We start from the raw sequence: 57,671 nt of genomic DNA, 5'->3' as shown, positions 1-57,671 counted from the left end.
AATTAAACAAATTGCGTCATTCGAAAAGATTTCAAATGATGGAAAGCTTGTAAAGGAAAATGTAAAGCCTGTAACAAACGCAGAAGCAATCAAAATGACAACAACTGATAAAGGTGAGGCAGTATTTACAGATTTACCGTTAGGACGTTATGAAGTAAAAGAAGTTGCTGGACCAGAGCATGTTAACTTAAATCCACATACGTATACAGTGGACATTCCAATGACAAGTAAAACGGGCGATGTGCTAAACTACGATGTTCACATGTATCCAAAGAATGAAATCAAACGTGGAGCAGTAGAATTAACAAAAATAGGCGCAAAAGGTAAAGTACTTTCAGGTGTAGAATTCTCTTTATATACAGAGGATGATAAAGTAGTTAAAGAAAAGTTAGTAACAGGTACAGATGGTAAAATTCGTGTAGAAGGTTTAGAGTATGGTAAGTATTATTTCCAAGAGAAAGAAGCACCAAAAGGTTATGTTAAAGATCTAACAAAACATGGATTCTCAATTATTGAATCAGGTACTCTTAGTAAAGATGGTTCAATTACATCTGGTAAAGTAGAGACTGTGGAAGTAAAGAACTATGAAGAGCCAACGATTGACAAAAAGATTAATAAAGATTTAGAGTTCTTACCAATTAATACACAAACAGATTATAACTATGATATTAAAACATTAATTCCAGAAGATATTAAAGACTATAAACAGTATGTTGTAACAGATACGTTAGATAATCGATTGGTAATTCAAGGAAAACCAGTTGTGTACATCGATGGTGTAGAAGTAGATTCAAGTGTGGTAGAAGTAGTTGTAGAAGGTCAAAAAGTAACAGCGACTGTGAAAGATTTTTCAAAATTAAATGAGAAAAAAGAGTTGCATTTACAAATTAAATCACAGATTAAAGAAGACGTAGCAGCTGGAACGGAAATTCCAAATAAAGCAACAATTAATTTTGAAAATAATAATAATGTAAAAGATCAAAAAGAATCTAAGCCGGTAATTGTTGTCCCAACAGCTGGTAGCATTGAGTTGACGAAAGTTGATGGTGCTGATAATAAGAAATTACAAGGTGCAGAATTCGAATTGCAAGATAAAAAAGGTAATGTGGTAGTAGTAGGAAAGCAAGAAGTAAAAGGTGTATCTGATGAAAATGGTATTATCACATGGAATAACCTCCCATACGGAGACTACCAAGTAGTTGAAACGAAAGCACCAACTTATGAAAAAGAAGATGGTACAAAAGCTTCTTATCAAAAATTAAGAGATCCAATTGATGTAACAATTAATGCAGAGCACAAAACTATTAAATTAGAAGTAAAGAATAATAAAAGTGGCTGGGTACTCCCTTCAACAGGTGGTATGGGAACAATGCTATTTACTGTAGTGGGTCTTGTGTTGATGGCTGTAGCAGCATTTGTTTTCTTCAGAAGAAATACAGCGAAAAATTAAGGTTTTAGAAAATGATAATGATATAGCATAAAAAGAGGAGAAGCGGATAGCTTTCCTCTTTTTAATATTTTTAAATACTTAAAGGGGGTACTATGAAACAAAATATCTTTTTTGGATGCATTTTTTTATTAGGACTAGGTATATTTTTGTATCCAACTGTAAGCGATTGGTTTGCAACAAGAACACATTATTCTCAAGTTAGTTCTTATGATAAAGCTGTAAAGTCCCTTCAAAAGAAAGAGCTCGAACGTCGAGAAAAAGAGGCAGATGAGCATAATAAGCAAGTTCAACACTCTGGACAAACATTTTCAGATCCATTTGCTGAACAACAAAAAGCTGATCAAAATTCTTATGCAGATGCTTTAAACCTAGGCGATACAATGGGTTATATTGAAATACCTCAGATTAATGTGAAACTTCCAATCTATCAAGGGACTTCAGAGGCAGTTTTGAGTCGCGGTGTAGGTCATTTAGATAAATCTTCATTACCAGTAGGAGGAACAAACACACACACTGTTTTAACGGGGCATAGGGGTTTACCTTCTGCATTATTATTTACTGATTTGGATAAAATGAAGGAATCGGATGTTTTTTATATTCATTCATTAGATAAGGTCCTTGCTTATAAAGTAGATCAAATTAAAGTTGTGTTGCCGCATGAAGTAGATGATCTATTAATTGTGGAAAATAAGGATTACGCTACTTTAATTACATGTACTCCTTATGGTGTGAATACACATCGTTTGTTAATTAGAGGGCATCGAATTCCTTATGAAGAAAAAGAAAAAGAAATGATTTCAAAACCATCTACGTCCAAAGATTGGATGGTAGCCATTCCAATCTTTATTTTAGTTGTACTTTTACTTTCTATTTATATGAGAAGAAGAAAGAGGAGAAAAGACGCAGCAGGGAAAATAAGCTGAAATAAATAGGTAATAAAAGGGATTGTTTGGAGAAGGAAGTTGAAATGTTCCCCCTTATAAGGGTATTAAAAAATAATGTAATCTTAAGAAGGTGATCTCTGTATGAAAATAGGGATTACCTTTTTTAAATTCCTTCATATTTGGAATCATTTCATATGGTAAGTAGGAATTTTACATTAACGGATATTGATACTACTACATCAAAATTTAGTGAAATAAAGAAGATAAGTGGAAGATGCACATTAATCATGGTCTTATTTTATATTAAAGAAAGTAAGCTAATCAGATCTGACAATAATAAAACTTCTGCAATAACAATGAAATAGGGGATGATTTTGTAAAGGAATGTAGATATTTAATAGTAGTGTAAAAAATTCTCGTTGCAAACTCTCCATATTTTGTTATGATAGTGTTACGAAAACGTTTGCATAAAAAATTCCGATGGGATGCAAAAGGAGAGAATGACTATGAATAAGACATGGTGGAAAGAAGCGGTTGCTTATCAAATTTATCCACGTAGCTTTATGGATTCAAATGGCGATGGTATTGGAGATTTACAAGGTATTATTGCGAAACTGGATTATTTAAAAGATTTAGGAATAGATGTAATTTGGATTTGTCCAATGTATAAGTCACCTAATGATGATAATGGTTATGACATTAGTGATTATCAAGATATTATGGATGAGTTTGGTACGATGGAAGACTTTGATGCTTTACTAGATGAGGTTCATAAACGTGATATGAAGCTTATTATTGATTTAGTTATTAATCATACAAGTGATGAACATCCATGGTTTATTGAGTCTCGTTCATCTAAAGACAATCCGAAGCGTGATTGGTATATTTGGCATGATGGTAAAGATGGTGCGGAACCAAACAACTGGGAAAGTATTTTTAATGGTTCGGCATGGGAATATGATGAAGTAACAGGACAATATTATTTACACTTATTCTCGCGTAAACAACCAGATTTAAACTGGGAGAATAAAGAAGTTCGAGAAGTGTTATACGACACAGTTAATTGGTGGCTTGATAAAGGAATTGATGGTTTCCGTGTGGATGCGATCAGCCATATAAAAAAAGAAGATGGCTTTAAAGATATGCCAAATCCAAAAGAACTAAAGTATGTACCATCTTTTGATAAACATATGAATGTGGATGGTATTCAACCTTTATTAGAAGAGTTAAAAGAAAATACATTTTCTAAGTACGATATTATGACTGTTGGTGAAGCGAATGGCGTTAAGATTGAAGATGCTGAGCTTTGGGTTGGAGAAGAGCAAGGTAAGTTCAATATGGTATTCCAATTCGAACATTTAAGCTTATGGGATGCTGAAAAGAAGAAAGACCTTGATGTTGTAGGACTGAAAAAGGTATTAACCAAATGGCAAAAAGGGTTAGAAAATAAAGGGTGGAATGCTTTATATATTGAGAATCACGATAAGCCGCGTATCGTTTCAACTTGGGGAGATGATAAACAATATTGGCGTGAAAGTGCGACAGCTTTAGGAGCAATGTATTTCTTTATGCACGGTACACCGTTTATTTATCAAGGGCAAGAAATTGGGATGACAAATGTCCAATTACCAAATGTTGAAGATTACGATGATGTTGCAACTAAAAATTTATATCGTGAGAAAATTGCAGAGGGCGTATCCCATCAAGATATGATGGAAATTATATGGGCTTCTTGCCGCGATAATTCACGTACACCTATGCAGTGGAACGATGAGATGAATGCTGGCTTCACAACAGGTGCACCTTGGTTTAGTATGAATCAAAACTACAAAGAGATTAATGTTGAAAAGCAGAAAAATGAAGAAAACTCTATTTTCAATTTCTATAAGAAAATGATTGCCTTGAAAAAAGAGCACGATGTACTGAATTATGGTACGTACGATTTACTTTTAGAAGATGATCCGCAAATTTATGCATATACTCGTACATTAAACGATGAAAAAATCATTGTAATTAGTAATATCTCAAAAGAGGAAGCTGTATATAATGAGGATTCATTTGCACTAGAACGCAAACGTTTGCTTTTAAATAACTATGAAGTTGCGGAACATGAACAAGTAACTACAATCACGTTAAAGCCTTATGAAACAAGGGTTTATCGCATTTCATAATAAAAAAGGATGCTCTAAGAGCATCTTTTTTTATGAAAAATAATAAATTTCTATTGCAAAGTGAAAACGCTTTTATTAAAATAGATTTATGAAAACGGTTGCGTAAAGGGATAAAAACGAAATGAGGAATCGTTTTCATAAAGGAAACAGAAATTATAATTTAAATCATTATGTTGTTATAAATAAAGGGGAGGAAGAACAGATGAAAATTACGTCTTTTGATTTTTGGCAAAAGTTCGGGAAAGCATTATTAGTTGTTGTAGCTGTAATGCCAGCAGCTGGTTTAATGATTTCTATCGGTAAGTTAATTGGAATGTCTGCTGGGGATATTAACGCAGTTCATACAATCGCTCGCGTAATGGAAGACATCGGTTGGGCAATTATTACTAATCTACACATCTTATTCGCAGTAGCAATCGGGGGATCTTGGGCGAAAGATCGTGCAGGTGGTGCATTTGCAGCGCTATTAGCATTCGTCTTAACGAACAGAATTACAGGAGCTATATTTGGTGTAAACGCTGAAATGTTAGCGGATTCAAAAGCGAAAGTTTCTTCAGTATTAGCAGGAGATTTAATTGTAAAAGATTACTTTACTTCTGTACTTGGTGCACCAGCATTAAACATGGGAGTTTTCGTAGGGATTATCACAGGTTTCTTAGGAGCTACTTTATATAACAAATATTATAACTATAACAAACTGCCACAAGCATTAGCATTCTTTAATGGAAAACGATTCGTACCATTCGTTGTAATTGTTTGGTCTACAGTAACTGCAATTGTATTATCACTTTTATGGCCATTCATCCAAAGTGGATTAAATGAATTTGGTCGCTGGATTGCAGCTTCAAAAGATAGTGCACCAATTGTTGCACCATTTGTATATGGAACGTTAGAGCGTTTACTATTACCATTCGGTTTACATCATATGTTAACAATTCCGATGAACTATACAGAGCTAGGTGGAACATATACGATGTTAACTGGCTCAAAAGTTGGACAAGTTGTAGCAGGACAAGATCCTTTATGGCTTGCATGGATTACAGATTTAAATAACTTATTAGCAAATGGAGATACAAAAGCATATAACGATTTATTAAATAACGTTGTACCAGCTCGTTTCAAAGCTGGACAAGTTATCGGTTCAACAGCAGCATTAATGGGGATTGCTTTCGCGATGTTCCGTAATGTTGATAAAGAAAAACGTTCAAAATATAAACCAATGTTCTTATCAGCAGCATTAGCAGTATTTTTAACAGGTGTAACAGAACCAATTGAATTCATGTTCATGTTTATTGCTCCAGTATTATATGTTGTATATGCAATTACAACAGGACTTGCATTCGCATTAGCAGATTTAATTAACTTACGTGTTCACGCATTCGGATTTATTGAGTTAATTACTCGTACACCGATGATGGTTAATGCAGGACTAACTAGAGATTTAATCAATTTCGTTATCGTTTCATTAGTATTCTTCGGTCTGAACTTTACGTTATTCAATTTCTTAATTAAAAAGTTCAACTTACCAACACCAGGACGTGCAGGTAACTATATTGATAACGAAGATGAGACATCAGAAGGAACAGGAAATGTACAAGATGGTTCATTAGCAACAAAAGTTATTGATCTATTAGGTGGAAAAGAAAATATTGCTGACGTAGATGCTTGTATGACACGTTTACGTGTAACAGTAAAAGATTTAGATGTTGTTGCACCAGAAGCGCAGTGGAAACAAAATGGTGCTTTAGGACTTATCGTAAAAGATAAAGGTGTACAAGCGGTATATGGCCCGAAAGCTGACGTATTAAAGTCAGACATTCAAGATATGTTAGGTGCGTAATAATATGAAATTGCTAACTTTAAACTGTCACTCTTGGCAAGAAGAAAATCAAATAGAAAAGATAAAATATCTTGCTAAAGTCATTCAAGAAGAAGAGTACGATGTTATCGCATTGCAAGAAGTAAGTCAGTCGATAGGGGCTAAAAATGTATGCGGTAACAAGAAAGAAGATAATTTTGGGCTTTTACTATTAGAAGAGTTAAATGCGTTACATGTAAAAGATTACAATATTACTTGGGATTTCTCTCATATTGGTTATGATGTGTATGAAGAAGGATTAGCGATTATAACGAAGCATAATGTTGTAAAAGAAGATACGTTCTTTATTTCAGAAAATAAGGATACAACGTATTGGAAAACACGCAAAATTGTAAGTGCAACAATTGCTTATAATGGGAAGAACATCACGTTTTACTCTTGCCACCTCGGTTGGTGGAATGATGAAGAAGAATCATTTAAAGGTCAAGTGAATCGTTTAATGGAGCATGTAGATAGCAATGAACTTTCCTTCTTAATGGGTGATTTTAATAATAATGCCCGTTTGCAAGGTGAGGGCTATGAATATATGATGCAAAAGGGTTTGTACGACACATATGAACTAGCAATAGAGAAGGATGAAGGAACAACTGTCCAAGGTGAAATTGCTGGTTGGGATGAAAATAAACATAATTTACGAATCGATCTAATATTGTGTAACCGAAGTGAGAAAGTTCGTTCTTCAAAGGTTATTTTTAATGGTACAAACCGAAATATAATTTCAGATCATTTCGGTGTAGAAGTACAAGTAGATATATAATAGAAGAAAACCTCACAGATGATAAAAAGCTGTGAGGTTTTTTTAGAAATACAAGTATTTCCAAGAGAAAATACTTGTATTTTTTATGACATTTCCTATATATTTGTTATTATTGAATGTAAAACCGATTTGGTCATTTTGTATTCATACTTTGACTTACTTCGTTATATAATGTAGTAAGTTAAAGTTAATGGTAAAAAATAGTTCGTTTTTGGTTAATCCACGATGTAGAAAGTGATATAATTGCAAAATGTATGTATCATTTTCTAAAGAAGGAAAAATATATAATTAGGTGATAACTTCTATGAAACAAATTTGGCGTATTTATAAGACGGATTTACGGAATGTAGCTAAACATTGGGCTGCAATTGTTATTGTTGTAGGGTTAATGATTTTACCATCGTTATATGCATGGTTTAACATTAAAGCTTCTTGGGATCCATATGGAAATACAAAAGAAGTTCCCATTGCAGTTTCTAACCAAGATGCAGGCTCTAATTTAAGAGGGAAAGATATCAATATCGGGGACGAGATTGTAGATTCTCTTAAGAAAAACAAAAAGCTTGGCTGGAAATTTGTAGATGAAAAACAGGCAATTTACGGAGTGGAACGCGGGGATTACTATGCAAGTATTACGATCCCAAAAGACTTCTCTGAAAAGATTGCAACTGTTCTGGATGAAAATCCACAGAAACCAGAACTTGATTACTATGTAAATGAAAAGGTAAATGCGATTGCACCGAAGATTACAGCAAAAGGTGCATCAGGTATTACAGAAGAAATTAGTAAAAACTTTGTTAAAACAGCGAACGGTGAGATTTTTAAAATCTTCAATGACCTTGGAATCGATTTAGAAACAAACTTACCAAGTATTGAGAAAGTAAAAGATCTTGTATTTAAGTTAGAAGCGCAGTTCCCAGAAATGAATACATTGATGGATAAGGCTTTAGATGATGCGACTCGAGCAGAGGATGTTGTGAAAGTAGCGCAGAAAGAGTTGCCGGTTGTAGAGAGTGTTATTAATGATGGTCAGGATACACTTAAGAGCTTAGATGCATTCTTTGCGAGAAACGATGAAACATTGAATCGTGCTCCAGGAACTATTAAGAATAATTTAATTGTAACGAAGCAGGGATTGGATGCTGCAGCGAAAATTACGGATTACTTAAAAAATCCTTCATTTGATTTTAATCTGACACTTCCAGATCCAGCTAAATTACCAGTGTTACCTAATATAACTATTCCGCAAATACCACAAATACCAGAAATACCAGAAATTCCAGCATTACCGCAAGTGAATGGTGAGGGGTATAAAAATATTGCTAAAAATATTAATCAAACTGTAAATAATGTTTTTAGTTCGATACGTGTCGGAACAACTTACGCACAAGGTGTTATAAACGGGTTGCAAAATGGTAATTTTGATCCAGAGAAAGCGAAACAAGATCTTAATAATGTTTCTGAGACGCTACAAGGTAGAGCAGATAGTGTTTCATATGTAATTGATATCTTTACTAAATTTAAAGAGTCGGCATCAACTGATTTTGGAAAAGAATTCTTCCAAAAGAGAATAGAGAAATTAACAAACCTTAAAACAGCAATTGTAAATGCAAATGGTGGCGTTAAAGATATTGCCAATATTATTGGTACAGGGCAAGAAGTGAAACAAGATGTAAGAGATGCTACTAATAAAAAGCTAGATGCAATAAATAACTTGGTAAATCAAGCAGAAGCAGATTATAATGCTACGTTTGTAGCAGATTTCGAAAAAGCAGTAAGCACAGCTGAGCAATTGAAAAACCAAGCTGAGCAATTGAAAGACAAAGCTGAAAATGTAAAAGAAGATGCTCAGCAACTTAGAGGTAATTTAAATCAAGATATAAAAAAAGCGAATGAGTTAGTAAATCAAACCAATGAGGCATTAGACAATGGTAGAGAAAAGTACGATAAGGCTGTAAGTGATTACAGCAGAGTAAAAACAGAACTTGGAAAAGCAAGAGAAGACTTAAGCAACGCAGGTGTTAATGGATTAGACTCTACAAAAGTAGCCTTAAATGATTTAAATGGACAGTTCAAAGCAGCATGGAATTTAGTTAATGATATGATTCCAGTTCTGGAAAATACAAATAAAGTTTTAGCAGATGTAAATAGTGATAAGAACACGAATAACACGATTTCTAAATTGAATAAAGTAAAAGATGGTCTTCAAAAAGGAATCGATTTAACTGATAAAGGAATTGACTCTATTAATAAAGGGCAAAAACCAGCGGCAGATGTTATTGAGAGCATTAATGAAGTATCTAAAAATGTTTCGGGCCAAATTGGTGACATTTTAGCTAAATATGACTCAGAAATCACTCCAAATTTCAATGCAGCTATTGCTCGTACGAAAGAGATGTCTAAAAACACATCTCAAATTTTAAAAGAAGCAGACAAAAAGCTTCCAGATGTTAAAAAATTACTAGAAGATTCATCAAAAGGCTTAGTAGACGGTAGAAAGAAATTAGCAGATATTAAAGCTGAAATGCCAGCTACTGAGAAAAAGATTAAAGAATTAGCAGATAAAATTCGTGATTTTGAATCTGAAGAGGATTTAAAAGACATCATCCGTTTGTTGAAAAACGATGTTGAGAAGCAAAGTGATTACTTTGCAAATCCAGTAAATTTAAAAGAGAATAAATTATTTGCAATGCCGAACTATGGTTCAGCAATGTCACCATTCTATACAGTGCTTGCATTATGGGTAGGCGCATTATTAATGGTTTCGTTATTAACAGTAGAAGTACATGAAGAGGGCGCGAATTATAAGAGCCATGAAATTTACTTCGGACGTTTATTAACATTCTTAACGATAGGTCTTTCACAGGCGTTTATCGTATCGATGGGAGATATATTCTTACTCGGTACGTACGTAGTCGATAAGTTCTGGTTTGTATTATTTAGTTTATTTATAGGTGGAGTATTTGTTTGTATCGTGTACTCACTCGTTTCTATTTTCGGAAACGTTGGGAAATCGATGGCGATTATTTTACTTGTACTACAAGTAGCAGGATCGGGCGGAACATTCCCAATTCAAATGACACCGGCATTCTTCCAAGCGATTTATCCGTTCTTACCGTTCACATACGCAATTAGTGCAATTCGTGAAACAGTAGGCGGAATGCTATGGGATATTGTAACGCGAGATTTACTTGTGTTAAGTGCTTTCGTAGTAGTTATGATTGTTGCTGCGTTATTACTGAAAACACCAATTAACAAATCAAGTGAAAAATTTGTTGAGAATGCAAAAGGAAGTAAAATCATTCACTAACATAAAAGGTTCCTACCGATAGAGGTAGGAACCTTTTTGTTTAATCGAATTTTAATTTCTTTAATGCTTCTGCAAATGGGTTATTTAATGGTTCTTCTTCTTTTTTCTGTTGTTTCATATATTTTTGAACGTCACGTTTATCAGCTTTGTTTCCAGATTCTTTTTTACGTCTTTCTTGGAATGTGGATAATTTTTCGCGATAGCCACATTTACATGCAAAGATTTGCCCTGCACCTTCACCACGTAATTCTAACTTCTTCTTACACTGAGGGCAACGAGCGTTTGTTGTACGAGATACATTTTTACGATGACCACATTCACGGTCTTGGCAAACGAGCATTTTTCCTTTTTTGCCATTTACCTCTAGCATTGGTTTCCCGCAATCTGGACAAGACTTCGTTGAAATGTTGTCATGTTTATATTTTTTATCACTCGATTTAATTTCAGAAACAATTTCTTTCGTATAGTTCTTCATTTCGGAAATGAATACTTCTTTTTTCAGTTTACCCTTTGCAATTGCCTCTAGCTTTTGTTCCCACTCACCAGTTAGTGTAGGTGATTTTAACTCTTCTGGTACTAAATCAAGTAACTGACGGCCTTTTGAAGTAATGTGAATATCTTTACCGCGTTTTTCAATTAAGAATGAATTGAATAGCTTGTCGATAATATCAGCACGCGTTGCTACAGTACCTAATCCACCAGTTGATTTTAACGTATCAGCAAGTTGTTTATTTTGCGTATCCATATATTTTGTAGGATTTTCCATTGCTGAAAGTAAAGTCGCTTCGTTGAAACGTGCAGGTGCTTTCGTTTGACCTGATGTTTGCATAATTAACTTTACAGTTAATGTATCGCCTTTTTCAATGCGAGGTAAAAGTTGCTCTTTTACGTCATCAGTTACATCATCATCTTCAAAGCGATTTTCATATACTTCTTTCCAACCGGCATGTAAAATTGTCTTTCCGCGTGCAATGAATGTTTCATTGCCGACCTTTGTGCGTAACGTTAGTTGTTCGTATTCGAATGCTGGGAATAAAACAGCTAAGAAACGTTTTACAACTAAATCATAAATTTTACGTTCTTTATCTGTGAAGGCTGAGAAGTTAACGTATCCTTCTGTCGGAATAATTGCGTGGTGATCGCTTACTTTACTATCATCAACAAATGATTTATTAGCCTTGATAGGCTTTTGTAATACTTTATGTGCTAAAGGACGATATTCCCCAACGCCGCACGCCTTTAGACGTTCTGGAAGTGTTCCAACTATATCAGATGAAATGTAACGCGAATCTGTACGAGGGTATGTTAGTACTTTATGCTGCTCATACAATTTCTGCATAATATTCAATGTTTCTTTCGCAGAGTAACCGAACTTTTTATTGGCATCACGTTGCAATTCAGTTAAATCGTAAAGACCAGGAGAGAATGACTTCTTCTGTTTTTTATCAATTTCTAAAACAGTAGCATTATGTTTATCTAAACCTTTTACAATACCATCAATTTTTTCTTTATTAAAACTGCGGCTATTGCCATTTGCATCTTGCCACGTTAGTTTTAATTGATTTGTTGTTTGAGCTTCAATGCCGTAGTAAGTTTGAGCTTTGAAGTTCTTTATTTCATCTTCACGATTAGCGATCATAGCAACAGTAGGTGTTTGCACACGGCCACAGTTAAGCTGGGCATTAAAGCGAGTCGTTAAAGCTCGAGTCGCGTTAAGACCGATATACCAGTCAGCTTCTGAACGTGCGACAGCTGAAGCGTATAAATTGTCATATGCTTTACCTGGTTTTAAATTTGCGAAACCATCTTTAATTGCTTTATCAGTAACAGATGAAATCCATAGACGTTTGATTGGTTTGTTAATTCGAACCTTATCAATAATCCAACGAGCAACCAATTCTCCTTCACGTCCAGCGTCTGTTGCTACAATGATTTCATTTACATCTTTTCTAAGAAGCTGACTTTTTACAGCATTAAATTGTTTTCCTGTTTGTTTAATAACAGTTAATTTCAAACGCTCAGGTAGCATCGGTAAATCTTCTAAATTCCACTTTTTATATTTCACATCATAGCTTTCTGGATCAGCTAATGTAACAAGATGACCTAAAGCCCAAGTTACAATATATTTACTACCTTCAAGATAGCCATTTCCTTTTTTATCACACTTCAGTACACGCGCAATATCTCGTGCAACGGAAGGTTTTTCAGCGATTACAACGCTTTTTGCCATATTAAAAACATCCTTTCAAATTTCCATACGTTAACTATAGCATACATCTTCTTGAGATTCAGTTTCGCTCCATATTTGAACGGTTTTTAGTGGAATGAACAAAGTCCCCACTGATTAAAGTTTCATTTTATTATGATTATTGTTATATAGGTTGCTTCCATATTAAATAGAAAAGTAAAGAACTTGTTATTTTAGTAGAATAAGAGTAGACTTTGAAGTAGATGAATAATAAGCACATGGGAGTTTGTGGATGCAAACTGAGAGTATGACTATTCCGTCATTGACCATTTGAACCTGTTGGATAATGCCAGCGTAGGGAGAGTGTAAAAGCACATGTTCAGGCACTTTGCGTACGCGCAAAGTGCCTTTTTGTGTATCTCCCATCACTATAGTTAGGAGATGAGAAGGATGAATACGAAAGAAATTAGCAAAGTAGTGGATTTGGTGAGAGAATCTAATCCGCTCGTTCATAATATTACAAATGTTGTTGTAACAAATTTTACAGCTAACGGTTTATTAGCATTAGGGGCATCCCCTGTAATGGCGTATGCAAAAGAAGAAGTAGCAGAAATGGCTAGCATTGCTGGAGCGTTAGTATTAAATATGGGGACACTTCGTCCTGACGAGGTAGAAGCGATGTTACTTGCTGGTAAGTCGGCTAATAGGAATGATGTACCGGTACTGTTTGATCCGGTTGGCGCAGGGGCAACTTCGTATCGAACAGAAGTTGCGAGACATATTCCGGCTGAAATCGAATTAGCAATTATTCGCGGAAATGCAGCTGAAATAGCGAACGTTATTAATGAAAAATGGGAAATTAAAGGGGTAGACGCTGGTGCTGGAAATGGTAATGTCGTAAGTATTGCAAAGCAGGCAGCAGATGAACTAAATACAGTTGCGGTGATTACTGGAAAAGAAGATGTTGTTACAGATGGAGAGCGAACTATTGTTATTCGAAATGGTCACTCTATTTTAACGAAAATTACGGGAACTGGTTGTTTACTAACTTCTGTAATAGGAGCATTTGTAGCGGTAGAAAAGGATTATGTAAAGGCTGCAGTAGCGTCATTAACGTTTTATGGTGTAGCCGCGGAACTAGCAGCTGCTAAGACAGTAGAAAAAGGACCTGGTAGTTTCCAAATTGAATTTTTAAATCAGTTAGCCAATACGACTTCGGGTGATATAGAAAAGTATGGGAAGATTGAGGTTATATAGTAAGGAGGGAAAATAAATGTCACGTATTTCAAAGGCAGAAATGTCTAAGTTATTATCAGTATATTTTATTATGGGAAGTAACAATTGTACGAAGGATCCACTGCAAGTATTGAGAGAGGCACTTGAAGGTGGTATAACAATTTTTCAATTTCGTGAAAAGGGAGAAGGGGCTTTAACGGGAGAAGAACGTATTTGTTTCGCAAAAGAATTACAAGCAATTTGTAAGGAATACGGTGTACCATTCATCGTAAATGATGATGTGGAACTAGCCCTCGAGTTAGATGCAGATGGCGTGCATGTTGGACAAGATGATGAAGGAATTACTTCTGTTCGTGAAAAAATGGGGGATAAAATTGTTGGTGTATCTACCCATACAATTGAAGAAGCACGCTGGGCAATTAAAAACGGAGCTGATTATTTAGGAGTTGGCCCAATTTTTCCGACGAGTACGAAAAAGGATACGAAAGCGGTGCAAGGAACGAAAGGTTTAGCTCATTTTAGAGAACAAGGAATTACAATACCGATTGTTGGGATTGGTGGCATTTCAATTGAAAATACAGCTTCGGTTATAGAAGCAGGTGCGGATGGTGTTTCCGTTATCTCTGCGATTAGTTTAGCGGAATCTGCCTATGAAAGTACGAAGAAATTAGTAGAGGAAGTAAGTAGGAGTTTGTAGGAAAAGGGAACTTCACAAAAATAGTAAAGAACAGAATGGACAGATAAAAATATTTAAACAAACGTTTGATTAAAAAAGCACAAACCCTTTAAATTTGTAGGTTTGTGCTTTTTCTTTAAAACATAATTGAAATTAAGAGCATTCCAATTCCGATAGAAGTGAATGTTGCGATTAGGCCTGGAATCATAAAGCTATGATTTAAAACATATTTACCAATGCCAGTTGTGCCAGTACGATCAAAGTTAATGGCAGCAACGATTGTTCCGTAGTTTGGAATGAAGAAATATCCATTTACTGCAGGGAACATCGCGATCAGTAGTGCTGGTGGAATACCGAGTGATAATCCAAGAGGCATTAAAGCACGTACTGTTGCGGCTTGGCTATATAGTAAAATAGATAGAATGAATAATGCGATGGCAAATAGCCATGGCGCACTTGTTACTAGATGCTGAATTGATCCCTGAATCATATTTAAGTTTCCGTTAAAGAAAGTATCTCCCATCCAAGCGATACCGAAAATAGCAACAACTGCTGTTGCCCCCGCTTTAAAGACGTTACCAGACACGATGCTTTCTACATTTGGTTTACAGAAAATAATAATAAGAGCTGCGATCGTTAACATAACCATTTCAATTGTGTTTGGCATGGAAAGACGGGCTAACTTTCCATCAACTATCCATCCTGGACGAAGTGCTTCAAATGAACCGAGAAGTACGACAAGGAAAGTTCCTACTAAGAAAAGGATAACTGATAATTTAGCGCCTTTTACACCAACAAATTCTTTTTTCTCTTCAATCTTAGGAATCATTCCTTCTTTTAATCGTTTTAAGTATTCAGGGTCTTCATTTAATTCTTTCCCCATTTTGCTAGCAACAAATGCAGCTATCATACAAGCGATGAAAGTAGAAGGGATACTTACTTTTAAAATATCTAATAAGGTGATTTTGTAGTCAGCTAACATTGCTAAAAGTGCAACTGTTGCAGCTGATATAGGACTAGCTGTAATTGCTTGTTGGGAAGCAATTACGGCAATTGACATTGGTCGTTCTGGTCTAATTCCAGATTCGCGAGAGACTTCTGCGATAACAGGAAGTACAGAATAAGCAACGTGACCAGTTCCTGCACAAAGTGTAAATAAATAAGTAACAATTGGAGCAAAGAATGTAATGCGTTTTGGATTTTTTCGTAATGCTTTCTCAGCCAAATGAACAAGGTAGTCCATTCCTCCAGCGGCTTGGAGTGCACCAGCAGCTGTAATTACTGCTAAAATCATAAGCATGACATCAATAGGAGGAGCTGTAGGTTGTAAGTGGAAGACGAAAACAAGTATTGCCATACCAACGCCACCCATTACCCCTAGACCAACTCCGCCTAGGCGTGCGCCAATAAAAATGCAGAGTAGTAACGTAAGAAATTGTAGCCAAAACATGATAAACTACCTCCGAAATTCATTAGTTAAGATATATTCGAATAATTTAATTTAAATGAAAATTAAAATAAATACTCAAAACAATCCTTGTGTTATATATATTTTTTATTATATAACACAAGAAATGTAACATTCACGTACTTTGTTAAATTATTTTGAAAAAATAATACATCCAAATTTTACATTTGTATCTCTAAATAGGTGGACATTTTAATTTTTATGTTGTAATCTTTGATAGAGAATAATGTAATTCTCATAGAACTCCCATATCGTTCAACTCGTTCAGCGAGAAAGGCAAACTGATGGAAACATTAGGACGCAAAACTACAGGAGCTAAGGCCGAAAGGCTACGCTAGCCAGTTACCGGACGGATAGGGTTGGTCTTGACCAATGCTTTTTCATTGGTCTTTTTTTATTTGCAAACAAATGAGAAACCTTATCAGTTGTTGATAAGGTTTCTATTTTAATAGTTTTCCTTTATATTAAGTTAATTAAGAAAGGTGATGTTGATGAAAAAATATTGGCACAAGCTATCATTTCTTCAAAAGAATGTATTGTTAACTGTGTTAGTTATTTTGACGCTTGTTGGTACTATGGGAGCGTTAAGTTTTAACATGTTTCAAAATAGCATGATGTCTATATTTGAAAGGCATTCTTTTGAAACAGGAGATACGGTATTACATAAATTAGACGAAGAAATAGTGAGAGATGTTACAAAAGACCCAGTGGCACAAAGAGAAAAGAGAGAGAAGTTAACAGAGAAATTAGATGAAGCAACGGAAGAATTGAATAGTGTTGGACAAACGTATATTGTTGGAGCAAAAAAAAATGAAAAAGGTGAGTTACTAATCGTCGACTTGTCTACAGACTTAGCAAATGTTGTTGAAGTAAGGCCGGGAGAATATTATAAACAACCAGATCTTTGGATGGAAGCATACGATAAGGTAATGAGCACGAAAAAAGCAAACATGACAGTAGTATATGAAGATCTATTAGGAACATGGGTAACGATATTAGAGCCAATTAAAGATGGAGAAGGAAATATTGTGGCAATTGTTGCAGCCGATGTAGATGCCTCTATCGTTCCTAGTACAAAGGAAAAGTTCATTATACAAGGTTTAATGTTTATTTGTATTTCTGTTTTAATTGCAACTGTTATTCAATTCTTAATTGTACGTAATGCACTTGCTCCATTGCGAGATTTACGTGAAGGCTTGCGCAGAGTTGGTGAAGGTGATTTAAATATTAAATTAGAGGAAAGATCAGATGATATTGGTATTATTAATTCTTATTTTAATAATACCATCGAGAAGTTTAAAGGAATTATAGATAAAGTGAAGCAGACAGCAGAACAGGTTTCCTCATCTTCACAAGAATTGTCAGTGAGTACGAAAGAGAATAGTATGGCAGTTCAAGAAATCGTAAGTTCTATGGTTGAGTTAAGAGCTGGCGCTCAGTTACAAGAAACTTCAGTACCACAGTATTTAGGTATTGTATATGAAGTGGAAGATAAGATGGAAGAGATAACGAATGCGGCAAAACAAATGGAGAAAGTGTCTGAAGGTATAGAGCATCATTCAGTTAAAGGAAACGGTGTTACTAAACAGGCAATTAATCAAATGAATATAATACAAAATGCAGTACAAGATTTATCTTCTATCATTTATTCTTTGGAAGTAAGATCAAAAGAAATTAGTGATATTGTAACTGTAATTACAAGTATTTCAAATCAAACGAATTCGCTAGCTTTACACGCTACCATTGAAGCTTCACGTGCTGAGGAAACTGGAGAGGGATTTGCCGTTGTTGCTGATGAAGTGCGTAAATTAGCAGAGCAGACGGAAGCATCAGCAAAAGATATAGCAAATTTAATAGGGGAAACACAAGCTGGTACGGAAGAAGCTGTTGTTTCAATACGAAAAGCTTCAAAAGAAGTAGAATCTGGGATGAAACTTGTTGAAATGAATGGTGCTTTCTTTGAGGAAATTTCAAAATCAGCACAATCTGTTACAAATCAAGTTAGAGTTGTTTCTAGCAATTCAAGTGATATATTGCAAAATAGCCAAAACATTGTTCGTGTTGTAAATGAACTATCACTTATCGCAAATATGTATACAAATAGTAGTAGTAATGTTGAAGAAAGTATGAAAGAACAGGAAATGTCTGTACAGGATATTGCTGAATTAGCCAGTTCTTTAAGCTGGCTCTCACAGGAGTTACAAGAGTTAATTGGGGAGTTCAAAAGTTAAATGAAATGATTATACATGCTTTTGTTTGTTCAATAAAATAAATCATGCTACAATGAAAACGAATTAAGGACCGGGGAGCCAATTGGCTGAGAGGATGTAAGCAAACATCGACCCTCAACCTGATCTGGATAATGCCAGCGTAGGGAGTTACTTAAAGTGATGTAGCATATGTTATTCTATAATAACTTGCATACAAGGCTTTCCTACGTAGTAGGAAAGCCTTTTCTTGTTTTAAAATTTAATTTCATAAGGGGGATTTTATTATGTCACAACAAGTTACAATGTCATTTTCAGTAGTACCACAAGCAAAAACAAAAGATGTATATTCTGTTGTTGATAAGGCAATTGAAGTTGTGCAACAATCGGGAGTTCGTTATGAAGTAGGGGCAATGGAAACAACGCTGGAAGGAGAATTAGATGTACTTCTTGATGTCGTTAAACGTGCGCAACAAGCTTGTGTGGATGCTGGAGCTGAAGAAGTGATTACTTCTATTAAAATCCACTATCGTCCAAGCACTGGTGTAACGATAGATGAAAAAGTTTGGAAGTACCGTGATGAATATGCAAAACCAGAAGCAATCTAAAATAATTACAACAATTTGGCTTATCCTTCTCATTGCGATATGGGAAGGATCTGTTTCATTATTTAAAATTGAACCGTGGATTTTACCGAAGCCTTCTGCCATTGTTCAAGAATTAATTGGAATGAAAGATTTACTATTACCGAATACGATGCAAACACTGCAAGAGGTTATAATTGGACTGTTCTTTGCGATTTTAATTGGGACAAGCATTGCAATTCTTATGGACGTTATCCCTTTATTTCGTATTTTAATAAACCCGTTGCTTGTTATTTCGCAAACGATTCCAATCGTTGTACTTGCACCGTTATTTATTATTTGGTTTGGATATGGAATGCTACCGAAAGTAATGGTAGTCATACTCGTTTGTTTCTTCCCGATTGCGCTTAGCATTTTAGAAGGTTTTCAAACGGTAGATAAAAATATGTTGAAGTTGTTGCAAACGATGAAGGCAACGAAATGGCAAGTTTACCAGAAAGTAAAGTTTCCAGCAGTGCTTCCATATTTTTTCTCAGGTTTAAAAATTGCAGTTACATATAGCGTAATGGGAGCGATTATTGGAGAATGGCTCGGTGCCAGTGAAGGATTAGGAGTTATGCTTACAAGGGCTACGAAATCCTTTTTAACAGCCCGAGTATTTGGTGTTGCAGCGATTATTGTAATGGTGACATTATGTCTGTATTTTATCGTAGAGTTTATGGCAAGAATAACAGCACCATGGATATATAGAAAGGACGGCAGAAAATGAAAAAAGGTTTAAAAGTTATGCTAGCTGCCTTATTAGCAGTAGGTGTGGCTGGATGTAATCCGGCGAAGAAAGAAGAAAGTGCAAGTAAAGATCAAAAAGTAAAAGTCGTATTAGATTGGTTTCCGAATACGAATCATACCGGCTTATATGTAGCACAAGCGAAAGATTATTATAAAAAGCAAGGCTTAGATGTAGAAATCATTCAGCCTGGTGATAATGTGACGGCGGAGCAAATGATAGCTTCAGGAAAAGCTGACTTCGCAATAAGCGCACAAGAAAATGTAACGTTGGCTCGTGTGGAAGGTATTCCTGTTGTATCTGTAGGGGCGATTATTCAGCATAACACTTCAGCTTTTGCATCGCTTAAGAAAGATAATATGACGTCACCGAAAGATTTTGAAGGGAAACGTTACGGTGGCTGGGGAGGACCAGCGGAAGAAGCGACATTAAAGACTATTATGGATAAGCACCAAGCTGATTTTAATAAAGTTGAAAAAATCATTTTAGGACAAACAGATTTCTTTAAATCAATTGGTCGTGATGCAGATTTTGAATGGATTTATTATGGATGGGATGGAATTGAAGCGAAGCGCCAAGGAAAAGAGTTAAATACGATTATGGTGAAAGACTTAGATCCAGCGCTTGATTTCTATAGTCCTGTTATGATTACTAGTGAAAAACATACGAAGCAAGATAAAGACTTTGTGAAAAAGTTTATGAGCGCAACGACAGAGGGTTATAATTTCGCAATTAAAGAGCCGAAAGAAGCTGCTGATATTTTAATTAAAGCTGTTCCAGATGTAAATAAAGATTTAGTACAAGAAAGTCAAAAATGGTTAAGTACGAAGTATCAAGATGATGCAAAAGCGTGGGGAGTACAGAAGGAAGAAGTTTGGACGAATTACATGAATTTCTTATATGATAACAAAGTTATTAAGAAGAAAATTGATGTGAAAGATGCCTTTACAAATGAGTTCCTTCCAAGTGAAAAATGAGTGGATTACAAATAAAAGATATTGTGAAATCTTTCGATGGAAAGAATGTATTAGCAAATATTAGTGCTTCTATACGAGAGGGAGAGTTCGTTTCCTTTGTAGGACCGAGTGGTTGCGGGAAAAGCACACTATTAAATATGATCGCAAATGTTGAAAATCCAACAAGTGGAAGTGTAACGTATAACGATAAGCACATACAAGAGCAAGATGTTGTAAGTTATATGCCGCAACAGGATTTATTACTACCGTGGCGATCAGCTTTACAAAATATCGTTCTTCCGTTAGAAATTGAAGGGAAGCCGAAAAAACAAAGGCTGACAGAAGGAATGGAAGCATTAAAGCAGTTTGAACTAGATGAATATGCAGACCATTACCCAGATGAATTGTCTGGAGGGATGCGTCAAAGAATTAGTTTTCTGCGCACATATTTATGTGAAAAGCCAATTATGTTACTTGATGAGCCTTTTGGTAAATTAGATGCTTTTACAAAAATGGAAGTACATAGCTGGCTTTTAAACTCTTGGCACCAAGAGAAGCAAACAATCGTTATGGTTACACACGACTTAGATGAGGCAATCTTGCTTTCGGATCGCGTATTTATTTTATCTCAAAGACCAGCATCAATAGTTGGTGAGGTACAAGTGAAATTACCTAGGCCGAGAACGATGGATATGTTAACATCAATTGAGTTAAAGAAGGATAAGGAAGAAATTTTGAGAGTATTAGCTCCTTATATGAAAAAATAGAAAAAGTCTTTTAACAGTTTTTGGTATAATTACTGTTAAGAGGCTTTTTTTTATATAGGGGGAGAAAGATGAAAACTATAGAGAAAATAGTGGATGAATTAACGGCAGATAATCTTGAAGAAAGAAAAGCTGTATTAAAAAATCATATTTTATTAATGAAGTATGGTATGGAACATCATGAATTAAAAGAAGAAGAAATGACAGAAATTTTAAAGTGGGTTCAAGGTCGAGATCAATTGAGAAAAGATGTTCCGGAGTTACGTGATTTACATTTAATTAAAAAGTTTCAAGCGGTATTAGATGAATTTATTCATTCCATAATTTCAAATGGTTATGTAGAAGACGCGGTAGAAATTCTAGAGAGTGTATTAAAAAGTATGGGGGCAGTCGCTCATATTGTAAAAATTATGTTTGTCGGCAAAATGAAAGTTGATAGAAATCCTTTGGAAATGGTAGAGGTGCTAAAACGAGAGTGCTACAATTTAATGGAACAGCGTGCTGTTGTTGGTTTACATGCTCAAATTTTTCACGTTTTAGGTTTTGTTCATTCAATTCAGTTTGATTTAGAAGAAAGATCACAGGAACACGGACGAGTTGTGATAGGTCTTTTAACAGATTTTAAAACGGGTGAATTGAAGTCTGTACAACAATTTCAAGCTGAAGACCATATTTCAGAAGTGAAAAGTATGGTGAGTAAAGGATACGGAATAGAATTACAGAGAAGAATTTATATGTGGAAATCGTTAACGCTCATCTTTACAAGTCCATATGCATTAGAAAAGATGTATAAAGAAATTTATGTAGAAAACGATAACATGGGGAAGGAACAAAAAGAAAAGTAGAGAATAGAATATAACAGAGTAGTTTATACTCTTAATATAACAAATGTTAAAGGAGTGAAAGGATAAAATGACTTTATCAACTGTTCTTCAAATGGTTTTAGCTTGATATGGGAGAAGTCTGCCCATTTTTATCGATTAAGCTAAATTGAAGACAGCAGGTAAAGAACCTTAATCCTTTCTTACGATAATATGTAATGGGTAAGGTGTATTCACCTTACCCATTTTTTATATGCACAATTAAATAAGGCTTTATACTGTTGCTCTCTCTATTTAGCTTATGAATCATAAGTAAAGGAGAGAAAATAATGAGTATATTAACGGTAGAAAATGTAAGTCATTCGTATGGTGAGAAAACCATTTTATATAATGCATGTTTTCGAATATTGAAGGGTGAGCATGTTGGGTTAGTAGGGGGAAATGGAATCGGAAAATCAACATTGTTAAAGATTTTAACAGGAGAACTTATACATGATGATGGGAACATTGAATGGTTTCCACATGTGAAGGTAGGTTTCTTGCAGCAGCATATGGATTTACAAGAAGGGATGACAATTGAGGGATACTTGCAAAGTGCATTTGCTGATTTGTATGCGATTGAATACGAAATGTTAAAAATTGCTGAAGAAATGAATGGAGCAGGAGAAGTAGAAAAACTGTTAGTAAAGTATGGAGAATTACAAACTATATTGGAAAGCTCTAATTTCTATCACATTCATACAGAAGTTGAAGAAGTAGCAATCGGTTTAGGTTTATTTGAAATAGGTTTGAAAAAGGATGTATCGAAGTTAAGTGGGGGACAGCGAACAAAGTTATTACTTGGGAAGCTTCTTTTAGAAAAAGCTGATGTTTTATTACTAGATGAGCCAACAAATTATTTAGATACAGCTCATATAGAATGGTTGCAATCATATTTGAGACTATATGAAAAAGCTTATGTAATCATTTCGCATGACGAATTATTTTTGAACAGTATTACAAATGTTATTTTTCATCTAGAAGGAGGAAAAGTGAAGCGATACGTAGGAAACTATGAAAAGTTTGTGCAAAGTTACCAAGTGCAAAAGAAACAATTACAATCGGCGTATGCGAAACAACAAAAAGAAATCTCTCAGTTAGAAATATTTATTCAAAAAAATAAAATTCGAAAAGCGAAACAGGCTAAAAGTCGAGAGAAAGTATTAGAGAAAATGCAAAGGATTGAAAAGATTCATTCTGTAACTCGATCCCGTTTTGATTTCAATGTTTATGAGGAGCCGGTGAGTCGTATATTGCAAGCTGAGAAACTAAGGATAGGTTATAGTGATCCTTTATGTCCAGAGTTGAATTTACAAGTGAAAAAAGGAGAAAAGATAGCGATTATTGGTCATAATGGAATTGGAAAAACGACGATGTTAAAAACATTATTAGGTCAAATTAAGCCGCTAAGCGGTTCAATTTCTGTTGGAGAACGAGTAAATCCTGCGTATTTTGCCCAGGAAGAGTTTGCTTCAGAAACAACACCCTTAGAGAAAGTTTGGGTAGAGCGACCAGACATGACAAAGAAAGAAGTGCGCCAAGCATTAGCAAAGTGTGGATTGCAAGAAGAACATGTATTAAAACCTATTCGTTTATTAAGCGGAGGAGAACAAACGAAAGTACGTTTATGTGAACTTATCGTAAAGAAAAGTAATGTTTTAATTTTAGATGAACCAACTAATCATTTGGATATAGAAACAAAGAAGGCGTTGCAGGAAGCGCTACAACGATATAAAGGAACCGTTTTACTTGTATCACATGAGCCTTCTTTTTATGAAGCATGGATAACAAAAGTGTGGAATATAGAAGAATGGAACGCTGAACAATATGAATAAAGAAAAGGCATTAGCTTGTATAAGCTAATGCCTTTTCTTTGTGATTAACATGATTTTCGAGAACTCTTACATGAGAATTGTATGAAGAAGCACTCTTATGGTGCGCTTATAAGCGTGCTTTTTCTTTTGTTATGTTTATATTTATAATAATACTAGATGCCTTTCCCTAATAGGCGACTATCTTTATATATATATGTAGATAGTTTGAAATGGAATGAAAATAATTCCTATATGTAAAGGATAATGTGATTAGTATAGGAAGACAATAGAGCTTAAAGGAAATTCATGTAAAATTCAGATGAACTTCACACGAACTTCATATTGAAAACTAAATATAATTATAATAGGTTATTATAATGTTTCTTTGTGATTTTTCATAAAATTAAAAGTTTGAATTTAGGAGAGAGGAATCAAACCTAAATTCAAACTTTAGTGAAATAATTATTGGAAGTTACGTTTAGTTTTCGCTAATGGATGGATTTACAAGTTCAGCAGGAGTGCCTGTTCCTGCTCCTCCGATTGTAATCGATCCACCAGGAGGAATTTCACCATTCCATCCTGCATTCGTAATTACGTAATGATTATTTATTTTACTACTAATTTTAGAATCCCAAACTTGTGTTAAATTGCCGTTATAATCAAATTCTAATTTCCAGTTTTTAATAGAGGTCGTTCCACTATTTTTAATTACAATCGAGAAGTTGTAACCACTTCCCCAATTTGAAGTGACTGAAAAGGTAGCATTGCTATTTCCACCAGGAGGTGTTGTGTTAGCATCATCTGTTTTTACAATAATAGAAGTAGGCTGTGATTTATTTCCAGCAGCATCTTTTGCTATTATTGAAAATGTGTATTCTGTATTAGGTTTTAAGTTTTTAATTGCAATGCTATTTGTTGTTGTACTCCACTTCTCTTCTCCAGCAGTAATTTCATATTCCGTAACTCCTACGTTATCAGTAGATGCCGTCCAGTTTAATTGAACTGAGTTTGAATTTTTATTTGTTACAGCAATATTTTTTACGTTTGTTGGTGGCTCAATATCTTTTTGAGTAATAGGTCCACCTAGTAATTCTTTTACTAACGTATCAAGTAATTTTGGTCCACTGCAACTATATTTTGGACTTGTGCGACAGTCACCACTAAGCTCCCAAAACATTGCGCCACTTAAACCTTTTGTCTTTATATAGTCTGTTTTATATTTCATAGATTCGTTGTCATCATAACTAATAAATGTACCTGTAGTTGCATTATATAAATAAGGTACTTTCGCCACATCGTTCCATCCGCGAACAAAGCCATTTTTATTAACATAATTAGCTGCTAAATCACCATAATCGTACACACCTGTATCGCCGGTAGAATAGTCATCCCAAGTACCTTTAGAAGCGAGCTTTCCATCACTACCTGGTTTACAAGGTTGGTATTGTCCGTTATTTTCTTTTCCACAACTTTTCCACCCGCGTCCGTAAAATGGTACACCTAATACGAGTTTATCTGCTGGAACCCCTTCATTTGTATAAATGCCTATTGCACCATCTACGTAAAAATTCGTATCCGCTGCTGGGTCATTTGGATCTTTGTATAGAGCTGCATTATGGTTAGAAGTAGCTTCCCATCCACCGTGGAAATCATATGTCATAATATTAATCCAATCCAGTATTTGAGAGATTTTCTTTAGCTCTGTATGATCAGCATAACGTTGGCTTGCACCTGATGCAATTGTTAGTAAATATTGTTTACCATCTTCTGCACCAGCTTTCGTTAATGCATTTCGAACATCCTGAAGGAGTAGGGTGAAGTTTTGCTTATCTTCAGGGCGATAACTACCACCAGGAATCGTTTCTACGCCTGGATATTCCCAATCTAAATCAACGCCGTCAAATCCATATTCGCGTAGGAAATCGACTGTAGAATCAGCGAATACTTTTCTTGTTTTTTCATCAGCGGCCATGTCAGAAAAGCGGTTAGACCAAGTCCAGCCACCAACGGAAATAATTGTTTTTAAGTGAGGATACTTAGCTTTTAATCGTTTCAGTTCGCCGAAATTTCCGCAGCGTGCGTATTTATCACAATCTTCCCAAGTTGTACCTGAGCCAGGATAAGATTTTGTGACATCAGCCCATGGCTCACCGAGTACGAGAGTACCATTAGGGACCTCTTTATTTTGCAGTGGTACACCAGATTCTTTACAGTTCCACGTTTGTTTATTTGGATTATCAGGGTGAGTAGAAGGATTTCCATGTTTTCCATTCCAGCAAATATCAGCGAAAGCATAGTTTAAATGAGTTAGCTTTGATGCATCAATGTCTGCAACTTGATAATTACGTCCGTAAATGCCCCATGAAGGAAAATACCCAACAATTTTTTGACCTTGCTTTTGTGAATCTGCTAATGCGACATTGGGAGTAATAAAGTTTGTGAGAAAAAGAGGTAAGAAGAGTAGTAGGGATAGTAATAGCAGTGTGAATTTTTTTGATTTCATAGCCATTTCTCCTTTCAAAATAAAAGATATATTTAAAGGCATTCGCCAATAAATCAAAATGAATCTAGATAAAAATGATCAGACATCACGAAGTCTATACAAGGAGCTGAAGCTGATTAAATCGTAGCAAATGTAAGATTTGGTGTAAACGCTTTATTGAATTCGAAAAGACTTTCTCAATATGAAATGGCTCTAATACAGATTACACATGAAAATAAAATATCGATTAGAGAGGAAAGGGCTTCTTGGAGTTAAATTTGAGAAAAAATTGTATGAGGTCAATTTGTAATAGCGTAGCAAGATAATGAAATTTCATGTAAAATAATAGTAAAAATATGTAAAGGAGGGAATAGTGTGGATGTGTTTTTGAATATTGCTGAAGAAAAAATTCGAAAAGCAATACGGAATGGTGATCTCGATAATATTCCGGGAAAAGGAAAACCACTACAATTAGAAGATCTTTCAATGGTACCTCCAGAACTTAGAATGAGTTATAAAATTTTAAAAAATGCGGGCATGATTCCTCCAGAAATGGAACTACAAAAAGATATATTAAAAATAGAGGATTTAATTGCTTGCTGTTATGATGAAGAAGAGAGAAAAAAATTAAAAGAAGAGTTAACGGCAAAAACGCTACGTTTTCAGCAAGTAATGGAAAAAAGAAAGATTAAAGATAGTTCAGCATTTCGTATGTATCAAGATAAAGTATTTCATAAACTACGTTAAGAGGGATAAGATGAAAAAATTTGAAACGATAGAAGAATTAGCAACATATATTGAAGAACAACAATTAGTACTTCTGTTTATTAAAACGGAAAATTGTGGTGTTTGTGATGTCATGTTAAGGAAAGTAAATTACGTATTAGAGAACTATGATTACGTAGAGAAAATAGAGATATTACTGCAAGACATGCAAGAGGTTGCAGGGCGATATGCAGTATTTACTGGACCGACAATTTTATTATTTCATAATGGAAAAGAGATTCTCCGTGAATCGCGCTTCATTTCGCTTGAAAATCTAGAGAGAACCTTTCAATTATTCGAGGAATAAGGGAGGCTTTTATATGGAATTTATTATTTTTATACTATTATTTGTTGTAGTTGTAACAATCTTAACAGCAGTTCGATCAAACAAAAAGAAGGTAAATCTTACAAAACAAAATAACATTCATAACTCATCTAACAACTCATCACCATTATTTTTCTTTGCGGGATCTGATAATGATAGCTCGCATGGAGGTTCACATGATTGTGGAGGATCTTTCGGTGGAGATAGCGGAGGCAGCTGCGATGGTGGCGGAGGTGGCGGTGATTGATGAAAATGCGCCTTATTTTAAACAAACGTTTAATTAGTTGGCTTACATATGCATAAAAACAGTTAAACAAACGTTTGTTTAAATATTTTTAATATACTAAGGGGAATGGAAATGAAAAGGGAGCCGAAAGTGAAAAACAAGGGGAAAGTAATGTTATTTTTATTAGCTGCGGGAGGCGTATTTCTTGTTAAATTAGGATTTAAAATTGGAATTATACATATGATTCGAACGTGGTTTGAGAGTACGTTTTCTTAAATAAGAAATATAGCCTCTTGTAATAGAGGTTTTTAATTTGTTATTATTAGACTGAACGGTCGGTTTAAAGAGGTGTGAATATGAGAAGAAGTGCAGAAGAGATAAAGAAAGAAATTGCATATAAAGCAGAAAGTCTGTTTTCACAGAAGGGCTATGCAGCTACATCTATGGAAGAGATTTGTGAAATTACAGAGCGAAGTAAAGGAAGTATTTATTATCACTTTAAAAGTAAAGAAGAATTATTTTTATTTGTAGTAAAACAGCATACGTATGATTGGCTTGAAAAATGGAATGAAAAAGAGAAGTTGTATAGTACTAGCACTGAGAAATTGTATGCCTTAGCAGAATATCATGTAGAGGATATACAACAACCTATTTCTAATGCAATAGAAGAATTTTCTATGAGCCAAGTTGTAAGCAAAGAAACTTTGGATGAAATGTTAGCTTTAACTAGAGAATCGTATGTTATGTTTGAGACATTAATTGAAGCAGGCATACAGTCTGGAGAGTTTCGTGAAGATAATACGCGCGATCTTATGTATATTGTGAATGGATTATTATCAGGGCTTGGAGTACTTTATTACGAGTTAGATTATAAAGAGCTGAAACGTATTTATAAAAAGGCGATAGATGTATTGTTAAAAGGAATGGCAGCTGAATAATAGGTCAGTTGCTTTTCTTACAAAATAAATTAGACCGAACGGTCGGTTTATGAAAGGGGAATGAAAATGAACGCTTTATTTAAAAACCGAGCATTTATGCTCGTTATGGCGTCTGATATTTTACAACAATTTGCAATTTGGATTAGAAATATGGCCCTTCTATATTTCATAATGGAGCGAACGAATAATGATCCAGTTTCCGTTTCATTGTTATCGGTTATGGAATATGCACCTATTTTTATTTTCTCGTTTATCGGTGGTGCGCTAGCTGATCGCTGGAATCCGAAAAGAACAATGGTCGCTGGAGATGTATTAAGTGTAATGTCTATTATAGGAATTGTCCTGTTGTTAAAACTGGATTATTGGCAGGCCATATTTTTTGCAACACTCATTTCCGCGATTGTAGGCCAGTTTTCCCAACCATCATCTTCGCGTATATTTAAGCGCTACGTAAAGGAAGAACAGGTAGCGAATGCGATTGCATTTAACCAAACATTACAGTCATTATTTATGATTTTTGGACCAGTGGTAGGATCACTTGTGTATACACAACTTGGTTTATTTACGTCACTATATAGCTTAATCATTTTATTTTTGTTATCTGCTATCGCTCTTTCATTTTTACCGAAATGGGTTGAACAAGAGCAAGTGGCAAGAGATTCATTAAAAAATGATATAAAAGAGGGTTGGAAATACGTTCTTCATACGAAAAATTTATGTATGATTACAATTACTTTCACCATTATGGGCTTAGCTGTTGGATTAACAACGCCATTAGAAGTGTTTCTTGTAATAGAACGCCTTGGAATGGAAAAGGAAGCAGTTCAATATTTAGCTGCAGCTGATGGAATAGGTATGTTAATTGGTGGTATTGTTGCTGCGATTTTCGCTTCAAAAGTGAACCCGAAAAAGATGTTCGTATTCGGTATGGGCATATTAGCGATGTCATTTTTAGTAGAAGGGCTATCTACATCATTTTGGATTACTAGTTTCATGAGATTTGGAACAGGTATTTGTTTAGCCTGTGTTAATATCGTTGTCGGTACGCTTATGATTCAACTTGTACCAGAAAATATAGTTGGAAGAGTAAATGGAACAATTTTACCGCTGTTTATGGGAGCAATGTTAATTGGAACTTCAATAGCTGGAGGATTGAAGGAGCTGACCTCAATAGTTACAGTATTTTGTATAGCAATGGCACTTATTTTATTAGCAATAGGGCCAGTTCTACGCATGCAAATAAAGAAAGAAGATGTCACTAATAAAGAGGAACTAACAAATTCGTTAGCGTCGAAATAACTATTGTAAGGGAGCAGAAGTGCTCCCTTTTTCTTTGGCGAACTTTTGACAACTATATGAGCCAATTATATACTGATGATGTAAAAACGATTTTACAGGTTAGGAGAAATGATGTGAAAAATCAAATCTATGAATTACGCACTGAAAATAATATTTCACAAGGCGCATTAGCTGATAAATGTAAGGTTTCTAGACAGACGATAAATGCAATTGAGAATAATAAATATGATCCAAGCTTAGCGTTAGCTTTTCGTTTAGCGGAAGTATTAGGAACAACTGTTGATAAACTATTTTTGTACAAGCAGTAGGGGGAGTAGTTGTTGGGGAAAGAGAAAATAAGCCTTTTCGTTACTATATTAGTGGCTATAGGTACGTTAGTGTTTGCACTTTACTATTGGTTAACTGAACTTCAAGTAAACTGGTATGCACTATTTATTTGTAGCATCGCGTTACATTATCTATTTAAAAGTTTGGCATCACATAGCGTCGAAGGGGATACTGAGGAGAAAGAGGATTTAGAAAAACATGTATTAAAAACAAGTGCCAATGTTACATATTATGTACTCGTTGTATTAATTTTTGGCTTGTTTTTCGCATCGGTAGGGTTTAATAGATGGATTGATTTTCATAACATACCGTTATTGTTTGCGTTATGTGCTGCGATAGTTGTAAAGCCGGCTGTTGAGTTTTTAATTGTAAGACGTTATAGATAAAAAAGATCCCCTTCTTGCATGAAGAGGATCTTTTTCTTATAGCGTTTTAGTTTTCGGATTAGGTGGTGTAACGGATGTATTATTTTCAGGGACCCTAGTTAATAAAAATCCACCGATAATAAACAATACAATAATACTAAGAACACCAGCGTTTGTTTTTCCTGTTAATTGCGTTGTAACACCGACTAATACTGGACCCATAATCGCGGCGAACTTCCCAAATATATTATAAAATCCGAAGAATTCATTTGCAGATTCTTTAGGTACTAGTTTTGCAAAATAGGAGCGACTAAGTGCTTGAATACCGCCTTGAGAAGTAGCAACTAGCATTGCTAAAATCCAGAAATCGAGTGTGGTTTTTAAGAAATAAGCATATATGCAGATAATGATGTAAATAATAATACCGACATATAGCATTTTTTTACCTGTAAATGTTGTTGATAATTTTCCGTATAATAAAGCAAATGGACAAGCTACAATTTGTGTGACGAATAAGATGATTAATAGATTCGTTGCACTAATGCCGAGATCTGTTCCATAAGCGGTAGACATAGTAATAATTGTATCGACCCCATCAATATAGAAAAAGTAAGCGATTAGAAACATAAAGACCGTTTTATATTCTTTAATATTTTTAAAAGTATCAGCAAGGCGTTTGAAGCTCATTGCAATTGGTTTTGGGTGACGTTCAATATAATGTGTTTGCTCTACGTTCTTCAGCATTGGAATTGTGAATAGTCCCCACCAAAGAGCGGTTATCGCGAATGAAATTTGACTAGCAATGCCGACTGATAAAGGGATAGTTCCTTTTTGAGCAAGAATGATAAGAGCGATACAACCGATAAATGGAATAGTACTCCCAATATAGCCTAAAGCGAAACCTCTCGTAGAAATTCGATCCATTCTATCTTCAGAAGTGACATCTACTAAAAATGCATCATAAAAAATGTTTGCTCCAGCAAAACCGACTAATGCGAGCATATAGCATCCTAGTAATAAGTACCACTGAGATGTTGGGACGACTGCTAACATACTTGTAAATACAATACCGAGTCCAAAGAAGAACGTGAAAAATCGTTTTTTAAATCCTTTATAATCAGCAACTGTGCCGAGAATAGGGGCAAGTATAGAAATTAAAAGTGTAGCGAATGAGTTCGCATATCCCCAGTATGCTGTTGACGTTGCACCAGATAGTCCAGCTTCTTTTGCAGCTGCTTTAAAGTAAATTGGGAATAATGCAGTTGTAATGACGAGCGAATATACCGAGTTCGCCCAATCGTATAATATCCAGCTTTTTTCTTGTCTGGACATTTTTTTCATATAGTGTTCCCCCTTAAATTAGTTCTACTAACAGTGTACAAAAATAAAAATTATAAAAAGAGAAACAGTGATGATTTTTACATAACTTTTACATATATACACAGTTCTTTACAATTGGAGTAAATCCTCTACAATTGATCCGTCTGTTTCACCTAAGTGTAAACCGAGTAGTCTAGCGATAGTTGGGCCCTCATCAATAAGTCTCATATATGGTATGGTAATGCCGCTTTTTATCCCTTTCCCGGCAGCTATAAAAATTGTTTCATAGTTAGGTTTTGTTGGAGAGTATCCATGCGTACCAAATGTATATTTTTTACTAGGCGTAACATCTTTTTCAGTAATGTCTTTTATAAAATCTCCTGTATAGTTTTCAGTGAAATAATATCCTTCTCGCGCTTCTAACATAAATAAACAATTACCATCTGCACCACATTCCTTCGCGTCCTCATCATGAAGTATAAATTCAATACCGTTTTGTTTATTTTGAAGCAGTTCTTCAAGGAGTAGTTGTATTTCTCGAATTGTATCCGTATCATTTTTGTCTTTCACATATACATAGGCGGACCCATCGCAACTTTGGCAATAAGCATTCCAGTCTACTAATTTTCCTTTTGAATTTATAGAGATAAGCCCTTTTTGATGAAATAGTACATTTAATTGAATGGCTTTGTTTTCACTTAAAGCGCTATGGTCACCAAGAGCGATAATAGTGCTCTCTTCGTATAGTTCACTGTCTTTTAAAGCTTGAATAATTTTCCCTAGTCGCTCATCATGTCTATGAATTGCAGCTATTGTTTCTTTGGATTCAAAGCCATGATAGTGTCTTTGAGTGTCTAAATCAGTAAAATGCACGAACATAACATTAGGCTTTTTCGTCTGGATTGTATGCACAGCAGAAGCAAGTACGAAATCATCGAGTTCAGGTTGTGACAGCCCATTTCGTATATGGCCGAAACGACGATTCAAATCTAATTGATACAGCGGGCTACCGCTAAATAATGAAACTAAAACTTGATTTTGCCACGGCCTATTTGGAAAGATTTCTGGTAAATTGTAATCAATATTTGCTCTGCCGGTAACAGGCCATAGCAGGGCAGCTGTCGTTAAATTTGCTTTATGTGCTTCATCGTATAACGTTGTTCCTTTAATGGATTTTCGGTACCAATGCCAATCTGGTGACTGGCGCCCAGGTTGAAATAACGTATTGCTAACTACGCCATGTTTATTAGGATAGTTTCCAGTAACGATTGTTGAGTGACTTGGGTATGTTACAGAAGGATAAATTGGTTCTACTTTTTCGACAACCGTGCCCTTTTTGATTAGAGATTGGAAGTAAGGTAATTTTTGTAGTATAGGAAAATCTAAAGCTGATAAACAGTCGAATGATAAAATGATGACACGATTCGTTAATGCTTTATCCATAAAGCAATCCTCCTAATTATATAAAACCTATTACTATATATTACTATTAATACCTAGTAATAAAAATATGTTTTTGAATAAAATTTATTATTTATTTTCAGAAAAGTTAAACATATAATTAAGTATAAGGGAATGAATGAAAGGAGGGAATACTGTGGATCTGCTAGATGGATTTAGTATCTTTTACATCATTGGCGGAATTACGATTATTCTTGTATTTGCTATTTCGTATTTACTAAAGAAACGGTTTCCAAATAAGCAGTTTGATATTATATTTGCACTTAGTTTAATACTTCTTTGCTTAGCATCCTTTCCTGTTACAATGATGGTTATTGGTGGATGGGAAGGAATGGGGTATGGGTTTATTGGTTTCTTCGTCCTACTTGGTACACTTATTGGTATGATTGCACATCAACTTTTAAAAATATCACGAAAAAGCTACGTATAAAACTGCAAAAAATGAAAAGAATATATAAAAATAAGAAAATTCACTCTTGTTTTGAAGTGAAATTTATATTATGATATTCAACAAATTTATTTTGTTATAACGATGAAAAAGGACTAGTATATGTTCAACCTTTTTAGCAGAGAGAGAATCCGTCAGGCTGAAAGATTCTTAAAAAGACAACATGGAACCTACCTTTGCGTTCTGCATATGCAGCGGGAATTTCCCGTTATCAAAAAGAGAGCATGCGCAATTTTGTGCATGAATCAGGGTGGTAACGCCGGCAAAGCTCGGTCCCTATTTAGGGACGCGGGCTTTTTTGTATTTTCTAGAAGGAGGAAGACGGACTATGGCAAAAGAACAAGTACAAGCGATTACGAAGATGGAAGAGGACTTTGCACAGTGGTACACAGATATTGTAAAAAAAGCAGAACTTGTTGATTATTCAAGTGTAAAAGGATGTATGATTCTACGCCCGTACGGCTATGCCTTATGGGAAAATATGCAGAAAGTTATGGATGAGAAGTTAAAAGCAACCGGTCATGAAAATGTGTATATGCCAATGTTTATCCCAGAGAGCTTATTACAAAAAGAGAAGGATCATGTAGAAGGATTCGCTCCTGAAGTAGCATGGGTGACACATGGCGGGGATGAAAAGTTAGCAGAAAGACTTTGTATACGCCCTACATCTGAAACTTTATTCTGTGAGCACTTTTCAAAAATTGTGCAATCCTATAATGATTTGCCAAAGCTATATAATCAGTGGTGTTCAGTAGTTCGTTGGGAGAAAACAACTAGGCCATTCCTTCGCACAACAGAATTCTTATGGCAAGAGGGACATACAATTCATGAAACAGCAGAAGAATCTCAAGCTGAAACGTTAAATATTTTAAATCTATATGCTTCTTTCTGTGAAGACTATTTAGCGATACCGGTAATTAAAGGACAAAAAACAGAAAAAGAAAAATTTGCGGGAGCAAAGGCAACTTATACGATTGAAAGCTTAATGCATGATGGGAAAGCACTTCAAACAGGAACATCCCATAACTTTGGAACGAATTTCTCTGAAGCATTTGATATTAAATTTTTAGATCGTACCGGTAAGTGGCAATATGTACACCAAACATCTTGGGGCGTATCAACGAGAATGATAGGTGGACTTATTATGGTTCATAGTGATAATAATGGGCTTGTAATGCCTCCTAAAGTCGCACCAGTGCAAGTTGTTATTGTACCGATTGCGCAGCATAAAGAAGGAGTTTTGGCGAAAGCGATAGAGTTACAAGGACATATTCAAAAGGTTGCACGAGTAAAAATAGATGCTAGTAATAAAACACCAGGTTGGAAATTTAATGAGTATGAAATGAAAGGTATTCCAATTCGATTAGAAGTTGGTCCTAAAGATATTGAAAAGAATCAAGTTGTACTCGTAAGAAGAGATACGAAAGAAAAAGAGTTTATATCAATGGATCAATTAGAAGAACGCATTCCAGCACTACTTGAGGAAATTCATAACTCTTTATTTAATAAAGCAAAAGTATTTCGTGATGAAAATACGTATAGTGTGGCGAATTTTGAAGAGATGAAAAAATTAGCGGATGAAAAGCAAGGGTTTATTAAAGCAATGTGGTGTGGAGAGTTAGCTTGTGAAGAGAAACTAAAAGAAGAAGTTGGGGTATCTTCTCGCTGTATGCCTTTTGAACAAGAACATTTAGCTGATGAATGTGTTTGTTGTGGTAAAGAAGCTAAACAAATGGTGTATTGGGGAAAAGCGTATTAATGCTCTTTTTGATAGATAATGAAAAGGACTTTGGGTGCATAAAAAAATGCAATCCAAAGTCCTTTTAGTTTTATAATTTATTTCATGTATTTTTTAGATGGAAGAATGTGTTTTTATTTTGCATTTTTGCGGCGAATAAATAGTAACATACCGATTAGGAATGTTGAAAGTCCCATTAAAATAGATGCAGGATAATGTGTTGCCGTATTAGGTAACTTATCGCCTTGTTTTTTCGCGTTATCTTTTACGTTACCACCTTTGGAACTATTGCCACCTTGAGAGCCATTTCCTCCTTGAGAACTGCTATCGCCTTTACCATGATTGTCGCCAGAGCCATTGCCACCAGAGCCATTGCCACCAGAGCCATTGCCACCAGAGCCACTGCCATCAGAACCGCTACCGCTAGAGCCATTGCCACCAGAGCCATTGCCACCAGAGCCATTGCCGCCAGAGCCGTTGCCACCAGACCCACTGCCACCCGAGCCATTGCCGCCAGAGCCGTTGTCACCAGAACCACTATCGTCCTGAGAACCACCGTTTCCTGGTGGTTTGTTATTATCTTTTGAGTTACCTTCTGCGAAATGATCGTTATTTTGTACAACCGCGTTTGTTATTGGAGAGAAGTTTTCTGTTGCTGCATTACCGATATTTAATCCACTAAAGAAAGATAAAGAAAGAGTTGATGCTAAAATGAAAATTTTCGTCATTGATTTCCTCCTGAAAAATTAATATTCCATCTAAAATACATCCTTTTGTAATATTTCATAGGAAAAAGAGTTTTATGCAAAAAAAACTATATATAGAAAAAGGTGGTGTATTTCTAAAGAGAGAAAAGAGTTAGTGTAAATTCTTTATGAATAGTAGAGTGGTGAGAATTTTACACTCATTACAGTAGAGGAAGTGACAGCAGATGAAAGAGTATATTGCATTTGATATTGGTGGTACACACATTAAATATGGAATTGTTTCAGAAACAGGAACAGTACTAAAGCATAAAACAGTTCCAACAGAAATTCATTTGGGCGGAGAACAAATCATTCAAAAACTCATTCTTTTATCAAAAAAATTAATGGGGGAACATAAGGTTTGGGGAATTGGTATTAGTACTGCGGGAATTGTTGACGTTAATAAAGGGGTTGTGACGGGAGGGGCGGATCATATTCCGGGCTATAGTACGATTCCTATTATTAATAGATTGCAAGAGGTATTAAAAGTTCCTGTATCCATTGATAATGATGTGAATTGTGCAGCGTTTGGAGAAAAGTGGAATGGTAGTGGAAGAGAGAAAGGAAACTTTATTATGCTCACCCTTGGAACTGGTATTGGAGGAGCAATTTTTATAGATGGAGAGTTATATAGAGGGCATTCGTTTAGTGCTGGTGAATGGGGAAATATGTTAATAGAAGGAAAAGCGTTTGAAGAGGTCGCTTCCGTTTCAGGGTTAATTCATCTTGTCCGAAAATATAAAGGAGAAGGTGATTGGAATGGGAAAACGATTTTCGAACTGTATGATAAAGGAGATAGGGAAGTTACGCAAGTAGTTGAGGTGTTCTTTAAACATTTAGCGATTGGAATTAGTAATCTTGCTTATATTTTTAATCCAGAAACAATTATTATTGGTGGAGGAATTACCGCTAGAGGAAATGAGTTTTTAAAAGAAGTAAAAGAAGAGGTCAGTAAATACTTAAATAAAGAGATTTATAGTACTTGTGAGATTGAACTTGCGCAAAACGGTAATTGTGCAGGAATGGTTGGTGCTATTTACCACTTCTTACATCATCATAAGTAAATTATATGAATGTTTTCATATAACTGAGAATTTATCCTTTTTATCACTAGGTAAATAATGCTACAATATAAGGGAAGAATACAATATTTTCCGATTTGGAAAATGCTTTGTAGAAAGGGAGAAACTGCATGCCTATTATTTTAGAAAAAGGTCAAAAGATCGATTTAACGAAAGGACAACCAAAAGTAGCAAAACTACAGGTTGGCTTAGGCTGGGATCCAATTGGGCAATCAGGTGGGTTTCTGTCTTCATTATTTGGAAGTAAACCAAATGTAGATTGTGATGCATCTGTTGTTATGTTAGAAGGGGATCGTTTTTTAAATAAAAACGATTTAGTTTACTTCGGAAACAAGCTTTCTACTTGTGGTAGTATTATTCATTCAGGAGATAATTTAACAGGTGAAGGCGCTGGTGATGACGAAACAATTTTCGTAGAATTACATAAAGTTCCAAGCCGTATTAATCGTTTAGTATTCGTTGTAAATATTTATGACTGTGTAAATCGTCGTCAAGATTTCGGGATGATTCGTAATGCATATATTCGTATTCAAAACCCGCAAACTGGTGAAGAATTCGCACGCTATAATTTATCGGATAATTATGCTGGCAAAACGACTCTAATTGCAGGTGAAATGTATCGCCACGGAAGTGAATGGAAGTTTTCAGCTGTTGGGGAAGGCACACAAGATAAAAACTTAAGTGAGATTGTATCACGTTATCAATAAAATAAACCGAGGAGGAATTGTATATGGCATCAATTTCATTGAAAAAAGGACAAAAGGTAGACTTAACAAAAACGAATCCAGGTCTTTCAAAAGTTCTTGTAGGACTTGGTTGGGATACAAATCGTTATGATGGACAAGCTGATTTTGATTTAGATGTTAGTATCTTTTTAGTAGGTGCTAACGGTAAAGTTTCAGGAGCAGAAGATTTTGTTTTCTATAATAACCCAAAAGGTGCGAATGGTGCTGTAGAACATTTAGGAGATAACCGAACTGGCGAAGGTGAAGGCGATGATGAGTCAATCAAAGTAGATTTGAAAAACGTACCTGCACATATTGAACGTATTTGTTTTACAATCACAATTTACGATGGAGAAGGTCGTAGCCAAAACTTCGGACAAGTTTCTAATTCTTTCGTACGTATTTTAGATGAAGAAAAGAATGCAGAGTTAATTCGTTACGATTTAGGAGAAGATTTCTCTATTGAAACAGCGGTTGTAGTAGGTGAATTATACCGTCATGCAGGTGAATGGAAGTTCAATGCAATCGGAAGTGGATTCCAAGGTGGATTAGCGTCTCTATGTAACAATTTCGGTTTAGATGTAGAGTAATAGATTTAGCTATCCATTAGTAAATATATATTTGCTAATGGATATATTTTTAAAGATTAAAATATAGAGGTGAATATACATGGCCATTCAGTTACAAAAAGGACAGAAAATCGATTTAGGTAAAACAAGCCCTGGCTTAACAAAAGCAGTAATTGGTCTTGGTTGGGATATTAAATCTTATGATGGTGGATCAGATTTCGATTTAGATGCATCTGCCTTTTTATTAGATGCCAACGGAAAATGTACGAAGGAAACTGATTTTATCTTCTATAATAATTTACAGTCTCCTTGTGGGTCTGTTCTACATACAGGGGATAACCGCACAGGTGAAGGTGAAGGCGATGATGAACAACTTGTTGTGGACTTAAAGAAAGTTCCAGCAGATGTGCATAGAATTGCTATTACAGTTACGATTTATGATGCGGAAGGCCGTAGTCAAAACTTTGGACAAGTAGGAAATGCCTTCGTTCGTTTAGCGAATGAAGAAACGAATGAAGAAGTTCTTCGTTTTGATTTAGGGGAAGATTTCTCCATTGAAACAGCGGTTGTCTTTTGTGAATTATACCGTCATAATGGACAGTGGAAGTTTAATGCAGTAGGAAGTGGATTCCAAGGTGGTTTAGGTGCGCTTGTAAGAGCGTATGGCTTGGATGCATAGAAAGGAAACGATATTCGTTTCCTTTTTTTGACCTTTCTATAAATCTAGCAAAGAATAGGGGATATAGGTAAGATGAGTATTTTGCAAGGAATCCTTGATACGTATGCTCAGTTTTTCGACTTGGACATGTGGATTAAAGTGTTGCAAGATCCAGTATCTTGGGGATTAATAGGTACACTTGTTGTACTTGAAGGGTTATTATCTGCTGATAATGCACTTGTATTAGCGGTAATGGTAAAACACCTTCCGGAAGAAAAACGTAAAAAAGCATTATTCTATGGACTTATTGGTGCTTATGTATTTCGATTTATTGCAATTGGAATTGGAATGTTCTTAATTAAATTAGCATGGGTAAAAGTGTTAGGTGCACTTTACTTAGCGTGGCTTTCAGTTAAATACTTCATTGATAAAAGAAAAGGTAATGCAGAAGAAGAGGAAGCTCATGGTATGAACCAAAACAGTATTCTCTTCAGAATGTTTGGTGTCTTCTGGGGAACAGTTGCGATGGTTGAATTAATGGATATCGCATTCTCTGTAGATAGCGTACTTGCTGCATTTGGTGTATCAAATGAAGTTTGGATTCTATTATTAGGTGGGATGCTCGGTATTTTAATGATGCGCGGTATCGCTGGTGTATTCTTAAAATTGTTAGAGCGTATTCCAGAACTTGAAACGACAGCATATATTTTAATTTTGATTATTGCAGCAAAAATGTTACTGTCTGTTATTCATATTGAAGTAAGTCATACATTGTTCTTCATTATTTTAGTTGTAGCATTTGGAGCAACATTTATACTTCACTACATGAAGAATTCTGGACAAGCTAAAGAAGAAGTTGCAGCTACTAAGGAAGACAATAAATAATTGAAATGGGTTTGCTCGTTTTACGAGCGCCCATTTTTTATAACCAAAAATAGTTTATAATAGAAAGAAGACTTAGAAAAAAGTAAATGTTTTTGGAGGTGAACTGTTGTGTTTTCACGTTTTACACTTCAACCATATGCATTAAAAGATGAATCAGATTTAAAGCAATTTGAAACACTTTTAGAAAAACGTCCACAATATGAGCTGACAGAGAATGAGATGAAATTTAGTTATATAGCATGTCGAATCCTTGGCGTTCCTAATGATGTAGATGAATATTTTAATGAATTATTTGATTATAGTGAAGCGAAAGGAATCGAAGTTTTACACGAACAAAATTTAAACAAAGTGATCGATTCGGAAAAACTTCGTCATATTCAAGAAGTGTTCGGATTACATCAAGAAGCACCAAATGGTCTAACAGTAAATAGGCTAGTGGCGCACTTATCTGGGAAACAACTTTTGCCAAAAGTAGACAATCCGGATTTACAACATTATATACATACGACATTTATTTCTGTATTGAAATTATATGAGAAACAACATAATCAATCTTTAAAGACAGAAGGCTTCCGTCGTTTCTTAATCGATATGATTAAATTAAGCGAAAATTACGTAGCGAAGTGGTTCTCTACGATTAACTATAAGAAACAAATGCCGCGTATCGTTTGGTACGGTGATGCACAGGAAAGCCGTATATATTTCTTATATTTTCTTATTATGCTCGGCTGTGATGTGCTTTATTATCACCCAGAAGGAAAAGATGGATTTGAGAATGTCGATGAAGAGGGAAGGACCTTTATTGTGTCTCATCCAGGTCGCATTTCTCTTGAACCATTTCCAGATCGTCGCCGTGAGCGTGTAGCAACAGTAGCGTATCAAGCTTCAAAAGAAATTGAGCAAGTACTTCACCACGATAATTCACTGCTGTACAAGCCATGGCAATTTCGTTCCTATACGCCTGTAGCTCGTACATTAAAAACAACATATGATGAACTCTTTTTAATTACGAAAGAAAAGGCGTTTGTACGCCCGACATTCTTTGTTGAAAATAAACACATTTATATCCCTTCTTTATTTGCGAAAATATCAGGTGTTTCAAAGAATGATAAAGAGTATTTTCAACGATTAAAGGCTGTTACATCATTTGATAACAGTTTATTAATTAATGCATTTCCGTTTACGAAAGAACAGAAAGCAAATTTCCAATACCATTATCGAGATGCATTAGACCGCGGGGGAAAATTGCATCCAGATTTAATTATGAACAGTCATTGGTGGCCGCATAAACGATTGCCAGAAGGATTACAACATGGTATTGCAGAAGCGATTATCCATACGTGTGAAAGCGAAATGTGTAAACCAATTGCAAAAGAGACGAAACAAGATGTAGCGCTATATGTTTTCGCGCAACTTTCTCAAATACCACCGAATATTTTAGAACAGCTTGAGAAATTTGATTATTCACAAGATGTACCGAAAATTGTTATATTTAATAATGAGAAGAGTGGAGAGTTAACTCGTTCTGATGCTGTTTTATTACTATTTTTAAATCAAATTGGAGTAGATGTATTCCATTTCAATCCAACGGGAAGAAACGATATTGAACCATATATTGAAGCGGGGGCATTTGATTTACATTGGCTTGAAGAAGTTAATTTCGATCTTGAGTTTCATGGTTCATCAGCCTATAAAAATTTATCACAAACAATAAAAGGACTATTTCGTCCATTTTTATAAGGAAAGGGAGAATACCATATGAATAACCCAGTCGTACTAGATTCGAAAACAGAATTAAATGAGCAAACAGCACAAGATGTTCGATTGCAACTTAGACAAGATGCGGATGTACAACGTATTTATAATGCGGTAGATATTAAAGATCAATTAGAATTAATTGAACTTGGAAAAGAACCTTCTATGGAAATTTCACGTTTTGCTGATCAAATTTTACATACGATGTCATTATCAAAGATAGAAGATTCTGGTGAATTATTAAAACAACTTGGTAAAATTATGGACCGATTTGATAGCAAAGACTTTGCGGAAGAGAAAAGCGGTTTCTTCTCACGTATGTTCAAAAAAGCGGATAAAATGATTGAACAAATCTTTAGCAAATATCAAACGATGGGCCGTGAAATTGATAAAGTGTATGTGGAAATTACGAAGTATCAAGATGAAATGAAAAAATCAATTGGTACGTTAGATGGTTTATATGAGCAAAACTTAAAATATTATTTAGACTTAGAAAAATACGTAGTAGCAGGAGAAATGTTATTAGAGCGTTTAAATACAGAGTTAGTTCCGATGTATGAAGAGCGTGTACGTAATAATGATCAATTAGCAGGTATTGAATTAGAATCGCTTAAAAACTCTGTTGAAATTTTAGAACAGCGTATTGATGATTTAGAAAAAGCACGTATGGTTGCGTTACTTACAGCACCACAAATTCGTATGATTCAACGTGGTAATAATAAATTAATTGGTAAAATCAATACAGCATTTATTACGACGATTCCTATCTTTAAAAATGGTATCATTCAGGCGGTAAATGCGAAGCGTCAAAAACTTGTTGCAGATTCTATGGCTGAGCTTGATCGTCGTACAAATGAATTACTTAAGAAAAATGCACAAAATATCGCAACGCAAAGTGTAGAAGTAGCGAGATTATCAGGTTCTTCTAGTATTAAGATGGAAACGCTTGAGGAAACTTGGAACATTATTTCAAGAGGTATGCAAGAAACACAACAAATTGAAGAGCAAAACAAGCGTGAGCGTGAAGAAAGCCGTAAGCGTATGGCTACATTAACAGAGAACATCAAAAAAGAATTGCAAGGATAAATGAAGAGGCAATGAGGATTAATCCTCATTGCCTTTTAGTTTTTCTTCACTAATTTAATGATTTCATTCATAACAAGCGGAATGATACTTAATAAGAGAACAAATCCCCAATCTCGCATCGTTAATGCATGCACACCGAATATATTTGCAAGGGGCGGGATGGAGATGATGCAAACTTGCATAAGAACACCGATAAGAAGGGAGAAGACTAAATATTTATTTGTAAAGATCCCAATTGAAAAGATCGATTTCGTTCTTGAACGCAAGTTAAATGAATGAACGAGCTGAGAAAAACTAAGAACGACAAATGCCATCGTTTGAGCGTGTAATAGAGCATCCTCATCAATTCGCTCTGGGAAAAGGGGGAATAAATTTGTATCTCCAGTATAGAACTTTGCTCCGGCGATAAAGGCTATTAGCGTTAAAAGTCCAATGACAACCCCATTGAAAATAAGGAAAGGAACGCTACCACTAAATAAGCTTTCTTTCGCATGTCGCGGTTTTTCCTTCATCACATCAGGATCTTCAGGATCAACCCCAAGTGATAATGCAGGCAGCGTATCTGTAATTAAATTTACCCACAAAATGTGAATAGGTCGTAGTGGTGTTGCCCAGCCGAGTAAAATGGCTAAAAATAAAGTGATAATTTCTCCGAAGTTACAAGAGAGTAGGAAGAGAATTGATTTTTTTATGTTACGATAAATGTTTCTACCTTCCTCAACAGCTTTCACGATAGATGAGAAATTATCATCTGTTAATACGACATCCGCTGCCCCTTTTGCAACGTCTGTTCCTGTAATGCCCATCGCTACGCCAACATCTGCTTGTTTTAAAGAGGGAGCGTCATTGACGCCATCACCGGTCATAGAAACGATATTGCCTTTTGCGCGTAATGCTTTTACGATCTTTACTTTATGTTCTGGAGAGACTCTAGCGAATACATGTAAGTGATCAATTTTGCTTGCTAGTTCTGTATCTGAAATGTTATCTAATTCAGTTCCAATCATCACTTCAGATGTTTCTTTAGCGATGCCAAGTTCTTTGGCAATTGCAAAGGCGGTATCTTTATGGTCACCAGTAATCATAACTGTACGAATACCAGCTTTTTTACATTCTGAAATTGAGTCTTTCACTTCAGTTCGCGGTGGATCAATCATACCGACAAGACCAATAAAGATGAGGTTTTCTTCAAGATGATCTATATCCACATCGCTTGAGTTGTATTGTTTAAATGCGAATGAAAGTACTCTTAAAGCTTCTTGAGACATTGCCCCGGCAGCTTTTAATATTTGATCTTTATCAGTATCTGTTAGAACCTCGACTTTACCGTTTTTAAATATGTGGGTACATCGAGGTAAGAGTTTATCGATAGCACCTTTTGTCATGCTATAGTAGCTTTCATCGTATGTATGTACAGTTGACATCATTTTACGATCTGAATCGAAAGGTAGCTCATTAACACGTTCATGTATTTTTTCTAAATGATCTTTTTGCATGTTAAAAGTGCTTCCGGCAACGAGAAGAGCAATTTCAGTCGGGTCTCCCGTTTGTGATTCATTGTTGTAAGACGCATCGTTACATAGCACCATATTTTCTAACAATAGACGTTGCACATCATTATTTACATTTAAATTTTCTAATTGATTGTATATGTTATCACTATAAAAGTGAGTAACGGTCATTTTATTTTGTGTTAACGTACCTGTTTTATCTGAACAAATAATTGTGACAGAACCGAGAGCTTCGACAGCTGGTAGTTTCCGAATGATAACATTTTGTTTAATCATACGTTGCACACCAATTGCAAGAACGATGGAAACGATAGCTGGCAAACCTTCTGGAATAGCTGCAACGGCTAAACTAATAGCTGTCATAAACATTTCTAGTGTATCTCGTCCTTGTAAAAGGCCGATGAGAAACATAACGATACAAATCGCTACAGCAACAAAGCCTAAATACTTTCCGACTTGTGCTAAGCTTTTTTGAAGTGGTGTCATATCATCGTCTGCTTCATGCAACAGGGTAGCAATCTTACCAATTTGTGAGTTCATTCCAGTTTCAACAGCAACACCGACGCCTCTTCCATATGTTACAAGGGTAGACATGAAGGCCATGTTTTTTTGATCACCGAGTGGTACTTGTTCATCACTTTGCATGGAAGGGTGGTAGATTGCCTCTTTATCAACAGGGACAGATTCACCAGTTAGAGCAGATTCTTCAACTTTTAAATTTGCGGTTTCGATAAGGCGTAAATCGCATGGGATATATCGTCCGGCGTCGAGCATAACGATATCACCTGGAACGACGTGCTCAGATGGAATTTCTTTTAGTTCACCATCTCGCTTGACGATAGCTTTAGGTGTCGCCATCTTTTTCAATGCCTCTAAAGCTTGTTCTGCTTTCGATTCTTGGACGACACCGATAACAGCATTTAAAACTACAACGAGCGCAATAATACTTGCATCAGCCCATTCACCTACAAAGGCTGAAATAAGGGCAGCAATAATAAGGACATATACGAGGACGTCATTAATTTGGGCGAAAATACGCTGCCATAAAGTGCGTTTTTGTTTTGTAGCTAATTCATTAAAACCGTATTGCTTTAAACGTTCACTTGCAATTTCTTCTGTTAAACCGTGTTGTTCATTTGTTTCTAAGTCAATTAATGTTTGGTCTTTCGTCTTACTGTACCAATTGCTCATAAGTAAGCACCTCCAGTAAAAACAGTTAGCAATGGTAGTGTTGCTATTATTTGTGAGTAGTATGTATGGAGAAAAAATCTAAGGTGAGGTTCTACTTCTATTGTACAATATTTTACAGTTGATTGAGGGAAAGAGAAGAGTTGTCATGAATTTGTTGGAAGTAAAAAAGAGCCTCATAAACGAGGCTCCTTTACTTTTTAATTAATGTACCTAATTCTTCTGTAATAGCTTGCATTTCACTAATGCTGAATGTTTCACGTTTCATAACATGCTCATAAATGTCACGTAAGTCTTCGTACATTTCTTCATTAAAGCTAGCAGCTCTCATCGCTCCAGCATTAACCATACGTAATTTTTCTTTAATAGCTTCAACCATATATTCAACGTTTTCTTCTGACTTTACGGATAAATCCACCGAAGTGTCCCCCTTTAAAATAACATAAGGCTATCTTAACATTTTTTATCATTTTCGTTAATGAATCTTTTCAACCCTATTAAATTAGTAGGGATTTCCTTTATATTCACTAATTGGTTGTTTATACTATAAGTATATATAAAGAAATGCACCAAGAAAGGAAGAAACAAAAATATGGTTCAAGTATTGTTTGTTTGTCTTGGGAACATTTGCCGTTCTCCGATGGCAGAAGCGATTTTTCGAGATCTTGTCGTAAAAGAGGGACTCGAAGAGAAAATTGTCATTGATTCTGCAGGAACTGGAGATTGGCATGTTGGCCATCCGCCACATAAAGGAACACAAAAAATTTTAAAAGAAAATGCAGTCACTTTTGAAGGAATTAAAGCAAGGCAAGTAGAAAAAGAAGACTTAACAAAGTTTGATTATATTATTGCCATGGACAACAAGAATATAGCAGATTTAAAAAGTTTAGGTAAAACTGGAGGCTATATTGGTAGGCTGTCCGATTTTGTTCCAGACGGTGGCTGGACAGACGTTCCCGACCCTTACTATACAGGGAATTTCCAAGAAGTATATGACCTTGTAACAGAAGGGTGTGCAAAGCTATTAGCTTTCATTCGAAAAGAACAAGGAATATGAGGAAGCTTAGAAAGAAATACTTTCTAACATAAGAAATGAAAGGGTGAAGGAATATGGCAAAGAAAAATAATATTGCTCGAAACATTGCGATTGGTGTAGCTGCAGGTGTAGCTGTATCTATGTTGAAGAAAGAAAACCGTGAAAAAGTAAAAAATACTGCAGAAAAAGCAAAAACAAAGATGATTGAAATTGGTGAAAATGCAAAAATCAAAGAAAAAGTGCAAACTGTTACAGATAAAGGACGCGAACTTGCTGATTTAAATGTAGTGAAAGCAAAAGTAGCAGAAATTAAAAAATTGACGCCGTCTGTTGTAGAGACGTTAAAAGAAACGAAAGAAATTTTTAGTAAGAAAAAGGTTGAGCCAGCAGAGAAGCCAGAAACGATTGAAATTCAAGCTGTTTCTCCAAAAGTAGATGAACTGAAAGCAGAAGAAGAGCCGGTAGTTGCTGAAGATGGCGGTATGAAAGAAGCGCGTGAACTATTTATGAAAGACTCCAATGTAGAGGAAAAAAAAACTGAAGCGTACATTGAGTTGAAGCAAGATAAAGAAGAGAAGAAAAGCGTTTAACCATATATGAGAAAAATTTTAGAAAAGGTGAGAAGAAATCGTACTTATTCGTTTGGTAAAGATTTATATGACCGAACGATGCGCGATGATGTAGCGGGCTTGGCAGCACAGCTCGCTTATTTCTTCTTACTTGCGATTTTTCCTGGGCTTGTTTTCTTAATTACGCTTCTTGGATTCATTGACCTTCAAACAGAAAGTGTGCTCAACTTATTAGAACCGTACGTACCCGAAGATGCAATGTCTTTAATTGAAGTAAACGTTGATAAAGTTGTAAATGAGCAAAATGGTGGTTTATTATCATTTGGTTTATTATCAATGTTATGGTTTGCTTCAAATGGTGTAAATGCGGTGATGAATGCTTTTAACCGTGCGTATGATGTAACGGAAACACGTTCTTTTATTAAAACGAGGGCGTTATCAATTGTATTTACATTAGCGATTATTTTTATGATTGTGTTTGCACTAATTGTTCCAGTGTTTGGACAAGTCATTGGGGCAGCTGTATTTAAAGCAATTGGTTTATCGGATAGTTTTTCTTACGTGTGGAGTATTACGCGTTTAGTAGCGAGTTTCTTCGTGTTATTTGCATTGTTTAGTTTTTTATATACATTTGCACCAGATCGAAAATTAAAAAGAAGAGAAGTCATTTCAGGAGCAACATTTGCTACTGTAGGATGGATTGTGGTATCGTACTCATTTGCTTATTATGTAGATAAGTTTGCGAATTACGCCAATACATATGGTGGTCTCGGTGGTATTATTATTTTAATGTTATGGTTTTACTTAACTGGATGGGTAATTTTACTTGGCGGTGAAATTAATGGTTTACTCCATCATTATAGGACGGGTGACAATAATTCCCGTAATGAAAAATGAGCTCTTGTTCCATAATAATAGGGAACAGGGGGGATATTTCATGAGTAATAATAAAAAGAATCACAACAATAAAAATAACAATAAACAAAAGAGTAGTTCGCATCCAAAGCATAAAACGAGTGGTAGTGCAAACGGGCATAATAGCTACCATTAGAAAAAACGGGTCCTCTAAGGGACCCGTTTTTATTTGTTTCCTTTTAATAATCGTAAGCCATTTAAAATAACAAGAATCGTACTTCCCTCATGCCCGATAACACCGAATGGAAGAGCTAAAAATTGCATGAAGTTTGAACAAATGAGCATTGCAATTACAGCTAGTGAAAAGATTACGTTTTGCTTTACAATACGGTTCATTCGTTTTGATAAACGAATTGCTTGCGAAAGTCGAGATAACTCGTTCTTCATAAGTACAACGTCTGCCGTTTCTAAAGCTACGTCTGTTCCTTCTCCCATCGCTACACCAATGCTAGCAGTAGCGAGTGCAGGGGCATCATTTATACCATCTCCGACCATTGCTACTGTCCCGTATTTTTCTTTTAGCTTTTTAATCGTTTCAACCTTTGTTTCTGGTAAGCAGGATGCGTAATATTCCTTTATATTACTTTCAGAGGCAATAGCTTTTGCTGTTTCTTCATTATCACCAGTAATCATAATTGCTTCGACACCGATACTTTGTAATTCGCGAATAGCAGCTATTGTTTCTTGGCGAAGTGTATCTTTTAAAGCGATAAGCCCAAGGATGCCACCCTCGTCACTAATATAAACGACAGTTTTACCTTCTTTTTCAAGTGAAGCAGAAATACCATTATGAAATGTCTTTGTTTTTTCACCGATAAAATCAGCTTTACCTATTTTATAAGCTTTGTTTTCGAATGTTCCTTTTAGCCCAAAACCAGTTACATCTTCAACGTTTTCTGGTTTTTTTAATGTAATGTCATACGCATGTTGTGCATACTTCACAATAGATTCAGCTAAAGGATGTGTAGAGTGACTTTCAATTGCTGCTGTAATAGAAAGTACTTCTTTTTCTGTCATATTTTCTCGAACATATACATCTGTTACAGTAGGTTTTCCTTCTGTTAATGTTCCCGTTTTATCAAAGGCAATTGCTTTTACGGAAGCGAGGCGTTCTAAATGTATGCCACCTTTAAAGAGAATTCCGTTTCTTGCGCCGTTAGAAATAGCAGATAACGTTGCTGGTGTAATGGCAGCAACGAGTGCACAAGGAGATGCGACTACAAGTAAGATCATAGCGCGATAAAACGTTTCATTCCAGCTCCAATCCAACAAGAAATGAGGGACGAACATCATAAGCGCAACAACGAGTAGTACACCTTTTACATATGTTCCTTCAAACTTTTCGATGAATAGTTGTGATGGTGATTTTTCACTTTGTGCACTTTGAACGAGACGAATAATCTTTTGGAATAATGTTTGATCGCTTGGCTTCGTAATTGTAACTTCGATAGCGCCGCGTAAATTTACAGTACCAGCAAATACTTCATCACCATATTTTTTTTCATTTGGAATAGGTTCACCAGTAATCGCTGCCTCATCGATATTTGTTTCACCGCTATGAATCGTACCGTCAGCAGGAACGCGCTCACCTGGCTTAATTAGAATAATGTCGTTAATTTGTAATCGTCCAACAGGAACACGTTCTTCAGTTCCATTTGAAATACGTAATGCTTCTTCCGGTTGTAAATCAAGAAGCGCTGAAATTTCTTTTTGACTTTTACTTAATGTATAAGATTCCATCGCACCGCTTAGTGCGAAGATAAAGATTAAAATGGCGCCTTCTGCCCAGTAGCCAATAATTGCAGCACCGATAGCAGCAAAGAGCATAAGCATTTCGACATTTAGCTCTTTCTCCTCAATTGTATCTTCAATACCTTCTTTTGCTTTTGCATATCCACCAACTATATAAGCAAGGATATAGCAAGTAATGCCTACATTCATTACATCGTTCTTTGTGAATAACCAACCAGCTAAAATGAAAATACCAGATGCGATTGCAAATATAAGTTCATAATGTTTCTTTAATGTATCCCATAAAGAGGGATGAGAAATAGACTTTTGTACTTGTAATGTTTTTACTTCTGAGTTCATTACTACTCGCTCCTTCCAAATTCTTATTGAGAAAAATAATCAAAATCGAAACCCCTATAAAACGACGAAAGCTGCCATCCATAATGGATAGCAGCATTTCTGTTGAAACTGATTTTAATAGTTATTATGTTGTAATTATTCTATAGTATAGCATATGTTTTCGTTAGATGATATGTTTTTTGTTTGTTTAGAAACTGAAAACTTGTGTTTTCTCAATTCCTTTGGTATATATGAATACTGTTCATAAAAAGGTCGGAAAGGAAGACAACAAGTGAAGACAGAGAAATTTTTTACCCATCCGATTGGCGTATTTATTGCTGCAATAGTAGCAACTTTTTTATGGGGAAGCGCATTTCCTTTTATTAAATTAAGTTATGCTGAACTTGGAATTCAGCCACAAGAAGTTGGAGAGCAAATATTATTTGCTGGCTATCGTTTCTTTTTATCTGGGGTTATGCTTTTATTCTTCTTTAAAGCGTTAGGAAAAGATATGAGCTTCAAAAAAGGAACGGGGAAGCAGTTAGTACAAATTGGCTTATTTCAAACATTTCTTCAATATATATGTTTTTATATTGGAATGAGTTATAGTTCTGGCATTGAAGGAGCTATCATTTCAGGAACATCATCATTCTTTCAAATTTTACTTGCGCACTTCTTATATAAAGACGATGCGCTCAATATGAAAAAAATAATTGGAGTCTCTATCGGATTTTGTGGTGTCGTTTTAGTAAATGTACCGAGTGATGGTAGTTTGTCATTCCATTTCGGAATTGGTAGTTTATTACTTCTGAGTGCAGCAATGTTATATTCATATGGGAACATATTGGCGAAAGAAGGTAGTAAAACGTTAGATGTCGGCTATATGACGGCATACCAAATGATTTTTGGTTCTATCGGACTATTATGTATAGGTGCTTTGCAAGTTGGAATTATGCCATTTACATTTAGTGTACATGCAATACTTATGCTTATCTACTTATCTTTCTTATCTGCAGCAGGATTTTGCATTTGGAATACAATTATGAAGTATAACAAGGTTGGAAAAGTATCCATGTACATGTTCTTTATACCCGTATTTGGTGTATTATTATCGAGCATGATTTTAGGCGAAGCAATTCATTCATTTGTACTATTCGGTTTAGCATGTGTAGCCGCGGGAATTATCGTGGTGAATCGTACGCCAGCTAAGCAGAAAATGGAGCAAGAAAAACAAGTAGCATAAATAACAGGAAAACGATTAAAAAAGAAGAACAGTACTGTTCTTCTTTTTTTATGTAGAAAAAGGATAATAGACTAGGTGTAACGAAAAAAGATACAAAAAGCATTTTATTGGGGAGAACATGTTATGAATCTACTTTACATGGTGTTAATTGCACAAATCATTCTTTTTCTAATTGGTGCAATGTACGCAATAGGGCAGACAAAAAAAACAAGAAATAATATGCCGTTACCTTTAGCAGTCCGTCTTATCCTTAGTTTTTCGTTAACAGCAAGTGCAATTTGGATATGGTTACAAGATCCATCAGTAGAGTATAGTACGTGGGTTGCACTAGGTATGACGTTATCAACTGTAGGAGATTTATTTATGGCAGGTTTAATTCCAATTGGTCACAGATTAATTGGAGGGATGATTACTTTCGCTCTCGCTCATTGTTTTTATGTAAAAGCATTTTTGCAAACAGGCATTTCATGGAATGGTTTTTGGATTGGTTTACTCGTATACGGACTCTTTCTCATTATAGGATGGTTCTTTTTTATTCGAAATGAGAAACAAGATAAATTGTTTACGATAGGGGCGCTAATTTACGGATTGTGGGTTGGAGGAATGGCTTGCTTTGCATTCGCCTTATACTATGAGAATACAGGAATATGGTGGATACCAGCTTTTGGTGGTTTACTATTTGTGATTTCTGATTTTATTATTGGCGTGACAGATATTGGAGGGCGCAAATTAAAGTATGAACCACTTTGGATTTGGTTTACATATGTAGCGGCTCAAATGTGTATTGTATATGTGGGAATATAAAAGGATACTCTCCAAATAGTAGACAGACTATTTGGAGAGTATCTTTTTTACTATTTTGCTTCAGCCAAATTTTACTGTCTATAAATAGTGAGGTACATATAAAATATGGTATATAAAAATAAGGATTTTATGAGGATGTTATTTTAAAGTTTTTAATATTATAATTTTATAATTCAGAATTTTATAGAAATTAAGTAGTTGAAGTCTTTATAATAAAAGTAAAAACATGATGAGATGGTGGAATGATGCAAAAGAAAAAACGTTTGCGTGAATTCTTTGGAACAATTGCAATTGCTTGTTTGCTCGTGTTTTTGGCGAAAATTTTCGTATTTTTTCCTACGACTGTAAAAGGGGCGTCTATGAAGCCAACGTTACAAGATGGGGATAAGGTGATTGTGAATAAGTTGGCAAAGCAATTTGAAAGTTATGGGAGAGAAGATATTATTGTTGTAAAGACAGATAATTTTTATGTGAAAAGGGTTATTGGTTTGCCTGGCGATGTTATTGAGGTGAGAAATGATCAATTATATGTGAATCATGAAGTGATAGAGGAAGCGTATTTGTATAGTAATAAAAAACAAGCTGAAAAAAAACTTATGAATTTAACGGAGGACTTTGGACCAATTACAGTTCCTAAAAACAAGATTTTTGTTATGGGAGATAATCGCTTAATAAGCAGAGATAGTAGAAATGGTTTAGGACTCATTGATAAAGCTGATGTATTAGGAGAATTAGCGGCAATTTATTATCCATTTGAACATATGAAAATAATGAATTAAAGTAAAAAACCAAGCAAATTTCAGTTTGCTTGGTTTTTTATCCCGCTTTAATGGGCAGTAAGACCCCCACCTCAAAATTCAGCGAAAGCAAGGAAGTTAGGTGGGGGGCGGGCTGCCCATAAAAGTCCGATTGGTGAGGGCTGATAATCAGCGGGGGATGAAGCCCCCACACTGATTAAAGTTTCACTTTATGTTAAATCGTAGGAGACTCATTAAATTCATAGACGTCTTCATTGTTTTTATGCGTACTTAAAACGAATTTGTGTTGCAATAGTTGCAGTTTAAAGAATGCTAACGGATCGTGATAAGTTTCTGGGTTGCTTCTTAACGTTGCTAATGTTTGCTCGTCTTCCTGTATTTCAAGTTGAGCGGCTTCTACATTTTGTTTCAGTATGCTAAGTGGATCTTTAAAGAACATCATGATATCTCGTTCTAATGCGCCTTCAAATACTTCAAATTGAAGGAAGAATTGTTTTGAAATCGTTTGAGCAATTTCCGTATAGTCTTCCGTTTCAATATATTGTTTATATTTGTTTGCAAGCATAGATTGATTTTTTTGCATGTTACCAAATAGTTTTCCTGCACTCTTTAAGAAAAATTGTGTCGGTGTAAAACGTAATAAAATATTGATATTCGATACTGTAATTCTATTGGTCATGCGTACAACATCTCGATGCCAATCATCTAGTAATTTGAAATCGCAAGGAAGTTTCATTCGTTCTTCTTTATATAATTTATTAAACGTTTCACTCATTTCATCTAAATAAGATTGAGCTTGAATAAATTCATTATGTGCTGTTTCAATCCACTCTTGAATAAACCCAGTAAATTTAGGGAGAAGCACTTGCTGTACATGTTTTTGAATTCGTTCGTTCATCGCAGTATTTAATTCTTCATGAACTAATTTGAAATCACTATCTTCTTGAACAAGGTCAGAGCAGCTCTGTAATAATTCAGGAATTTGAGAATGGATATCTCGTGTGATTTCTTCTTTCGTTAAAAGATAAGATTCTGTAATAGAACGAATTTTATCTTTTTCAAGAGCGGTAAGATTGTTAATAAATCCGTTTAGTTTTACTGAGATATGTTTATTCCAGCGTACTGATTTGACTAATGTATTTTCTAATTCCACACGTTCATTTACAAGGTATGCGATTGTCTTTTGAGTAAACCATATTAGTTTTTCGATACGTTCTTGTTCTATATCGCGTTCTGCTAGATTAGAAAGAATAGACTCTGTCACGTCCCCAAGTTGTTGGCTCCCCTCTTGTGAAGGAGAGTATGGGAAGAACTGCGCATTTGGGAAATGGACTTTCATCTTACTCATTAGTTTTTCATTCGTATCCGCACTATTTGTATGTAATACGAAATGAATTTGTAAGTTTGGTACTTGTTCACGTAAATAAAGTAATGTATCAAGTTCTTCACCATGTAACGATGAAGCAGAATTTAATACGTAAATAAGGCTATCTGCGGCTTGTAAGTATTCAAAATATGAGCTGTTTTTATCCACTTGTCCTCGAACAGATGGTGTAACAAGAAATGCAAATTTATTCTTTCTCAAAAATCTACTTGGTAATTTAATTTCTATACATTTTTTCTCAAGTTCTGATTGTTCAGGTGTAGTCATTATTTGATGGAATTCATCAAAGTTCGGTATATTGTGCACGTCTAACGCAGTGAATTCTGTTATTTCAGTTTGGCTATCATCTTTAAATAGAATAGGAGTTGTTATAGTTTCAGTTAAGATGTTCTCTCCTAATATTGAATTGACGAATGATAATTTATCATAGTCACTAGTTCCCGAAATTAGTAATTTTGTAACATTTAAATCACATAGTTCATGAACGAGTAACGTAAATTGATGACTTAAATCTACATCATTTTTTTCAGCCCATACAGCAATTGTTTCGAATAAATGAGAAACAGTTTCCATATTCACATTTGTTTCAGCTGTTGAATTAGAGAGTAGGGCTCCCGCACTTTTTACGAGTAATGACTCTAAAGTTGTAGGTGAAACTTCATTCCACGCTAACACTGCAGCAGAGACGAATAGGGCGTCTTTTGCTCTCGTTAAACTAAACCAATTTGTTAATAAGTCAGGTACAAGTCCTTGCATTTCATGCATGAAATGTTCACCAGTAATTAATTCAAAGTACGTATCTTGATAGCGTTCAACAATTTCATGCCAATCGTCATTGTTGTCTGTCTCAATATGTAAGAATAAATGATTGATTGTTTGAATCCAAGGTAGATGTGATTTTTCATTTTGATAGCTGTTCCAAAGAGCGATAACAAGTTCCTTAAATTGGACTTGATCAATTGCATATAAAGCTTTTAAAGATTCATAGAAATATTCTGGTTTGATTTGTTTCGTAAATCCTTGATTCACATAATTGATTAAAGTATCGAACCAGTGTAATGATTTTGTTCGAATTCCTTCTTGAACGGCAAGTTCGATGGCATTATTCCAATCTTCTTGTTTTTCATAGAACGAGCGAGCAATTGAAGTAATATTTGGATAGTCAGGTTGAAATGCAACAGCTTCACTAATCGTCTTAAATGCTAGACCTAAACGATCTTGTTCGATATAAAGAGAAAGAAGTTGTAAGGAAACTTCCATTGTAAGAGTTGTATCTTCCGTTTGGATAGATTGATACATTTCTTCTGCTTTTGGTAAGAATCCTAGTTCAAAATAAGCATCTGCAATATTTTTGGTTGCCCAAAGTGCAAGTTCGTTATTTACTTTTTCCCATTTAAATATCGCTGCTTCAAAGTCTTTATTTTGGTAATAAAATTCACCTTGAGCAAAGCGAATATTAGAAATGTTGGAGAATTCATTTGTAGATTCATTTATATATGCTTCACCGAGTACTTCTGATACTGGAGTAGAAGTTTCTTCTGTTAAAAATGTTTTATAGTAAACCTTTTGGATAAATTGATTTTCAATGGTCATGTTCGTTCCCCCTGTATAATTTAGAAAAATGATGTTGTATGTAAAGGGTGCATGTTCTTTTAATAGGTAGAAGTTGCATTATATCGACCAAACTATGTTTTTGCTAGGTATATCATTTTTCCTGAGAGTTAAACCGTTGCGAAAAGTAACTTTCCTTTATTGTAACAAAAAAACAGGCATATGAATTTTTATTTTTTCATCTCGGTGTTTGTAGATAGTAAGATTAGCACTTCAAAAAGAGGTGAATATAAGGGAAGGTGGCGGGAGTCTAGCGCACGATTGATGTGTACTAAAAATGAGTAAGGATGAACAAACCCTCACTGATTGATGGTTCAATTTCTTTCTGCTAAAGGAATGGATAGAAGTAGAGTTCATTATAAAAACAATGTATAGTGAATATGTATACCATGTTTGTCTGAAAGATAGAAAGGGCACAATGTGGAATAACGATCGTGCATAGGATGTGTCTTCCGAATGGAACAACATATTGGCGAGTTAATCGCACATTATGGGTATTTTGGAATTATTATAGTTTTGGCCGGTGGGATTGTTGGATTACCGATACCAGACGAGTTTTTATTGACCTTCGTTGGTTATAACGTTTCAAAAGGCGTTATGTCAGGAACTGCTGCGTTTTTAAGTGGGATGGCTGGTGCGATGTTAGGCATTACATTAAGCTACATATTAGGTTTAAAACTTGGACTCCCTGTTTTAAAAAAATATGGACCGAAAATTAGAATTAAAGAACATCACATTGAAAAAACACATATTTTATTTGAAAAATATGGCCCATTTCTTTTAATAGTTGGTTATTTTATCCCAGGAGTACGTCATTTAACAGCGTATTTTGCTGGGATGTCGAATTTAACAATTTGGCGTTTTTGTTTGTACGCTTACGGTGGTGCGCTTATTTGGATCAGTGTTTTTATTGGACTTGGTTGGAAGTTAGGAGAGAAGTGGCGTTTCGTTGAGTATAGTTTGCATCATTATGGAATATGGATTTTATCTATTTCAGTAGTTGTTACATGTGTCGTATGGTTTTACATAAAGAAAAAGAAAAACCGCGAGTAGCGGTTTTTTTAGCTGAAAGCGATAAATAGTACACCAGCTGTAATAAAGACAACACCAATACCAGTCATAAAGTTTAACTTTTCGCCGAGTATAATCATAGCGAGAATGATAGAAAATACAACGCTTAGTTTATCGACAGGAGCCACTTGTGAAACTTTCCCTGTTTTGAGGGCAAGAAAATAAAATAGCCATGACGAAGCACCTGCAACCCCACTTAATGTGATAAAGAGCAGTGCTTTTTTATTTAGAAGTACGTCGCCAATATTTTGAAATTTACCTTGTATAATAATAACGCCTACCATAAATAATGCCATAATAATAGAACGAACCGTCGTAGC

At 35.1% G+C, this 57,671-nt stretch carries 50 protein-coding genes, 3 riboswitches and 1 other annotated feature (2 of these 54 cut by a window edge); of the genes, 39 read left to right on the top strand and 11 right to left on the bottom strand.

Annotated elements, in window-relative coordinates; all coding sequences use genetic code 11:
- The 6 genes from MR147_RS19260 to MR147_RS19235 form a co-directional block, all read left to right on the top strand.
- On the top strand, positions 1-1,450 hold the 3' portion of the coding sequence (locus tag MR147_RS19260; RefSeq protein WP_074608138.1) for a SpaH/EbpB family LPXTG-anchored major pilin. 212 nt of this gene lie to the left of the window's left edge; only the last 1,450 of its 1,662 coding nucleotides appear in the window; the start codon falls outside the window, past its left edge; it ends in the stop codon at positions 1,448-1,450.
- A gap of 92 nt (positions 1,451-1,542) precedes the next feature.
- Entirely contained in the window at positions 1,543-2,373 is an 831-nt protein-coding gene (locus MR147_RS19255) for a class C sortase (RefSeq protein ID WP_074608139.1), read from the top strand.
- A gap of 467 nt (positions 2,374-2,840) precedes the next feature.
- Positions 2,841-4,505 carry a glycoside hydrolase family 13 protein gene (locus MR147_RS19250; RefSeq protein ID WP_074608141.1) on the top strand — a complete coding sequence of 555 codons (1,665 nt, stop codon included), beginning with the start codon at positions 2,841-2,843 and terminating at the stop codon, positions 4,503-4,505.
- Between the two features lie 202 nt (positions 4,506-4,707).
- Positions 4,708-6,345, top strand: a complete 1,638-nt coding sequence (locus tag MR147_RS19245) for a PTS transporter subunit IIBC (protein ID WP_074608143.1) — start codon at positions 4,708-4,710, stop codon at positions 6,343-6,345.
- Between the two features lie 4 nt (positions 6,346-6,349).
- Complete coding sequence (locus tag MR147_RS19240; protein WP_029437300.1) at positions 6,350-7,141, top strand: endonuclease/exonuclease/phosphatase family protein; 792 nt, start codon at positions 6,350-6,352, stop codon at positions 7,139-7,141.
- A 304-nt stretch (positions 7,142-7,445) separates the two neighbouring features.
- Positions 7,446-10,451 carry a YhgE/Pip domain-containing protein gene (locus MR147_RS19235; protein ID WP_242304645.1) on the top strand — a complete coding sequence of 1,002 codons (3,006 nt, stop codon included), beginning with the start codon at positions 7,446-7,448 and terminating at the stop codon, positions 10,449-10,451.
- Positions 10,452-10,491: 40 nt separating this feature from the next.
- Here MR147_RS19235 and topB read toward each other — a convergent pair whose 3' ends face one another.
- Positions 10,492-12,681, bottom strand: a complete 2,190-nt coding sequence (gene topB, locus MR147_RS19230; protein ID WP_001140209.1) for a DNA topoisomerase III — start codon at positions 12,679-12,681, stop codon at positions 10,492-10,494.
- A 226-nt stretch (positions 12,682-12,907) separates the two neighbouring features.
- Positions 12,908-13,017, top strand: a riboswitch (TPP riboswitch).
- A gap of 72 nt (positions 13,018-13,089) precedes the next feature.
- Here topB and thiM point away from each other — a divergent pair.
- Positions 13,090-13,896: a hydroxyethylthiazole kinase gene (gene thiM / locus MR147_RS19225; RefSeq protein WP_088015183.1), complete on the top strand. Its 807-nt coding sequence runs from the start codon at positions 13,090-13,092 to the stop codon at positions 13,894-13,896.
- 16 nt (positions 13,897-13,912) lie between these two features.
- On the top strand, positions 13,913-14,572 hold the full coding sequence (gene thiE, locus MR147_RS19220) for a thiamine phosphate synthase (RefSeq protein WP_242304644.1): 660 nt from the start codon (positions 13,913-13,915) through the stop codon (positions 14,570-14,572).
- 115 nt (positions 14,573-14,687) lie between these two features.
- Here the strand turns inward: thiE and MR147_RS19215 are convergent, their stop codons facing one another.
- A complete protein-coding gene (locus MR147_RS19215) occupies positions 14,688-16,001 on the bottom strand; it encodes an anaerobic C4-dicarboxylate transporter family protein (RefSeq protein ID WP_000498695.1) in 1,314 nt (437 codons plus the stop codon).
- A 283-nt stretch (positions 16,002-16,284) separates the two neighbouring features.
- A riboswitch (cyclic di-GMP riboswitch) is annotated at positions 16,285-16,369 on the top strand.
- A gap of 141 nt (positions 16,370-16,510) precedes the next feature.
- Between MR147_RS19215 and MR147_RS19210 the strand changes: the two genes are divergently transcribed.
- The 7 genes from MR147_RS19210 to MR147_RS19180 all read left to right on the top strand — a co-directional run bounded on the left by MR147_RS19210 (position 16,511) and on the right by MR147_RS19180 (position 24,012).
- Positions 16,511-18,250, top strand: a complete 1,740-nt coding sequence (locus tag MR147_RS19210; RefSeq protein WP_242304643.1) for a methyl-accepting chemotaxis protein — start codon at positions 16,511-16,513, stop codon at positions 18,248-18,250.
- A 61-nt stretch (positions 18,251-18,311) separates the two neighbouring features.
- A riboswitch (TPP riboswitch) is annotated at positions 18,312-18,413 on the top strand.
- 100 nt (positions 18,414-18,513) lie between these two features.
- A complete protein-coding gene (locus MR147_RS19205) occupies positions 18,514-18,834 on the top strand; it encodes an MTH1187 family thiamine-binding protein (RefSeq protein ID WP_000082906.1) in 321 nt (106 codons plus the stop codon).
- Positions 18,806-19,579 carry an ABC transporter permease gene (locus tag MR147_RS19200; RefSeq protein ID WP_001057157.1) on the top strand — a complete coding sequence of 258 codons (774 nt, stop codon included), beginning with the start codon at positions 18,806-18,808 and terminating at the stop codon, positions 19,577-19,579. The genes MR147_RS19205 and MR147_RS19200 overlap by 29 nt, the downstream gene beginning before the upstream one ends.
- On the top strand, positions 19,576-20,574 hold the full coding sequence (locus tag MR147_RS19195; RefSeq protein WP_000715551.1) for an ABC transporter substrate-binding protein: 999 nt from the start codon (positions 19,576-19,578) through the stop codon (positions 20,572-20,574). Before MR147_RS19200 ends, MR147_RS19195 begins: the two co-directional genes overlap by 4 nt.
- Positions 20,571-21,320, top strand: a complete 750-nt coding sequence (locus MR147_RS19190) for an ABC transporter ATP-binding protein (RefSeq protein ID WP_000016062.1) — start codon at positions 20,571-20,573, stop codon at positions 21,318-21,320. The genes MR147_RS19195 and MR147_RS19190 overlap by 4 nt, the downstream gene beginning before the upstream one ends.
- Before the next feature lie 68 nt (positions 21,321-21,388).
- Complete coding sequence (locus MR147_RS19185; protein ID WP_242304642.1) at positions 21,389-22,162, top strand: hypothetical protein; 774 nt, start codon at positions 21,389-21,391, stop codon at positions 22,160-22,162.
- 305 nt (positions 22,163-22,467) lie between these two features.
- Positions 22,468-24,012 carry an ABC-F family ATP-binding cassette domain-containing protein gene (locus tag MR147_RS19180; RefSeq protein WP_242304641.1) on the top strand — a complete coding sequence of 515 codons (1,545 nt, stop codon included), beginning with the start codon at positions 22,468-22,470 and terminating at the stop codon, positions 24,010-24,012.
- 457 nt (positions 24,013-24,469) lie between these two features.
- Here the strand turns inward: MR147_RS19180 and MR147_RS19175 are convergent, their stop codons facing one another.
- Entirely contained in the window at positions 24,470-26,494 is a 2,025-nt protein-coding gene (locus MR147_RS19175; RefSeq protein WP_242304640.1) for a glycosyl hydrolase family 18 protein, read from the bottom strand.
- 354 nt (positions 26,495-26,848) lie between these two features.
- Between MR147_RS19175 and MR147_RS19170 the strand changes: the two genes are divergently transcribed.
- From MR147_RS19170 to MR147_RS19135, 8 genes are all read left to right on the top strand, one after another.
- Complete coding sequence (locus MR147_RS19170) at positions 26,849-27,220, top strand: DnaJ family domain-containing protein (protein ID WP_073543758.1); 372 nt, start codon at positions 26,849-26,851, stop codon at positions 27,218-27,220.
- A gap of 10 nt (positions 27,221-27,230) precedes the next feature.
- Positions 27,231-27,545 carry a thioredoxin family protein gene (locus MR147_RS19165; protein ID WP_074608160.1) on the top strand — a complete coding sequence of 105 codons (315 nt, stop codon included), beginning with the start codon at positions 27,231-27,233 and terminating at the stop codon, positions 27,543-27,545.
- Positions 27,546-27,558: 13 nt separating this feature from the next.
- Positions 27,559-27,810 (top strand): hypothetical protein, encoded by a 252-nt coding sequence (locus MR147_RS19160; RefSeq protein ID WP_242304639.1) that lies wholly within the window; start codon positions 27,559-27,561, stop codon positions 27,808-27,810.
- A 111-nt stretch (positions 27,811-27,921) separates the two neighbouring features.
- The gene (locus MR147_RS19155) at positions 27,922-28,065 is read left to right on the top strand and encodes a hypothetical protein (protein ID WP_000817976.1); all 144 of its coding nucleotides are present in this window, start codon (positions 27,922-27,924) and stop codon (positions 28,063-28,065) included.
- Positions 28,066-28,145: 80 nt separating this feature from the next.
- Positions 28,146-28,727, top strand: a complete 582-nt coding sequence (locus tag MR147_RS19150; RefSeq protein WP_101167831.1) for a TetR/AcrR family transcriptional regulator — start codon at positions 28,146-28,148, stop codon at positions 28,725-28,727.
- Positions 28,728-28,793: 66 nt separating this feature from the next.
- Positions 28,794-30,026: an MFS transporter gene (locus tag MR147_RS19145; RefSeq protein WP_242304638.1), complete on the top strand. Its 1,233-nt coding sequence runs from the start codon at positions 28,794-28,796 to the stop codon at positions 30,024-30,026.
- A gap of 56 nt (positions 30,027-30,082) precedes the next feature.
- Positions 30,083-30,334: a helix-turn-helix transcriptional regulator gene (locus MR147_RS19140; RefSeq protein WP_242304637.1), complete on the top strand. Its 252-nt coding sequence runs from the start codon at positions 30,083-30,085 to the stop codon at positions 30,332-30,334.
- A gap of 12 nt (positions 30,335-30,346) precedes the next feature.
- Positions 30,347-30,739, top strand: a complete 393-nt coding sequence (locus MR147_RS19135) for a hypothetical protein (protein WP_242304636.1) — start codon at positions 30,347-30,349, stop codon at positions 30,737-30,739.
- 36 nt (positions 30,740-30,775) lie between these two features.
- Here the strand turns inward: MR147_RS19135 and MR147_RS19130 are convergent, their stop codons facing one another.
- Positions 30,776-32,059 (bottom strand): MFS transporter, encoded by a 1,284-nt coding sequence (locus MR147_RS19130; protein WP_000738818.1) that lies wholly within the window; start codon positions 32,057-32,059, stop codon positions 30,776-30,778.
- Positions 32,060-32,167: 108 nt separating this feature from the next.
- Positions 32,168-33,481 (bottom strand): alkaline phosphatase family protein, encoded by a 1,314-nt coding sequence (locus MR147_RS19125; RefSeq protein ID WP_242304635.1) that lies wholly within the window; start codon positions 33,479-33,481, stop codon positions 32,168-32,170.
- 154 nt (positions 33,482-33,635) lie between these two features.
- Here MR147_RS19125 and MR147_RS19120 point away from each other — a divergent pair, with 154 nt between their 5' ends.
- Positions 33,636-33,929: a YesK-like family protein gene (locus tag MR147_RS19120; RefSeq protein WP_139302790.1), complete on the top strand. Its 294-nt coding sequence runs from the start codon at positions 33,636-33,638 to the stop codon at positions 33,927-33,929.
- A gap of 93 nt (positions 33,930-34,022) precedes the next feature.
- Positions 34,023-34,228: a binding site (T-box leader), on the top strand.
- Positions 34,229-34,275: 47 nt separating this feature from the next.
- Entirely contained in the window at positions 34,276-35,706 is a 1,431-nt protein-coding gene (gene proS / locus MR147_RS19115) for a proline--tRNA ligase (protein ID WP_136445547.1), read from the top strand.
- 113 nt (positions 35,707-35,819) lie between these two features.
- Here proS and MR147_RS19110 read toward each other — a convergent pair whose 3' ends face one another.
- Positions 35,820-36,413 carry an LPXTG cell wall anchor domain-containing protein gene (locus tag MR147_RS19110; RefSeq protein WP_242304634.1) on the bottom strand — a complete coding sequence of 198 codons (594 nt, stop codon included), beginning with the start codon at positions 36,411-36,413 and terminating at the stop codon, positions 35,820-35,822.
- 203 nt (positions 36,414-36,616) lie between these two features.
- On the opposite strand from MR147_RS19110, the gene MR147_RS19105 reads away from it, so the two are divergent.
- The 7 genes from MR147_RS19105 (at position 36,617) to MR147_RS19075 (ending at position 43,191) form a co-directional block, all read left to right on the top strand.
- Positions 36,617-37,495, top strand: a complete 879-nt coding sequence (locus MR147_RS19105; RefSeq protein WP_242304633.1) for an ROK family protein — start codon at positions 36,617-36,619, stop codon at positions 37,493-37,495.
- 128 nt (positions 37,496-37,623) lie between these two features.
- A complete protein-coding gene (locus MR147_RS19100) occupies positions 37,624-38,220 on the top strand; it encodes a TerD family protein (protein WP_001121583.1) in 597 nt (198 codons plus the stop codon).
- 23 nt (positions 38,221-38,243) lie between these two features.
- Positions 38,244-38,828 (top strand): TerD family protein, encoded by a 585-nt coding sequence (locus tag MR147_RS19095; RefSeq protein WP_000146723.1) that lies wholly within the window; start codon positions 38,244-38,246, stop codon positions 38,826-38,828.
- 79 nt (positions 38,829-38,907) lie between these two features.
- Positions 38,908-39,486 carry a TerD family protein gene (locus MR147_RS19090; RefSeq protein ID WP_001007534.1) on the top strand — a complete coding sequence of 193 codons (579 nt, stop codon included), beginning with the start codon at positions 38,908-38,910 and terminating at the stop codon, positions 39,484-39,486.
- 72 nt (positions 39,487-39,558) lie between these two features.
- Positions 39,559-40,350: a TerC family protein gene (locus tag MR147_RS19085; RefSeq protein ID WP_000025695.1), complete on the top strand. Its 792-nt coding sequence runs from the start codon at positions 39,559-39,561 to the stop codon at positions 40,348-40,350.
- A gap of 108 nt (positions 40,351-40,458) precedes the next feature.
- Positions 40,459-42,090 (top strand): YceG family protein, encoded by a 1,632-nt coding sequence (locus tag MR147_RS19080; RefSeq protein ID WP_242304632.1) that lies wholly within the window; start codon positions 40,459-40,461, stop codon positions 42,088-42,090.
- Between the two features lie 18 nt (positions 42,091-42,108).
- Positions 42,109-43,191 carry a toxic anion resistance protein gene (locus tag MR147_RS19075; RefSeq protein ID WP_001064413.1) on the top strand — a complete coding sequence of 361 codons (1,083 nt, stop codon included), beginning with the start codon at positions 42,109-42,111 and terminating at the stop codon, positions 43,189-43,191.
- Between the two features lie 35 nt (positions 43,192-43,226).
- Here MR147_RS19075 and MR147_RS19070 read toward each other — a convergent pair whose 3' ends face one another.
- Both MR147_RS19070 and MR147_RS19065 read right to left on the bottom strand, forming a co-directional pair.
- Positions 43,227-45,893 (bottom strand): cation-translocating P-type ATPase, encoded by a 2,667-nt coding sequence (locus MR147_RS19070; protein WP_242304631.1) that lies wholly within the window; start codon positions 45,891-45,893, stop codon positions 43,227-43,229.
- A 190-nt stretch (positions 45,894-46,083) separates the two neighbouring features.
- A complete protein-coding gene (locus tag MR147_RS19065; RefSeq protein WP_000366197.1) occupies positions 46,084-46,308 on the bottom strand; it encodes a DUF1128 domain-containing protein in 225 nt (74 codons plus the stop codon).
- A gap of 174 nt (positions 46,309-46,482) precedes the next feature.
- On the opposite strand from MR147_RS19065, the gene MR147_RS19060 reads away from it, so the two are divergent.
- Genes MR147_RS19060 through MR147_RS19050 form a run of 3 tightly spaced genes read left to right on the top strand, consistent with a single transcriptional unit; the run spans position 46,483 to position 48,392 of the window.
- On the top strand, positions 46,483-46,947 hold the full coding sequence (locus MR147_RS19060) for a low molecular weight protein-tyrosine-phosphatase (protein ID WP_000250909.1): 465 nt from the start codon (positions 46,483-46,485) through the stop codon (positions 46,945-46,947).
- A 53-nt stretch (positions 46,948-47,000) separates the two neighbouring features.
- Positions 47,001-47,516 carry a DUF4075 domain-containing protein gene (locus MR147_RS19055; protein WP_001085393.1) on the top strand — a complete coding sequence of 172 codons (516 nt, stop codon included), beginning with the start codon at positions 47,001-47,003 and terminating at the stop codon, positions 47,514-47,516.
- A 6-nt stretch (positions 47,517-47,522) separates the two neighbouring features.
- Entirely contained in the window at positions 47,523-48,392 is an 870-nt protein-coding gene (locus MR147_RS19050) for a YihY/virulence factor BrkB family protein (RefSeq protein ID WP_001226530.1), read from the top strand.
- Positions 48,393-48,575: 183 nt separating this feature from the next.
- Here MR147_RS19050 and MR147_RS19045 read toward each other — a convergent pair whose 3' ends face one another.
- Positions 48,576-50,501, bottom strand: coding sequence for a heavy metal translocating P-type ATPase (locus tag MR147_RS19045; RefSeq protein WP_074608181.1), 1,926 nt, complete (start codon positions 50,499-50,501; stop codon positions 48,576-48,578).
- Between the two features lie 271 nt (positions 50,502-50,772).
- Between MR147_RS19045 and MR147_RS19040 the strand changes: the two genes are divergently transcribed.
- From MR147_RS19040 to lepB, 3 genes are all read left to right on the top strand, one after another.
- Entirely contained in the window at positions 50,773-51,723 is a 951-nt protein-coding gene (locus MR147_RS19040) for a DMT family transporter (protein ID WP_074608183.1), read from the top strand.
- 123 nt (positions 51,724-51,846) lie between these two features.
- Positions 51,847-52,527 (top strand): lysoplasmalogenase, encoded by a 681-nt coding sequence (locus MR147_RS19035; RefSeq protein WP_071728781.1) that lies wholly within the window; start codon positions 51,847-51,849, stop codon positions 52,525-52,527.
- A gap of 242 nt (positions 52,528-52,769) precedes the next feature.
- Positions 52,770-53,306: a signal peptidase I gene (lepB, locus tag MR147_RS19030; protein ID WP_000983296.1), complete on the top strand. Its 537-nt coding sequence runs from the start codon at positions 52,770-52,772 to the stop codon at positions 53,304-53,306.
- Positions 53,307-53,499: 193 nt separating this feature from the next.
- On the opposite strand, the gene MR147_RS19025 is transcribed toward lepB, so the two are convergent.
- Entirely contained in the window at positions 53,500-56,262 is a 2,763-nt protein-coding gene (locus MR147_RS19025) for a tetratricopeptide repeat protein (RefSeq protein ID WP_242304630.1), read from the bottom strand.
- A gap of 474 nt (positions 56,263-56,736) precedes the next feature.
- Here MR147_RS19025 and MR147_RS19020 point away from each other — a divergent pair, with 474 nt between their 5' ends.
- Positions 56,737-57,333, top strand: coding sequence for a DedA family protein (locus MR147_RS19020; RefSeq protein WP_242304629.1), 597 nt, complete (start codon positions 56,737-56,739; stop codon positions 57,331-57,333).
- Positions 57,334-57,341: 8 nt separating this feature from the next.
- Here MR147_RS19020 and MR147_RS19015 read toward each other — a convergent pair whose 3' ends face one another.
- Positions 57,342-57,671, bottom strand: the 3' portion of a protein-coding gene (locus tag MR147_RS19015; RefSeq protein ID WP_000100306.1) for an EamA family transporter. The gene runs 99 nt beyond the window's last position; the window shows 330 of its 429 coding nt (coding positions 100-429); its start codon lies off the right edge, out of view; it ends in the stop codon at positions 57,342-57,344.

Origin of the sequence: Bacillus cereus group sp. BfR-BA-01350, assembly GCF_022663775.1 — a bacterium.
In the GTDB taxonomy this organism is placed as follows: domain Bacteria; phylum Bacillota; class Bacilli; order Bacillales; family Bacillaceae_G; genus Bacillus_A; species Bacillus_A paranthracis.
This window is presented reverse-complemented; position numbering and strand designations above follow the sequence as displayed.

Bases quoted from the DNA above. Each gene is read 5' to 3' on its own strand.
- MR147_RS19255 (WP_074608139.1), top strand. From the start codon at position 1,543: ATGAAACAAAATATCTTTTTTGGATGCATTTTTTTATTAGGACTAGGT.
- MR147_RS19250 (WP_074608141.1), top strand. From the start codon at position 2,841: ATGAATAAGACATGGTGGAAAGAAGCGGTTGCTTATCAAATTTATCCA.
- MR147_RS19245 (WP_074608143.1), top strand. From the start codon at position 4,708: ATGAAAATTACGTCTTTTGATTTTTGGCAAAAGTTCGGGAAAGCATTA.
- MR147_RS19240 (WP_029437300.1), top strand. From the start codon at position 6,350: ATGAAATTGCTAACTTTAAACTGTCACTCTTGGCAAGAAGAAAATCAA.
- MR147_RS19235 (WP_242304645.1), top strand. From the start codon at position 7,446: ATGAAACAAATTTGGCGTATTTATAAGACGGATTTACGGAATGTAGCT.
- topB (WP_001140209.1), bottom strand. From the start codon at position 12,681: ATGGCAAAAAGCGTTGTAATCGCTGAAAAACCTTCCGTTGCACGAGAT.
- thiM (WP_088015183.1), top strand. From the start codon at position 13,090: ATGAATACGAAAGAAATTAGCAAAGTAGTGGATTTGGTGAGAGAATCT.
- thiE (WP_242304644.1), top strand. From the start codon at position 13,913: ATGTCACGTATTTCAAAGGCAGAAATGTCTAAGTTATTATCAGTATAT.
- MR147_RS19215 (WP_000498695.1), bottom strand. From the start codon at position 16,001: ATGTTTTGGCTACAATTTCTTACGTTACTACTCTGCATTTTTATTGGC.
- MR147_RS19210 (WP_242304643.1), top strand. From the start codon at position 16,511: ATGAAAAAATATTGGCACAAGCTATCATTTCTTCAAAAGAATGTATTG.
- MR147_RS19205 (WP_000082906.1), top strand. From the start codon at position 18,514: ATGTCACAACAAGTTACAATGTCATTTTCAGTAGTACCACAAGCAAAA.
- MR147_RS19200 (WP_001057157.1), top strand. From the start codon at position 18,806: ATGAATATGCAAAACCAGAAGCAATCTAAAATAATTACAACAATTTGG.
- MR147_RS19195 (WP_000715551.1), top strand. From the start codon at position 19,576: ATGAAAAAAGGTTTAAAAGTTATGCTAGCTGCCTTATTAGCAGTAGGT.
- MR147_RS19190 (WP_000016062.1), top strand. From the start codon at position 20,571: ATGAGTGGATTACAAATAAAAGATATTGTGAAATCTTTCGATGGAAAG.
- MR147_RS19185 (WP_242304642.1), top strand. From the start codon at position 21,389: ATGAAAACTATAGAGAAAATAGTGGATGAATTAACGGCAGATAATCTT.
- MR147_RS19180 (WP_242304641.1), top strand. From the start codon at position 22,468: ATGAGTATATTAACGGTAGAAAATGTAAGTCATTCGTATGGTGAGAAA.
- MR147_RS19175 (WP_242304640.1), bottom strand. From the start codon at position 26,494: ATGAAATCAAAAAAATTCACACTGCTATTACTATCCCTACTACTCTTC.
- MR147_RS19165 (WP_074608160.1), top strand. From the start codon at position 27,231: ATGAAAAAATTTGAAACGATAGAAGAATTAGCAACATATATTGAAGAA.
- MR147_RS19160 (WP_242304639.1), top strand. From the start codon at position 27,559: ATGGAATTTATTATTTTTATACTATTATTTGTTGTAGTTGTAACAATC.
- MR147_RS19155 (WP_000817976.1), top strand. From the start codon at position 27,922: ATGAAAAGGGAGCCGAAAGTGAAAAACAAGGGGAAAGTAATGTTATTT.
- MR147_RS19150 (WP_101167831.1), top strand. From the start codon at position 28,146: ATGAGAAGAAGTGCAGAAGAGATAAAGAAAGAAATTGCATATAAAGCA.
- MR147_RS19145 (WP_242304638.1), top strand. From the start codon at position 28,794: ATGAACGCTTTATTTAAAAACCGAGCATTTATGCTCGTTATGGCGTCT.
- MR147_RS19140 (WP_242304637.1), top strand. From the start codon at position 30,083: ATGAGCCAATTATATACTGATGATGTAAAAACGATTTTACAGGTTAGG.
- MR147_RS19130 (WP_000738818.1), bottom strand. From the start codon at position 32,059: ATGAAAAAAATGTCCAGACAAGAAAAAAGCTGGATATTATACGATTGG.
- MR147_RS19125 (WP_242304635.1), bottom strand. From the start codon at position 33,481: ATGGATAAAGCATTAACGAATCGTGTCATCATTTTATCATTCGACTGT.
- proS (WP_136445547.1), top strand. From the start codon at position 34,276: ATGGCAAAAGAACAAGTACAAGCGATTACGAAGATGGAAGAGGACTTT.
- MR147_RS19110 (WP_242304634.1), bottom strand. From the start codon at position 36,413: ATGACGAAAATTTTCATTTTAGCATCAACTCTTTCTTTATCTTTCTTT.
- MR147_RS19105 (WP_242304633.1), top strand. From the start codon at position 36,617: ATGAAAGAGTATATTGCATTTGATATTGGTGGTACACACATTAAATAT.
- MR147_RS19100 (WP_001121583.1), top strand. From the start codon at position 37,624: ATGCCTATTATTTTAGAAAAAGGTCAAAAGATCGATTTAACGAAAGGA.
- MR147_RS19095 (WP_000146723.1), top strand. From the start codon at position 38,244: ATGGCATCAATTTCATTGAAAAAAGGACAAAAGGTAGACTTAACAAAA.
- MR147_RS19090 (WP_001007534.1), top strand. From the start codon at position 38,908: ATGGCCATTCAGTTACAAAAAGGACAGAAAATCGATTTAGGTAAAACA.
- MR147_RS19085 (WP_000025695.1), top strand. From the start codon at position 39,559: ATGAGTATTTTGCAAGGAATCCTTGATACGTATGCTCAGTTTTTCGAC.
- MR147_RS19075 (WP_001064413.1), top strand. From the start codon at position 42,109: ATGAATAACCCAGTCGTACTAGATTCGAAAACAGAATTAAATGAGCAA.
- MR147_RS19070 (WP_242304631.1), bottom strand. From the start codon at position 45,893: ATGAGCAATTGGTACAGTAAGACGAAAGACCAAACATTAATTGACTTA.
- MR147_RS19060 (WP_000250909.1), top strand. From the start codon at position 46,483: ATGGTTCAAGTATTGTTTGTTTGTCTTGGGAACATTTGCCGTTCTCCG.
- MR147_RS19055 (WP_001085393.1), top strand. From the start codon at position 47,001: ATGGCAAAGAAAAATAATATTGCTCGAAACATTGCGATTGGTGTAGCT.
- MR147_RS19050 (WP_001226530.1), top strand. From the start codon at position 47,523: ATGAGAAAAATTTTAGAAAAGGTGAGAAGAAATCGTACTTATTCGTTT.
- MR147_RS19045 (WP_074608181.1), bottom strand. From the start codon at position 50,501: ATGAACTCAGAAGTAAAAACATTACAAGTACAAAAGTCTATTTCTCAT.
- MR147_RS19035 (WP_071728781.1), top strand. From the start codon at position 51,847: ATGAATCTACTTTACATGGTGTTAATTGCACAAATCATTCTTTTTCTA.
- lepB (WP_000983296.1), top strand. From the start codon at position 52,770: ATGATGCAAAAGAAAAAACGTTTGCGTGAATTCTTTGGAACAATTGCA.
- MR147_RS19025 (WP_242304630.1), bottom strand. From the start codon at position 56,262: ATGACCATTGAAAATCAATTTATCCAAAAGGTTTACTATAAAACATTT.
- MR147_RS19020 (WP_242304629.1), top strand. From the start codon at position 56,737: ATGGAACAACATATTGGCGAGTTAATCGCACATTATGGGTATTTTGGA.